The following is a 56,639-nucleotide window of genomic DNA, read 5'->3' as shown; positions in this document are numbered from 1 at the left end:
GGGGGTGTTGACCAGGTTGACGTGCAGCAGCGGCAGGTCGAGCACGGTCAGGTACTGCGGGACGATGAGCACCGCGGAGGGGATCATCAGGGTGGCCAGCATCATGCCGAGGATGACGTTGCCGAGCACCGGGCGCAGCTTGGAGAGCGCGTAGGCGGCGGCGACGTCGAAGACCAGCTGGAAGGCGAGCGCGCCGAACGCGTAGTAGAGCGTGTTGAACAGCAGCCGGCCCATCCGCATCTTCGACCACGCTTCACCGTACGTGTCGAAGTGGAGGGACGTGGGGAAGAGCGTCGGCGGGTTCTGGATGACTTCCTGGGTGGTCTTGAGTCCGCCGGTGACCAGCCAGTAGAGCGGGCCGAGGAAGACCAGGGTGAAGCCGACCACGACGACGGTCAGGACGGTCCAGTAGGCGATCTTCCCGCCGCGGCGGTTGAGCTGGGTGTCGGATATCAGGGTGCGCACGGCGGCCTCCTAGTCGTTGTCCCGGGACAGCCGCACGTACACCGCGGAGAAGGCGGCGAGGACGAGCAGCAGGACCAGGCCGAGCGCCGAGGCGGCGCCGTAGTTGTTGAAGTTGAACGCGTACTGGTAGATCAGGTTGACCACGGTGGTGGTGGAGCCCTGCGGGCCGTTGCCGCCGGTGAGCAGGTAGGGCTCGACGAAGACCTGCATGGTGGCGACGATCTGGAGCAGCAGGAGCAGCGAGAGGATCAGCCTGGTCTGCGGGATGGTGACGTGCCAGATCCGGCGGAAGAGGCCGGCGCCGTCGAGTTCGGCGGCCTCGTACAGCTCGCCGGGGATGGTCTGCAGCGCGGCCAGGTAGATCAGGGTGGCGCCGCCCATGTTCATCCAGGTCGCCGCGATGACGACCGAGATCATCGCGGTGTCGGCGGAGTTGAGCCAGGCCGAGGTCGGCAGGTGCAGGAAGTGCAGGATGCTGTTGAAGAGGCCGTAGCCGGGGTCGTAGAAGTACTTGAACAGCAGCACGGAGGCCACCGGCGGCATCATCACCGGCAGGTACACCAGCACTCGCAGGTAGCCCTTGGCGTGCCGTAGTTCGTTCAGGACGATGGCGACCGCGAAGGGGACCGCGAAGCCCAGCACGAGGGCGAGCACGGTGAACAGCAGGGTGTTGCGCCAGGCCTGCCAGAACGCCGGGTCCTGGGTCAGCAGGTGCAGGTTGTCCAGGCCGACCCAGCGGGTGTGGCCGCGCTTGGTGCGCTGGAAGCTCATCACGATCTCGCGGATCATCGGGTACCACGAGAAGAGGGCGAAGCAGAGCAGCGCGCCGAGCAGGAAACCGTGCGCGGTGATGTTTCGGCGCAGTGTTTGCCGCATGGGTGTCTCCGAGGGGGGAATCGGGGCCGGGGCCGGCCTGTGCGGCCGGCCCCGGTCGGGGTGTTACTGGAGGCTCGCCAGGACCTGGTTGACCTGGGTCTCGGCGTCGGAGAGGAGCTTGTCGACGCTGGCGTTCTTGTCGGTCAGGACACCGGAGACGGCGTTGTCCAGGACCTTGTAGATCTGCTGGGCGTTGGCGGGCTCGGTCTTGCCGGGGACCGCGGTGTTGATGAACGGCGCGTAGTTGGCGACCGGGACGGTGGCGTCGGCGGCCTTGGCCTTGTTGTCGGCCTCCAGGCTGGCGCCGGTGAAGAAGGCGGGCTGCGGCAGGCCGACCGGCAGGCCGTCGGCCTTGTTCCGGGAGTACTGGAACTGGCCCTTGCCGATGGTCAGGTACTTGAAGTTGATCCAGGCGATGCCGGCCTTGATCTGGTCCGGGGTGGACCCCTTCTTGAAGATGTAGTCGTTGCCGCCGAGCAGGGCGCCCTTGCCGCCGATCATCGGGCCCATGCCGTAGTCCTCGTACTTGCCCTTGAGGGTCTGGACCATGTACGTGATGTCGTCCGGGGCGCCGATGTACATGCCGAGCTTGTCGGAGGACATCTGGGTCATCAGGTCGGGCCACTTGAGGCCCTGGGTGGCGCCCATCGAGTTGTCGGTCCAGCGCATGTCGTACAGGTTCTGCAGGACCTGCTTGCCCTCGGGGGTGTTGAAGGCGGCCTTCTTGCCGTCCTCGGTGGTCATCGAGCCGCCGAGGCCGTAGAGCTCGGCGGTGAAGTGCCAGCCGCCCTGGTTGGTGGCGCTGTAGTCGCCGTAGCCGTTGACGCCGTTGCCGAGCGCGGCGATCTTCTTGGCGGCCGCGCGGACCTCTTCCCAGGTCGTCGGCGGCTTGTCCGGGTCCAGGCCGGCCTGGGTGAAGAGCTTGCGGTTGTAGAGCAGGCCCATCTTGTAGTTCGAGGTGGGCAGGCCGTACAGCTTGCCGTCCGACTTGAGGGTGGCCATCACCGACGGGTCGATGTCCTTGAGCGCCGGGACGCTCTTGTCGTTGACGTAGGCGCTGATGTCCTCGGCGCCGTCGGCGTCCAGGATCTGGTTCAGGTCGGTGAAGTAGCTGTAGTAGACGTCGGTCTGGGTCTTGCCCTTGAGCTGGGCGGTGAAGGCCGGCGGCTCCTCGCAGGGCGTGGCGTCCTTCGAGTTGACGGTGACGTTCGGGTACTGCTGGTTGAACGTCTTGATGTCGTCTTCCCACTGCTTGCGCTCGGCGGCCTTGGTGACCGGGGGCTCGCAGTCGATCGAGATGGTGACCTTGGTGTTCGGGTCGAGCGGCGCCGCGGCGTCCGCGTTGCCTCCCTTGCTGCCGCTGTCCGAGGAGCCCGAGCTGGACGAGCAGGCCGCGGCGGTGAGCGCCAGGCCGGCCGCGGCGACCAGGGCGACGGATCTGCGGAGGAGCCGGTCACGGTTCATGGGGGGTGGTCCCTTTCGAGCACAGGAGGGCAGCGCGCAGCAGACGGCAGGCGCCATGGAAGCCCGTTGGTTTGCGGTGGGGATGTGCCGACTACTTAAGCAGTCGCCGCCAGGTTGCCACAAGATGTCGACGGTATTTCGCAAAAACGTGACTTTCGCTTGCGCGGACCGTGACATAGCGACTCCAGGAACGCGTCAGCGGCCCGCAACGGCCCCACAGGGGGGCGTCACGGGCCGCCGGTGCGCAGCCGGGCTGCGAGCACGCCGGGACGGGGCACGGCGGCTGTCAGGGGCCGTGTGCGCCCCGTCCCGGGGCAGGGGGGTCCTACGGGTTGACGGTGATGTGCAGCGTCGAGGTGGTGTTCTGGATGTCCTTGTAGTTGTTGCTCAGGGTCAGGTGGTTGAAGGTGACGTCACCGACCGCCGGGCCCTGGCCCGCCTCCGGCATCTCGTTGGCCCACAGGCCGTAGCCGGACTTGGCGTCGAAGGCGTCGCCGCTCTTCTGCGCCCCGGTGATCGAGACGTTGGTGAAGACGGTGTCCTTGATCGGGTTCTGCGGCTGACCGCCCACGTAGTTGGTCTGGAACATGATGCCGCTGTAGGTGGGGTCGACGATGTCCACGTCGCTCACCCGGATGCCCTGGAACACCTTGGAGGCGGAGAACACCCAGATCGCCGGGAAGACCTGCGAGCCCCAGAAGTGGCCGCCGGCCCGCACGATCGAGATGTTCTGCAGGTTGGTCGGGTCCGTGCCGAAGCCGTTCATGGCGTAGCCGAAGTCCAGCGAGGAGATCGTCACGCCCGAGTAGCAGAGGGTGTCCGCGATGTAGATGTTGCGGAAGGTGTTGGCGTAGCCGCCGTACACCGCGATGCCCGCCGCGCGCCAGGTCAGGATCGAGGTCAGGTTCTGGAACACGTTGTTCTTCTCGTCCGCGCCGCCCGCGTCGATCGCGGAGAACAGCGCGAAGGAGTCGTCACCGGTGGCCCGGGCCTCGTTGTTGGAGACCAGGTTGTCGGTCGAGCCGTTGGTCATGTTGATGCCGTCGGCGAAGGTGTCCCGGATCCGCGAGTTGGTGATCGTCATGAAGTCCGTGTTGGCACCCCAGTACATGCAGACCATGTGCTCGGTCCAGATGTTGTCGATCGTGATGTTCGCGACGTTGGCGAAGTCGAACACCTTGCCGGGGCCGTCGATCCGCGAGGTGTAGTTGCCGAAGTAGGCGAACCCGCTGAAGGTCGAGCCGTTGGCGGTGGCCTCGGCCCGGAAGCCGACGTCGGTGTTGGACTGGCTGGTCGGGGCGTAGAAGCGGGTGAACCACGGGCCCGCGCCGACGACCTTCACCGGCTTGCCGTAGACCTGGAACTTGTTCGCGGTCTGGTAGTCGCCGGCCGGGAGGTAGACGCCGACCAGGGTGCCGGTGGTGTCCATCCGGACCTTGTCCAGGGCCGCCTGCACGTCGCCCTGCGCGAAGCCGGTCGGGACCACGTACTTGGCCGGGTCCGGGTTGGCGACCTGGGTGGCCTGCTCCAGGCTGACGAAGTCGATCGCGTACTGCGAGGTGTTCGCCGAGTCCTTCTGCAGCTTGATCTTGTGACCGGCCGGGACGGTGGTGCCCAGCAGGACGTTGGCCTCGTCGTAGATGTGCCGCGGGCTGCCGGCGCTCGGGCCGTTGCCCGGGGCGGTCTCGGAGCCGTACAGCCAGGCGTACTTGGAGGTCAGGTCGATCGCCTTGAGGAAGGTGCCGTCGACGTAGACGTTCAGGGTGGCGTTGGTGCCGTCACCGCCGGCCGCGTCCGGGATGGAGAACCGGGTGACCAGGGTGTTGGTCGCGGCCTTGGTGGTGAACTCCACCGAGGAGCCGGTGGTGTTCAGCGTGACGGCCTTGCGGCCGGACGCCTCGCCCGCCACGTCGCCGATGGTGCGGTTGGGGCCGACCACCTGGGCGCCGCCGGCCAGCACGCCGTCCTCGGCCTCGTAGTTGTCGAACGGCAGGTTGGCGCCGCGGCCGACGTACAGGGACTGGGTGGAGGTGTTGTTGGTCTGCTTGACCGGCAGCTCGTTGCCGTCGTTGGCGATCACCGTCTTGACGGTGTAGCGGCCGTTGGCGGCGGTCCAACTGCCCAGCGAGACCGGGCTGCTGGTGGCGCCGGGGGCGAGCGTGCCGCTGTACGCGCCGGTCAGGGTCTTCAGCACGGTGCCGGTGGTGGCGTCCGAGACGGTCACCGTGATGCCGTGGCTGCCGGAGGCGCTGGCCACCGTGCCCTGGTTCTTGACCGCGACGGTGAAGTTCACCGCGCTGCCGTTCGCCGGGTTGGAGGGCGACCAGGTCGAGGGGGCGGCGACCAGGTCGGAGGAGGCGACCTGGTTGACCGTCAGCGGGCCCGCGGCGGTGAACGAGTTGTTGGTCTCGTCCTGCTCGATGACCTTGTTGTCCTCGTCGACCTTCGCGGTCAGCTGGTAGCTGCCCGCGTTCTGCGCCGGGATCTGCGCGGAGACGGTGGTGGAGGCACCGGCCGCGAGGGCGCCGACGTTGGCCGAGCCGACCTTGGTGGCGCCGAGGTAGAAGTTCACCGAGGTGGCGCCGGAGGCGTTGGTGCCGGTGTTCTTCACCACCGCCGACAGGGTCGGGGTGTCGGTCTCCACGGGGGTGGCCGGGTTGCTGCTCACCGAGGTGACGGTCAGGTCCGGGTTGGGGGCCGGGACGCCGATCACCTGGAACTCGGCGGCCTGGGCGCCGCTGGAGCCGGAGTTGGTGGTGAACTTCAGCTGCACGTCGGCGACGGTCGCGCTCACCGGGATGGTGACGGTGTTGCCGCTCGCCGGGTCGAAGCTGTAGCTCTTGGCCGCGACCAGCGTGCTGAAGCCGCTCGCGCTCTGCTCGCGGCCGTCCACCTCGATGGTCTGGGTGCGGGCGCCCCACGCCGAGCCCGGGTTGAGCTTGACCACGACCGCGCTGGTGGTCGCGTTCGCGCCCAGCTTCACCGCGAGGGTGCTCGGGTAGCTGCCCGCCGCGCTCTCCCAGTAGGTGGAGGTGTCGTTGTCGTTGGCGTTGGTCGCCACGAAGGTGAAGGTGGACGAGGAGGCCGTGATCGGCTTGCCCGCCGCCAGGTTGGTGCCCGTCCCGGTGCCGGTGCCGGTGCGCACCACGGTGTTGGAGGCCGCGGACTGGTTGCCCGCCGCGTCCTTCGCCTTCACGTAGTACGAGACGGTCGCGGTGTCCGGCTGGCTGTCGGTGTACGTCAGGGTGGTGCCGTTGACGCTGCCGCGCAGCGCGCCGTTGGCGTACACGTCGTAGCCGGTGACGCCCGTGTTGTCACTGGCCGCGCCCCAGGTCAGCTTGACCTGGCCGGAGGCCGGCGAGGTGTACGCCAGGTTGGACGGGGCGCTGGGGGCCTGGGTGTCGCCGCCCTGGCCGGTGCGGGTGACGGTGTTGGAGGCCGCGGACTGGTTGCCCGCCGCGTCCTTCGCCTTCACGTAGTACGACACCGTGGCGCTGTCCGGGCGGCTGTCGGTGTAGGTCAGGGTGGTGCCCGACACCGAGGTGAGCAGCGCGCCGTTGGCGTAGACGTCGTAGCCGGTGACGCCCGTGTTGTCACTGGCCGCGTTCCAGGTCAGCTTGATCTGGCCGGAGGCGGGCGAGGTGTAGGCCAGGTTGGACGGGGCGCTGGGGGCCTGGGTGTCGCCGGAGGTCGGGCCGTACGCCTCGAACTCGGAGAGCTGGCCGGCCGGCCAGGCGGTGTTGCCGGTGAAGGTCAGCCGCAGGTACCGGGTGGTGGTGGTCGACAGGTTGACGGTCACCGCGTTGCCGGCGGCCGGGTCGAACACGTAGCCGGCCGAGGCCACCAGGTCGGTGAAGTTGCTGCCGTCGGTGGAGCCCTGGACCTTGAGCGTCTCGGTGCGCTTCTCCCAGCCGGCCGGCAGCTTGAGCACCAGCTTGTTGACCGGGACGGCCGAGCCGAGGTCGCCCTGGACCCACTGCGGGAAGGCGTTGTTGGCGCTCTCCCAGTAGGTGGCCTGGTTGCTGTCGCCGACGTTGCCGGCCACGTAGGTCTGCGAGTACCCGCTGGCGGTGAAGGTGCGGCCGGCCAGCAGGTTCGCGGAGGCGGAGGTGGCGCCGTAGACCTCGAGCTCGGAGACCTGGGCGGACTGCCAGCCGGTGTTGGCGGTGATGTTGACCCGCACGTACCGGGCGGTGGTGGCCCCGAAGGAGATCGTCGCCTTGTCGCCGGAGGCCGGGTCGAAGGTGTAGTTCGCCGAGGCGGTGATGGTGGAGAAGTTGCTGCCGTCGGTGGAGCCGAGCACGCTGAGCGTCTCGGTCCGGGCGCCCCAGGAGCCGGGGACCTTGAGCACCACCGTGTCGACGGAGGCCGCCGAGCCCAGGTCGACCTGGACCCACTGCGCGGAGGCGAGGCCGTTGGACTCCCAGTAGCTGTCCTGGCTGCCGTCGTTGACGTTGCCGGCGCCGAACGTGCCGTTGGTGCTGGAGGCGGTGACGGCCTTGCCGAGGGCCAGGTTCGGCCCTCCCGCCGCCTGTGCCGCCGGGAGCAGGGGCCCGGCGAGCAGAAGCATTCCCAGCGTGGCCGACGACGCCGTCAGCCGCGCGGTTATGCGCTTCGATCTCATGACGTCCCTTCATAAGGTCGAGAAGATGACAATCTTCTGTCCATCTTTTGCGTGATGGCAGCCAAGAGTTACAGCGACGCTACGAGCATGTCAACGGATCGGTCCAAGCGTGCGCATACGAAAAGCGGGCGGGCACCGAAGTGCCCGCCCGCTCGGCGGTCCTGTCGTGACGCCCCGTCAGGGGCCCGCTACCTGCCGCTGATCAGCTCCGCTCGCGGGCCGGCGCGGTCGAGCCGCGCACCACCAGCTCGGGCTCGAACAGCAGCTCGTCGTGGGTGACCCGGACCCCGGCGATCTCGCCGACCAGCAGGTCCACCACGGCCCGGCCCATCGCCTCGATCGGCTGCCGGACGGTGGTCAGCGGCGGGTCGGTGCACATCATGAACGAGGAGTCGTCGTACCCGACCACCGACACGTCGTCCGGCACCGCGAGCCCGGCCCGGCGCACCGCGCGGACCGCGCCCAGGGCCAGCGGGTCGCTCGCGCAGACCACGCCGGTGACGCCCTGGCGCAGCAGCCGGGTGGTGGCCGCCTGGCCGCCCTCCAGGCTGAACAGCGCCCGCTCGACGTGCTGCTCCGGCAGCTCCAGGCCCAGCTTGGCCACCACGGCCCGGGCCGCGGCGAGCTTGCGCTGCGAGGGCATGTGGTCCAGCGGGCCGAGCACCAGGCCGATCCTGGTGTGCCCCAACTGGCGCAGGTGGCCGAAGGCCTGCTCGACCGCCACCGCGTCGTCGCAGGAGACCCGGGGGAAGTCCAGGTGGTCGATCGCCGCGTTCAGCAGCACGGTGGGCAGGCTGCGCTCGGCCAGCCGCTGGTAGTGGTCGTGCGGGGCGTCGCCCTGGGCGTAGAGGCCGCCGAAGAACACCACGCCGGAGACGTGCTGCTCCAGCAGCAGGTCGACGTAGTCGGCCTCGGAGACCCCGCCCGCGGTCTGGGTGCACAGCACCGGCGTGAACCCCTGGCCGGCCAGCGCGCCGCCCACCGCCTCGGCGAACGCCGGGAAGATCGGGTTGCCCAACTCCGGCAGGACCAGCCCGATCAGCCGGGCCCGCTCCCCGCGCAGCTGGGTGGGCCGCTCGTAACCGAGCACGTCGAGGGCGGTGAGAACGGCCGCCCTGGTCGCTTCGGAGACACCGGGCTTCTCGTTCAGCACCCGGCTGACGGTCGCCTCGCTGACCCCGACCTTCTTCGCCACCTCGGCAAGTCGTCGTGTCATGTGCCGAGTGTACGACAGAAAACGCAAGCGGCTTGCGTGGATTTGCAGAAGAGGACGGACCCGATCGGGTCCGTCCTCCCCGGGGCCGGAGCCCGTCGCCGGGTCAGCGCAGGTCGAACACCAGCCGGGCCGAGACCTTGCCCGCGAGCACCTCCGCGAAGCAGGAGTTGACGTCCTCCAGCTTCCGGGTCTCCCGGATCACCTCCGTCCTGCCCAACTGGTGCAGCCGGAACACCTCCGCCAGGTCCTGCCGGGTGCCGACGATCGAGCCGATCACCTTCGTCCCGTTCAGCACCGTGTCGAAGACCGGCAGGGTCAGCTCGCCCTCGGCGGGCAGGGCGACCAGGACCAGGGTGCCGCCGCGGCGCAGCGAGTCGTAGGCGGCCCGGAACGAGGCGTTGGAGACGGCCAGCGAGATCGCCGCGTCCGCGCCGCCGAGCTTCCGCACCTCGTGCGCGACGTCCTGGGTGCGGGCGTTGAGGACGTGGTCGGCGCCGAGTCGCTCCGCCAGCCTCAGCTTGTCGTCGGTGATGTCGACGGCGACCGTCTCGGCGCCGAAGATCCGGGCGTACTGCAGCGCCAGGTGCCCGAGGCCGCCGATCCCGGAGACCAGCACCCGGGTGCCGGGGCGGGCGCCGGAGAGCTTCACCGCCTTGTACGTGGTGACGCCCGCGCAGGACAGCGGGGCGGCGTCCATCGGGTCCACCCCGTCCGGCACCGGGACCACGTAGTCGCCGTGCGCCAGCGCGTACTGGGCGTAGGCGCCGTCCACCGAGTAGCCGGAGTTGTGCTGGTCGGGGCAGAGCGTCTCCCAGCCGCTCACGCAGTAGTCGCACCGGCCGCAGGCGTCGGCCAGCCACGGGATCGCCACCCGCTCGCCGACCTCGACGTGCCGGACCTCCGGGCCGGCCGCCTCCACGATGCCGACGCCCTCGTGGCCGGGCACGAACGGCGGGGACGGCTTGACCGGCCAGTCGCCGTGCGCGGCGTGGATGTCGGTGTGGCACAGGCCGGAGCACTCGATCCGCACCAGCACCTGGTGCGGTGCCGGGGCGGGCACCTCGCGCTCCTCGATCTCCAGCGGCTCGGTGAAGTCCCGGACGACGGCTGCCTTCATGTCCTTCTCTCCTCGCGGTGCTGAGCGGTTCCGACGGGTCGCACTCCCCCGCCCCAGCCTGCTGGTTCCCCGTTCGAACCGCGAACGGACGCGCCGCCGCGGGCACCGGTCGGGCCGGTCGGCGGACACCACTACGCTTGGCACCCGCCACCCGGCCCACGGCGGCATTCAATGCCCGTAGGCTGGGCAGTAAGGGACCACGGGGGCGGCAGAGCCCCCGCCACTGACGGAGGGAAACGCCGGGTGATCGAGCTGGAAGACCTTCCCGAGTTGATCGACCCGGTGATGATCTGCGCCTTCGAGGGCTGGAACGACGCCGGCGACGCGGCCTCCGCCGCACTCGGGCACCTCGACGAGACCTGGGGCGGCAAGGTGTTCGCCGCGCTCGACGCCGAGGACTACTACGACTTCCAGGTCAACCGGCCCACCATCTGGCTCGACGGCGGGGTCCGCCGGATCACCTGGCCCACCACCAGGCTCTCGGTGGTCCGGGTGACCGAGCCCAAGCCGCGGGACCTGGTGCTCGTCCGCGGCATCGAGCCCAGCATGCGCTGGCGCTCGTACTGCAACGAACTGCTCGGCTTCGCCCACGAGCTGGGCGTCGAACTGGTCGTCATCCTGGGCGCGCTGCTGGGCGACGCCCCGCACACCCGGCCCGTGCCGGTCTCCGGCGTCACCTCGGACGCCACGCTGGCCCGCTCGCTCGACCTGGAGGAGAGCCGCTACGAGGGCCCCACGGGCATCGTCGGCGTCCTCCAGGAGGCCTGCGCGCACGCCGGCGTCCCGGCCGTCACCTTCTGGGCCGCCGTCCCGCACTACGTCTCCCAGCCGCCCAACCCCAAGGCCACCCTCGCCCTGCTCAACAAGGTCGAGGACCTGCTCGACCTGCGCATCCCGCCGGGCGAGCTCGCCGAGGACGCCCGGGCCTGGCAGCTGGGGGTCGACCAGCTCGCCGCGGAGGACTCCGAAGTCGCCGAGTACGTCCAGCAGTTGGAGGAGGCGCAGGACACCGCGGAGCTGCCGGAGGCGTCCGGCGACGCGATCGCCCGGGAGTTCGAGCGCTACCTGCGGCGGCGCGACAACCAGGGGCCGACGGGCGAGAAGCCGATCACGGGGCACGCGACGGAGCGGCCGAAGGACGAGGACGAGGAGTAGGCGGGCCCGCAGCGTGGATCGGCCCCGGGAGGGTGGTGCCCTCCCGGGGCCGATCGTGCTGTGCGGGCGCCTGGTCGCTCGCGCGGTTCCCCGCGCCCCCGGCGGGGGCGCGGGGGTCGGGCGGGGTGCTACAGGGCCACGCCCAGCAGGGCGTCGACGGTGCGGGAGGTCAGGCCCGGGGCGCCGGTGTCCTCGCCGCCCCTGGCCCGGGCCGTGGCGGCCCAGCGGTCGACGGCGGCGAGTGCGGCCGGGGTGTCCAGGTCGTTCGCCAGGGCCTCGCGGACCTCGGCGAGCAGGGCGGTCGCGGGGGGGCCGTCCGGGCGGGAGACCGCGGCGCGCCAGGTGGCGAGGCGGGTGAGGGCGGTGTCCAGGTCGGCGGCCGTCCACTCCCAGTCGCTGCGGTAGTGGTGGGCGAGCAGGGCCAGCCGGATCGCGGCCGGGTCGACGCCGTCGCGGCGCAGCGCCGAGACGAAGACCAGGTTGCCGCGGGACTTGGACATCTTGTGGCCGTCCAGGCCGACCATGCCGGCGTGCACGTACGCGCGGGCGTAGGGGTGCTCGGCGAGGGCGACCTGGGCGTGCGCGGCGCCCATCTCGTGGTGCGGGAAGGAGAGGTCGCTGCCGCCGCCCTGGATGTCGAAGTCCATGCCGAGGAACTGCAGCGCGATCGCCACGCACTCGATGTGCCAGCCGGGGCGGCCCCGGCCGAGTTCGGTGTCCCAGGCGGGTTCGCCCGGGCGGGCGGCGAGCCAGAGCAGGGCGTCCAGCGGGTTCTTCTTGCCGGGCCGCTCCGGGTCCCCGCCGCGCTCGGCGAAGACCGGGAGCATCTGCTCGCGGGTCAGGCCGGAGACCTCGCCGAAGCGCGGGTCGGAGTCGACCGAGAAGTAGACGTCGCCGTCGACCTCGTAGGCCGCGCCGGAGGCGAGCAGGCGCTGCACCAGCGGGACGATCCACGGGATGGACTCGACGGCGCCGACGTAGTGCGCGGGCGGGAGCATCCGCAGCGCGGTCATGTCCTCGCGGAACAGCGCGGTCTCGCGCTCGGCGAGTTCGGTCCAGTCCTGGCCGGTGGCCTCGGCCCGCTCCAGCAGCGGGTCGTCGACGTCGGTGACGTTCTGGACGTAGAGGACGTCGTGGCCGGCGTCCTTCCAGACCCGCTGGACCAGGTCGAAGGCGTTGTAGGTGGCTGCGTGGCCCAGGTGGGTCGCGTCGTAGGGGGTGATGCCGCAGACGTAGAGCCGGGCGGTCGGGCCGGTGGGCACGACCTCTCGGACACTGCTCGTGGCGGTGTCGTAAATGCGCAGGGGAAGCCCCTGACCGGGCAGGGCGGGAACCTCGGAGGCGGGCCAGGCATGCATGGGACCGACTCTAACCTTGCGATCATTTGAAAGACCAACCTACGGACGCGATCGGCCGGAATCCGTTCTTCCTCGGTTTCGGATCGGTATCAGACCGGCGGCCAGGGAATAGAAGGCCACTCCGCCGACGGCAGCGGATGGCGTCCGGCGGACCGCAGCGCGGCCGTCCGGGCCCTCAGCGCGTCGAGTTCACCGGACGTCAGGTGCGGGCGCAGCCGCTCCCCCAGCGGCCCGTCCAGGTCGGCGGCGAGCCGGCCCAGGACGTCGAGCGCCTCGGCGGTGAGCGGCTCCTCGGCCCAGCCCCAGAGCAGGGTGCGCAGCTTCGGGTCGGTGTGGAAGGTGACGCCGTGGTCGATGCCGTAGATCCGGCCGTCGGCGGCGGGCAGCCAGTGGCCGCCCTTGCGGTCGGCGTTGTTGAGGACGGCGTCCAGCACGGCGAGGCGGCGCAGGCGTTCGTCGTCGCGGTGCACCAGCCAGGCCAGGCGGCCGCCGTCGAGCTGGGCCCGGACGATGGGCAGCCAGCCCGCGCGCGGGTCGTCCAGCGGCTGGAGGTCGAGCAGCTCGGCCGCCTCCGGGTCGGGTTCGATCCAGAGCTGCACCATGCCCGGCCCGGCCGGGCCCCCGCGCAGCACGGTGGGCGGGACCAGCCGCCAGCCGGTGGCGGCGGAGACCTCGTACGCGGCGGTCTCCCGGCCGGCCAGGGTGCCGTCGGGGAAGTCCCACAGCGGGCGCTCCCCCGCGACCGGCTTGTACACGCAGGGCGCGGTCAGGCCGTCCAGGGTGACCGTGCAGTACAGGACGGCGTTGGAGGCGTCGGTGACCCGGCCGTGCACGGCGAGCGCGCCCTCGCGCAGCAGGGTGAGCGCGGCGGCGGTGTCGGCGGCCAGCGCGGCGCTGGTGGCCGGGTCGGTGGCGGGGGCCTCGACCTCGGGCTCGGGCTCGGGCTCGGGATCGGCGTGCGGTTCGGTCTCCGGCCCGGCGTGCGGCTCCGCCCCGGCGGGCCGTTCCGCGGGCTCGGGCCGTTCCGCGGGTCCGGGCCGCTCGGCGGGCTCCCGGTCCTCGTTCAGCGCCGGTAGCCGTTCGCGCGCGGGCACAGGTGGCCCTCCGGGTCGAGCGGGAGGTTGCAGAACGGGCAGGGCTTGCGACCGGCCGCGACCAGGTCCAGGGCGCGCTTGGCGAACACCCGGGCCATCGCGCCGCTGAGCCGGACCCGCAGCAGGTCGGGGCCGTTCTCGTCGTCGAAGACCTCGGTCTCGCTCTCGTCCTCGTCCTCGGACTCCTCGACGTACGCCTGCGCCTCGACCACCAGGCAGTCGTCCCGGGCGTCCCAGGCCAGGGCCATCGTGCCGACCCGGAACTCCTGCTCCAGCGGCAGGTCGAGCGGGGCGGTGTCGAGCAGCTCGACGGGGGCGACGGCCGGGATCGGGGCCTCGCCGCCGCTGCGCCGCAGCGCCTCGTCGAGGACCTCCTCGATGCGCTCGGCGAGCGCCGCGACCTGGGCCTTCTCCAGCAGGACGCTGGTGATCCGGCCGCGCGAGGAAGCCTGCAGGTAGAACGCGCGGGCACCGGGCTGGCCGACGGTGCCGGCCACGAACCGCTCGGGCTGGTCGAAGAAGTGGACCTGACGGGACACGCTGCTCGCTCCGGAAGGGGTTGCGGTCTTCTCGATCTCACCCTACGGCCAAACGGGCCGGGGACGGCACGCGGGGCGGGCGGTTTCCGCGTGCGCTCGGGCAGTTGTGCGGCGGGGCGGTGGGGCGGTCGTGCGGCGGGGCGGTCGTGCGGCGGGGCGGCGGGCCGTGGGGCTCAGGCCGTGCCGGTCTCGCCGCCGACCACCGCGTCGTCGCCGGCCGAGTGGCCGTGCGGGCGCGGGGCCAGCGCGGCGAGCGAGCCGGTCTCGCCCAGGCGCAGCAGGTAGGGGCGGTGCGGGGTGTAGCGGATCGCGGTGACCGAGCAGGGCTCGACCGAGATCCGCTGGAAGTGGTCGAGGTGCAGGCCGAGCGCGTCGGCGACGATCGCCTTGATCACGTCGCCGTGGGTGGCGGCGGCCCAGAGCGCGTCCGGCCCGTGCTCGACGGCGATCTTGTCGTTCCACTCGCGCACCGCGTCGACGGTGCGGTGGCTGAGCGCGCGCAGCGACTCGCCGCCGGGGAAGGCGGCGGCCGAGGCGTGGTCCTGGACGGTGCGCCAGAGCGGCTCGCCGGCCAGCTCCGCGAGCGGGCGGCCGGTCCACTCGCCGTAGTGGCACTCGCCGAGCCGCTCGTCGAGCGCGGGGGCGGCCAGCTCGGGGCGGGCGGCCGACAGCGGCTCCAGCGTCTGCCGGCAGCGCTCCAGCGGGCTGCTGACCAGGCGGGCGATCGGCAGCCCGGCGAGCCGCTCGGGCAGCGCGGCGGCCTGGGCCCGTCCGGTGTCGTCCAGGTCGACTCCGGGCGTCCAGCCGGCGAGGATCCCGGCGGAGTTGGCGGTGGACCGGCCGTGGCGGACGAGCAGCAGGGTGGGCATACCTGAAAGGGTACGGGGTACGGACCTCCCCGCGGGCGGCCCCCTTCGGTCACAATGGCGGGCATGATCGTGGATTGCGGCACCTACCGGGACGGAAAGCGCGTCCGGGGCCCCGAGGACTTCTCGGACGCCCTGGCGGAGGTCCGCACGGCCGGCAACGGCTTCGTGTGGATCGGCCTGGCGGACCCCACCACGGAGGAGTTCGACCACGTCGCCGAGGAGTTCGGCCTGCACCCGCTGGCGGTGGAGGACGCGGTGACGGCGCACCAGCGCCCCAAGGTCGACATCTACCGGGACTCGGTGTTCACCGTCCTGAAGACCGCCGCCTACCACCAGCAGCACGAGACGGTCTCCATCGGCGAGCTGATGATCTTCCTGGGCGACTCGTACGTGATGACCGTCCGGCACGGCCCCGAGAGCCCGCTCAAGGACCTGCGCTCCCGGCTGGAGGGGCAGCCCGAACTGCTCGCGCACGGGCCCGCCTCGGTGCTGTACGCGGTCTGCGACCTGGTGGTCGACCAGTACCTCGACGTGGCCACCGAACTGCAGACCGACCTGGACGAGTTGGAGGAGCAGATCTTCTCCCCCGGGCGCTCGCGCGGCGCGGCCGAGCGGATCTACGGCTTCAAGCGGCAGGTGGTGGGCTTCCGCAAGGCCACCTTCCCGCTGATGGAGCCCGCGCTGCGGCTGACCCGGGGCGGCGACGAGCTGCAGGTCCCGTTCGTCGCCGCCGAACTGCGCCCGTACTTCCGGGACGTGGCGGACCACCTGGCCAAGGTCAACGAGGTGGTGGAGAGCCTGGACCGGTTGCTCTCCGACATCCTGGCCGCCAACCTGGCGCAGGTCAGCGTGCAGCAGAACGACGACATGCGGAAGATCTCGGCGTGGGCCGCGCTGGCCGCCGTGCCGACCATGATCGCCGGCATCTACGGGATGAACTTCGAGCACATGCCGGAACTGCGCCAACCCTGGGGCTACCCCGCCGCCCTGGGCCTGATGGTGGGCGTCTGCGTCGGTCTGCACCGGCTCTTCAAGCGCGCGGGCTGGCTGTAGCGGGCCGTCCCCGGCACCGTGGGTGCGCCGGGGACCGGCCCGGGTGTCAGGACTCCTGGCGACGGCGCCGGGCGGCCACCAGGGTGCCCGCGCCCAGGACGATCGCCGCCGCGCCGGTGGTCGCGACGGCGCCGAGCGGGGTGCCGGGGCCGGTGGAGGCCAGCTCCGTGCCGGTGCCGGTGGTCGTGGTGGTGGTGCCGGTGGTCGTGGTGGTCAGCCCGGCCTGGACGGCGCCGCTGTCACCGTTGCCCGGCTGCCGGCCGTCCTCGTCCTTCCCGCCGTCCCCGTCTCCGTTCCCGTCTCCGTTCCCGTCCTCGCCGTCGCTCCGGCCGCCCTGCTGCTCGGCCGCCTTGTCGCGCTCCTGGGCCTCCTTGAGCCCCTTGGTCAGGAAGTCGCGCAGCGCCTCCAGGGTGTCGGCGCTCAGCGCCGCGTTCGCGGCCTTCCGGACCTCCGGACCGCCGACCGACATCGCCTGGACGACCTGGATCCGGTAGTCGGTGTGCCGGAGTCCGGGCGCCCGCTCCAGGAAGTCGGCGATCGCCCCGGAGTCGCCCTCCTCCAGCACCGCGAGCGCCTGCGCGCGCAGTCCGGCGCTGATGACCGGGTCCGCGATGAACTGCGAGAGCTTGACCCGGTTGTCGGAGGCGATCAGCGCCGGGAGTTCGACGTCGAGGAAGTGCCGCATCTCCTCGGCGGTGCCGGTCAGCGCCGCCTCGACCTTCTCCCGGAAGTGCCGGGAGTGGCCCGGCTCGGTGAGCAGCGCCTCCAGCCGGGCCCGCAGGGCGGCCTCGTCGGGCTCCGGGTCGGCCGGGGCGGTGGGCGCGGCCGGGGCGGCGGGCGCGGCGGGGGCCGGGGGGCTGTCGGCGGGGGCCTCGGTGCTCCCGGTCGGGGCCGGGGTCTGCGCGGCGGGCTCGGCGGGTTCGGTGGGCTCGGCGTCCGGGACGGTGGCGTCCGGCTGGGACCGGCCGGTCGGCGCGGTCCCGGCCATGGCCTGGGTGGCGCCGAGGACGGTGGGCGCGGAGACGGCCGCGACGAAGACGGCGGCGGCGATCGACCGACGGATGCTCAAGACTCCCCCTGGGAAGGCGGTTCGTTGGAGAGACGCGGCCGTGGCGGATGATCACACGGCGGCGAACCCGGGGATCGTACCGGAACCTTCCACCCGGTCATAACGGATTCTTTTCCGACCCTTTACCGCCCACCGCGCCCGGGACCGCCTCGGGCAGACTGTCGGGAATCCGTTCACGGGCGCGAGGGGGAAGCGTGGGCAGGACACCGGCGGACGCGGACGAGTGGCACGGCGACGTCCTGGCCGGGCTCGGGGTACCGGAGCCCCGGCCCGCCGAGGGGGCCGGGCCCGTCGACGGGGCGCGGCCGGGCGGCGGTGAGCACATGATCGTCTGCGGTGGGGAGGCGCTGGCGCACCGGCTCGCGGTGCAGCTCTCCTCGCTGTACGACCGCAGGGTGGTGGTGGTCGTGCCGTCCCTGACGCGTGACCACGGGCCGCACCTGGTGGCGCTGGCCCGGCAGCGGCCCGGGTCCGTCGAGGTGCTGGAGGCGGCCCGGCTGGACGTGGACGCGCTGGCCCGGGCCGGGGTGGAGCGGGCGGCGGCCCTGGCGCTGACCTCGGGCGACGACCGGGAGAACCTGCACGTGGCGCTGCACGCCCGGCAGGTGAACCCCGATCTGCGGCTGGTGGTGCGGGTGTTCAACCGACGGCTGGGCGTGCGGATCGAGCAGGCGCTCGACCGGGCGGTGCTGGCCCGCAACCCGGAGCTGTCCCGGGCGGAGCTGGAGGCGTCGACCACGGTGCTGTCCAGTTCGGCGACCGCGGCCCCGGCGCTGGTCGCGGCGGCGGTGTCCGGGCGCAGCCAGGCGGTGCAGGTGGACGGGCGGCTGCTGCGGGCGTCGCTGCTGCGGGCCGGCGAGGAGCCGGTGGGGCGGGAGTTGGCGACGGTGGCGGCGGTCGATCCGCTGGGCGAGCCGGCCGGTTCGGTGCTGCTGCCGGCCGCGGAGCCGGTCGGGGCGGAGCGGGTGGTGCTGGAGCTGCTGGGGGACGGCCCGGGGCCGGGGCGCCGGCGGCGGCTGCCGGGCCTGGCCGGGTTCCCGCTCGGGGCGCTGTTCTCGCCCCGTCTGCGCTGGGCGCTGGCGGCGCTGGCCGGGCTGATCGTGCTGCTGGCGGGGGCGACGGCGCTGTTCACCGGTCAGTCCCCGGCGCACTCGGTGTGGTTGACGGTGCTGGACGTGCTGGGCATCGCCGATCCGGCGGAGGACGGCGGCCGGGGCGGGAAGGTGCTCCAGGTCCTGACGGCGGTGAGCGGGATGCTGCTGATGCCGCTGCTGATCGCCCTGGTGCTGGAGGCGCTGGGCACGTTCCGGGCCGCGGGCGGGCTGCGCCGGCCGGCCCGCGGGCTGGCCGGGCACGTGGTGCTGGTGGGGCTGGGGCGGCTCGGCAGCCGGGTGCTGGAGCAGGTGTGGGAGATGGACGTGCCGGTGGTCTGCGTGGAGTCGGACCCGGCGGCGGTCGGGGTCGCCCGGGCCCGGGCGTTCGGCGTCCCGGTGGTCGTCGGCGACGCGACCCAGGACGGGGTGCTGAAGGCCGCCAAGGTCCACCGGGCGCAGGCGCTGCTGGCCCTGACCAGTGACGACAGCACCAACCTGGAGGTGGCGCTGGCGGCCCGCGAGTCGGTGCCGGAACTGCGGGTGGTGCTGCGGCTGTTCGACGACGACTTCGCCGGGAACGTGTACCTGACGCTGCGCGACTCCTACCCGGGCGCGCAGACCCGCAGCCGCAGCGTGGCCTACCTGTCCGCGCCCTCGTTCGCCTCGGCCATGATGGGCCGTCAGGTGATCGGGGCGATCGCGGTGGGCCGCGAGGTGCTGCTGATCGCGGCCGTGGACGTGGCCCGCTCCCCGCGGCTGCGCGGCCGGAGCGTGGCCGACGCCCACCGTCCGGGCCTGTGGCGGGTGCTGGCCCTCGACCTGGCCGCCCCGGAGGACCGCAGCCCGGACCTGGCCCGGCCCCGTCCCGAGGGTCCGGCCCTGCTCTGGTCGCCCCCGCCGGAGCGGGTGCTCGGCGACCGGGACCGGGTCGTGGTCGCCGCCACCTCCAGCGGTCTCGGCCTCCTGCTGGGCGCCCGGCAGGAGTGACGGCCGCCGGGAGGCGGACCCGCGTGTTCAGAAGTTGTTCCACAAAACGTGGATCGAGGCATTTCTGCCGTATGGGCGGGGTGTCGCGGGCTGGGCCGGTGTGGGGCGGAACGTGCCCGGGTCCGCGGCGGTGCCGTATCGGGGTTCGTCGGGGTGGCGCGGGGCGAACTCGCGGGGCGGGGAGGCTCGTTCGCGCCGGTCAGCGGCCTGGCGGCGGAAGGCTGCCGCCGGTCCGGACGTCGCCGGACGACGGCCGCGCGGAAGGAGCGGATCGCCGGGCCGCCCGTGTGTTAATGCGAGGTTTCCGGGAAGTGTGGAGTGCCGGAGCGGTTCCGGGTGCGCCACATAAGTCGAACCGTCCCGGCCTGCCCGGCCAGGGCGCCGTTTTCCAGCGGAGGGCCAGGTGGGGGAAGGGTGCTACGTGTACCCGGGGTCCACGGGTAGGCGCTGGGGGGGATCAGTGGTGCACCGAGTGTGATCGAAAGTCTTGTCCGGCGCTGCCCGGCGTTGCTATAAATGGGCGTCCGCCGGTTACCGGCGCGGCCGATCCCGATCGGATGTCCGGCCGCTCGATCCGTTGACTACCGGCACGGGCTGATTCACGCAACGAAGCGTGCTTGGCATCTTCTCCTCGAAGCGCCCCATTCCTTCGCTCCACCAATGCGCAGAATTATTCACTGCAAGGTGCGTTGTCATGCAAAATTCTTCCGTTGTCAGTGGACCAGCCACTTTCGGGCAGCTCTCGCTCTGGCGTTCCATCGCGAACATCCCGCCCACCGCCTGCAACCTCCCCCAGACCTGGGCCCTCCCCCCGGGCACCGGCCCGGACGCGGTCGAACGGGCCCTGGAGCGCCTGGAGGCGCGCCACGAGTCGCTGCGCACGCGGTACGCGGAGACGGCGGACGGCGGTCTCGTCCAGCTGGTCGGGCCGGCCGCGCCCGCCGGTCTCGACCTGGTCGAGGGGGTGCCCGCGGAGGTGTCCGCGGAGCTGGCGGCGGTCCCGTTCGACCCGGCGGCGGACCGGCCCTGGCGGGCCGCGCTGGTCACCGAGCGGGGGGTGCCGGCCGCGCTGGCGATCTGCTTCCACCACATCGCGGTGGACGCCTGGGCGATCAACCAGCTGCACGAGGAGTTCGGCGTCCTGGTGGCGGGCGGGGAGCTGCCCGGCGCGGCCCCCAGCTGCCGCGAGCTGGCCGCCGAGCAGTGGTCCGAGGCCCGCGGCAACCGCCGCCGGGCGGCGCTGCGGCACTGGCGGCAGGTGCTCGCCGACGCCCCGCCGATGGCCCGGGACGCGGCCCCGGAGGCGGTCACCAGCCGGTGGGCCAGGCACGGTTCGGTGCCGGCCGGCGAGGCGGTGCGCACGCTCGCCGAGCGCCTGGGCGTCTCGGCGCCCTCGGTGCTGCTGGCGGCCTTCTGCGCGGCGCTGGCGCGGCACACCGGCGAGGAGCGGGTGCTGGTCGCGGTCTACGCGAACAACCGCAGCGACCCGCGCTGGGAGGGCCTGGTGGCCGCCCAGAACCAGATCATCCCGCTGCTGGTGCAGACCGCCCCGGACGAGGAGTTCGGCGCGTTCGCCACCCGCGTCCACTGGGAGCTGATCCGCTCGTACAAGCACGCCGCCTACAACGTCGACGACGCGCTGCTGGCGGGTGCGGAGCACGGCTACACGGGCACCGTCAACGGCTCCTTCGCCGGGTCGGTCAGCGGTTTCTTCCGCTACTTCTTCAACTACCTCGGCGAGTACCAGCGGGACCAGACGCCGGTGAACTCCGCGATGGAGACCGGCACCGGCGGGCGCAACATCGGGGCGCCGCTCTACCTCCAGGTGCAGGACGGCGACGCCCTCACCAGCACCCTGCGGGAGAATTCCTCCTCGGCGGACTTCAAGGCGGTGACGGAGATCCTGCTCGCGCTGGAGGACGTCCTGGTCTCGGCCGCCGCGAAACCGGCCGAAACGACCGAACCGGCCGAATAGCACTTCCGCTCCACCGCGCCCGATTTCCACCGAATTCCCGCTCCACCGCGCCTCCTTTCCGGCGCGCTCTCCGGCACCCGAATTCCAGGAACCCCGCTTTCGGCCGTCCCGCTCTCCGGCACCCCCTTTTCCGGCGCCGCCGCCTTTTCCCTGCCCCAGCTCCGCCGTTCCCCCGGGAGGGGAAGTGTCAGAACACGTCGTCGTCCTCCACCGCTGGAGTGACAGTTACGCGGACTACGGTTCCTACCTGGACCACCGCACCCACCGGGTCAGCTACGTGACGACCCGCCGGGCCGCGCCCGCGCTGCCCGAGGGGGCGGCGGCGGTGCGGGTCGTCGACAGCACGGAGGACGGCAAGGCGGTGCGGGAGGCCGTGGCCGCGCTGGTCGAGGAGTTCGGCACGCCCGCCCGGGTGGTGGCGCTGCACGAGGTCGACCTGGACATGGCGGCCGAGCTGCGCGAGGAGCTGGGCGTCCCGGGCGAGCGCTCGGAGGGGCTCGCGCCGTTCCGGGACAAGCTGGTGATGGCCCGTCGGCTGGCCGCCGCCGGGGTGCCCGTCCCGGCGACCGAGCCCGCGCCGGACCACGCCGCGGTGCGCGCCTTCGCCGCCGTGCACGGCTGGCCGGTGCTGGTGAAGCCGGTGCGCGGGACGGCGAGCGCGGGCGTCACCCGGCTCGACGGCGAGGCCGAACTGGCCGCCTACGCCTTCCCGCCGGACGTGCCGGTGCTGGTCCAGCCGTACCTGCCGCACGAGGTGCTGCACGTGGACGGCGTGGCCACCGGGACGGGGCTGGGAGCCTGGCGGGCCTCGGCCTACCTGAACACCTGCCTGGGCTTCACCGAGGGCGCGGCGCTCGGCTCGGTGGAGCTGGACGACCCCGAACTGCTGGCCGCGATAGGCGAGTTCACCGACCGGGTGACCCGCGCCCTGTCGGACGGCGCCTGGGTGTTCCACCTGGAGCTGTTCCGGTCCGGGCCGCCGGACGCCCCCGAACTGCAGGTGCTGGAGGTCGGCGCCCGCCCGGGCGGGGCGGAGATCCCGTTCCTGTGGCGGGAGGTGCACGGCGTCGACCTGATGGCGGCCGCCTTCGCCGTCCAGCTGGACGCGCCGCTGCCGGAGGCGGCCCGCACCGGCGGCGACCCGGCGGCCGGGGAGCGCGGCGGCTGGCTGCTGGTGCCCACCCCGGCCGTCCGCCCCTGCCGGGTCACCGCCGCCGGGGGCCGGGCCGGGACGGCGGCCGGCCCGTACGCCGAACGCGTGCCCGTGGTCGGCCAGTTGCTCGCCGACCTGCCCGGCTACGAGCACTCCGGCGCCCGGTTCCGCTTCCGCGGCGCGAACAGCGCCGAGGTGCGGGCCGCGGTGGAGCACACCGTCGCCGACTTCGACTTCCGGTGCGCGCCGGTCGACCCGTCCGCGCCCGACCTGGTGGTGCTGGTCGGCAGCGGCGGCCGGGCCTACCGCGAGTACGCCTTCGAGGCCGCCGCGGCCCGCGCCGAGCTGGCCCTGGTCACCGCCACCGACGCCGACTGGCAGCGGCGCCACCTGACCGGCCACCGGCGGGTGGCGGACGCCACCCCCGAGGAGCTGGTCCGGGCGATCGGCGCGGCCGCCGCCGGGCGGACCGGCCGGGTCGGTGTGTTCACCTGGGACGAGGTGCTGCTGGAGGCCACCGCCGAGGCCGCCCACCGCCTGGGCCTGCCGCACATGTCGCCCGAGGCGGCCCGCAACTGCCGCGACAAGCTCGCCACCCGCCGGCTGCTGGCCGAGCAGGGCGTCGCCGGGGTCGGCCACGCCCACGTGCACGGCCCGCAGGAGGCGCTGGCCGCCGCCGAGGCGATCGGCTACCCCGTCGTGGTCAAGCCGCGGTCGCTGGCCGGCAGCGTCGGCGTGGTGGTCGCCCCCGACGCCGACCGGCTGCGGGCGCTCTACCACCACGCCTCCGACGCCGCCTACCCCGGCCTGGACGCGCTGGACGGCCTGGTCCTGGAGGAGTACCTCGACGGCCCCGAGGTCAGCGTGGACTCGGTGGTCCGGGACGGAGAGGTCCGCCCGGTGAACGTGGTGCGCAAGCGCCTCGGCTACGACCCGTTCTTCGAGGAGGTCGGCCACCTCGCCGCGCCCTGGCGGCACGAGCCGTGGGCCGAGGAACTGGTCGAGCTGGTCACCGCCGCCCACCGCGCGCTGGGCGTCACCACCGGCGTCACCCACGCCGAGGTGCGGCTCACCGCGGCCGGCCCCCGGCTGGTCGAGCTGAACGGCCGCCTCGGCGGCGACTTCATCCCGCTGCTGGGCCGGCTCGCCAACGGCGTCGACCTGACCGCCGCCGCCCTGGACCTCGCCCTCGGCGCGGAACCCGACCTCACCCAGCCGTACGACCGCTGCGCCGAGGTGCGCTTCCTCTACCCCGCGCACGACGGCACCGTCCGCGCGCTGGACACCGCCGCCGCCGCGGCCGTGCCCGGCGTCGAGCGGATCGTGCCGCTGGCCGGGCCCGGGACGCGGCTGCTGCTGCCGCCGCGCGGCATCGTGCCGCGGCTGGCCGCCGTGATCGCCACCGGGGAGACCCCCGAGGAGTGCCGGGAGGTCCTGGACCGCGCCGCGGCCCTGGTCCTCGCCGAGGTCGAGCCGCTGTCCGCCACCCCGAACGACCAGGAGGAGGGCCGGTGACCGGCGTCCTGCGCAGGCTGCTGAGCACCTACACGCTGCCCAGCCGGGGCGGTCGGATCATCGCCTCCGGCGTGGTCGTGTACGCCAGCAGCAGCGGCCTCTACCTGGCCGGCGGCACCGTCTACTTCCTCAAGGGCGCCGGCCTGAGCGCCGCCCAGATCGGCACCGGGCTGACCATCGCCGGACTGGTGGGCTTCCTGACCACCGTGCCGGTCAGCCTGCTGGCCAACCGCTGGGGGCCGCTGCGGCTGCTGCGCGTCCTCCAGGTGTGGCGGGCGACCTGGTTCGCGGCGCTGGCCTTCACCCACGACGTGTACACCTTCACCCTCTTCGCCTCGCTGTTCGCGATCTCGCAGGGCCCGGTCTTCCCGATGGTGCAGCTGCTGGTGAACGGCGTCGCCGGGGAGGCCGACCGGACCCGCACCCTGGGCGTGATCAGCTCCGTCATCAACGTCGGCATGTCGGCGGGCGCGCTGGCCGCCGCGCCGTTCCTCGCCGTCGGCGGCACCGGGATGCTGCGCGCCGTCCTGCTGATCGGCGCCGTGCTGTGCCTGTCCGCGGCGGGCGTGTTCGGCCTGCTCCGGGGCGAACCCGCCGCCGCCCCCGCCGAGAAGGCGCTCGCCGAGAAGGCCCCGGCCCGCTGGCACGCCGGGCTGCTCGTGGTCGGCCGGGACCGCCGCTACCTGGGCCTGACGGCCGCCAACGGGGTGATGTTCCTGCACACCGTGCTGCTGGGCATCGGCCTGCCGCTGTGGATCGTGCAGTCCACCAACGCCCCGGTCGGCATGCTGAGCGCGCTGTTCGCGGTCAACACCGGCCTGGCGATCGTCCTGCAGGTGCCGTTCGCCAAGAACGTCAGGAGCACCCGGGACGGCACCCGCGCGCTGCGCAACGCCGGGCTCGCGCTGGCCGCCTTCAGCCTGCTGCTGATCGCCACCATGCACACCGACCGCTGGCTGACCACCGGCCTGCTGGTGGCGGCGACCGCCGTCCTCACCTGCGGCGAGCTGCTCCAGGGCGCCGGCGGCTGGGAGCTGTCGTACCGGCACGCGCCCGAGGAGCGGCGCACCGAGTACCTGTCGGTGTTCAACCTGGGCACCTCGGCCGCGGGCATCGTCGGCCCCGCCCTGCTCGGCCTGCTGCTCGCCCGGGAGACCACCGGGCTGCTCGTCCTCGCCGTGCTGTTCCTGGGCACCGCCGCCGCGGTGAGCGTGCTCGGCGGCCGGCTCGCCCGGGCCGAACTCCCGCCGCAGCCGCCGGAGTCGGCGGACGCGACCACGGACGCGACCACGACCACGACCGAGCCTGCCGACGGCCCGGCGGACGGCCCCGCGGACGCACCGGTGTCCGAGCCCGCCGCCCAGCACTGAGCCACTCCCCCGCCCCGGCCGCCCGCCGGGCGCAGACCCCTGACCGACCTGAGAGGAACCGCCATGGAGGACCAGCTCCTCGAACTGCTCGCCGGCGTCGTCGACGAGTTGAACGAACGCCGCGAGGAGAAGATCCCGACCGACGACCTGCGGGAGGTCTGCCTGTACGGCGACGCCGGGGTCTTCGACTCGATGCACCTGGTGAACTTCCTGGTGCTGGTCGAGGAGGCGCTGGAGGACGAGTTCGACGTCGAGATCTCGCTCACCTCGGCGAAGGCCGTCTCCCGCCGGGTCAGCCCGTTCAGCAGCGGCCGCCGCCTGATCGCCTTCATCGAGGAGGAGCTGGCGCTGGCCCGCGGCGAGGGCGAGCTCGCCGGGCAGGGGGCCTAGGGCGGACGGCCCCGCGGCCGACGACAGCGCAGACATGATCATCCTGATCACGGGCACCCGCACCGGCATCGGCAAGGCCCTCGCCCGGCACTTCCTCGACCTCGGCCACCGGGTCGTCGGGTGCAGCCGCCGGCCGTCGACCATCGAGCACCCGGAGTACACCCACCACGAGGCGGACCTCACCGACCCCCGGCAGGTCAAGGCGCTGTTCCGCTCGCTGCGGGCCAGCCACGGCTCGCTCGACGCGGTGGTCAACAACGCGGGGGTGGCGACCATGAACCACTTCATGCTCACCCCCGACGAGACCGCCCGGCACCTGTTCGACGTCAACTTCTTCGCCGTCCTCAGCTGCTCCCGGGAGGCCGTCAAACTCCTCCGCCGGAGCACCGAGCCGTCCCCCGCGATCCTCAACGTCTCCACGGTCGCCGTGCCGTGGGCGCTGGAGGGCCAACTGCTCTACTCCGCCAGCAAGGCGGCCGTCGAGCAGCTGACCCGGGTGATGAGCAAGGAGCTGGCCGAGTTCGGCATCCGGGTCAACGGACTCGGGCTGCCGCCGGTGCGCACCGCCCTGACCCGGACGGTGCCGGCCGAGAAGATCGACGCCCTGGTCCAGCGCCAGGCCATCAAGCGGATGTGCGACACCGACGACGTCGTCGGACCCGTCGAGTTCCTCCTCTCACCGCAGTCCCGGTTCGTCACCGGCGAGACACTATTCCTTGGCGGAGTGCACTGACGTGACGTACGAAACAGCCGAACCCCACGACCGCCCCGACCACCCCGACCACCCCGGGCGACCCGACCGACCCGACGGTCCCGGCCGGTCCGAACTCCTCGACCGGCTCGACGAGTTGGGCGACCGCACCGCCGTCGTGCACGGCGACGATCGGTACGGCTACGCCGAACTCGCCGACGAGGTGCGGCTGCGGCTCAAGGAGCTGGACGCCGCCGGGGTGCGGCTGCACCAGGCCGTGATCCTGAACGGCGACTTCTCGTTCCGCTCGATCGCCGCGCTGCTCGCGCTGCACCTGCACCGCGCCGTCGCCGTCCCGGTGGTCACCCTCACCGAGGCGACCCTGGCCACCGTCACCGAGTCCTGCTCCCCGCGCCACCTGCTGCGGGTCGGCCCGGACGGCGTCACGGTCGAGCCGGTGGCCGGCGTGCCCGACGCCCCGGCCGCGGGCTACGCCGACCTGGTGGAGCGCGGCGCGTCCGGCCTGGTGCTGCTCAGCAGCGGCAGCACCGGGGCGCCGAAGGCGATCCTGCACGACCTGGACGCGCTGGTGCTGGAGAAGCTCGGCAAGCGGCCCCGGACGGCCGGCCGGCCCGCCCCGATCCTGATGTTCCTGCTGTTCGACCACATCGGCGGCATCAACTCGCTGCTCGGCGTGCTGCGCCTGGGCGGCACCGCGATCCTGCCCCGGCAGCGCACGCCGGAGGAGATCTGCGCGCTGATCCAGGAGCACCGCATCCGGCTGCTGCCGACCAGCCCGACCTTCCTCAACCTGATCCTGATCGCCGGCTTCCACCAGAAGTACGACCTGAGCAGCCTGCGCATGATCAGCTACGGCACCGAGCCGATGCCGGAGGAGCTGCTGGCCCGGGTCGGCGCGGCCTTCCCGGCCGCCCGGCTGCTGCAGACCTTCGGCACCAGCGAGACCGGCATCTCCACCACCACCAGCGAGTCCTCCCGCAGCACCTTCTTCCGGATCGAGGACCCGGGCGTCGAGCACCGGATCGTCGACGGGGAGCTCCAACTGCGCAGCAGCACGCAGTTCCTGGGCTACCTCAACTACCCGAGCGACTCGCTCACCGAGGACGGCTGGTTCCGCACCGGCGACCTGGTGGAGGAGAACGCGGACGGCTACCTGAAGATCAAGGGCCGGGCCAAGGAGGTGATCAACGTCGGCGGCGAGAAGGTCCTCCCGCTGGAGCTGGAGTCGCTGCTGCTGGCCAGCCCGATGGTCGCCGACTGCACGGTGTACGGCCGCCCCAACGCGATCACCGGCCAGTCGGTCTGCGTGGACGTCACCCCGGTGGGCACGCCCACCCGGGCCGAACTGCGCAAGCACGTGGTCGCGTTCCTCACCGGCAGGGTCGACCCGTTCAAGATCCCGACCAAGGTCAACCTGGTCGAGGCCGTCACCGTCTCCGAGCGGTTCAAGAAGAAGCGGATCCTGCCGTGAGCGGCCTGCTGGCGATCGGCGCCGGGAAGTTCGCCGTCGAGCTGGCCCGGTACGCGCGGGACGCGGGCCTCGGGCCGGTCGAGCGGTACCTCGACCTGGCGGGCGAGGAGGCGCACGCGCCCGCCGGGCTGCGCGTCCCGTTCGACGGGTACCGGCCGGAGCCCGGCACCCGGGTGCTGCTGGCCACCGCCGATCCGGTGCGGCGGCGCGAGCTGATCGACTGCTTCGTGGACGCGCACGCCCTGGTCGCCGAGAACCTCGTGCACCCGACCTCGGTGGTCGACCCGGCCGCGCTGACCGGGCCCGGCACGGTGGTGGGCCCGTTCTGCCACGTCGGCGCGGGCGCCGTGGTCGGCGCGCACACGGTCGTCCACAACCACGCCAGCATCGGCAACCACTCGACCATCGGCGCCAACAACTTCCTCGCGCCCAACTTCCACTGCGGCAACAGCGTCACCGTCGGCGACGACAACTTCTTCGGCCTGAGCTGCACGGTCGCCCCCGGGGTGGCCGTCGGCAGCGCGAGCCGGTTCCAGGCCGGCCTGGTGCTGTTCGAGGACGCGCCGAGCCGCCACACCTACCTCGCGGCGAGCCGCGTCAAGGCGCTCCCGCTGCCCTGAGCGGCCACCGCCCCGGGCCAGGAACCCCGACCGAACCACCCCACAGAAAGGCACCACCCCACCATGAACCGAGCGAAGGTCGCCGTCATCGGAGCAGGCCCCGGCGGCTGTGTGGCGGCCCTGAGCCTCCAGAAGCTGGGCCACGAGGTCGAGGTGTTCGAGAAGGGCCGCTTCCCGCGCTACCGGGTCGGCGAGTCCTTCCTGCCGGGCACCCTGTCGATCCTCAACCGGCTCGGCCTCCAGGAGAAGCTCGACGAGCGGGACTTCGTCAAGAAGCCCTCCGCGACCTTCCTGTGGGGCCAGGACCAGGCCCCCTGGACCTTCTCCTTCGCCACCGCCCGCACCGCCCCGTGGATCTTCGACCACGCCATCCAGGTCAAGCGCGAGGAGTTCGACCAGCTGCTGCTGGACGAGGTCCGCGAGCGCGGCGTCGCCGTCCACGAGGGCACCGCCGTCGCCAAGGTGGACGTCTCCGCCGCCGACCGGGTCACCCTGACGATCCGCGAGAGCGAGGGCGAGGGCACCCGCACCGCGGAGTACGACTTCGTGGTCGACGCGGGCGGCGCGGGCAGCCCGCTGGCCCGCCAGCTCGGCGTGCGCCGCTACGACGAGTTCTACAAGAACTTCGCGGTCTGGAACTACTTCCAGCGCAAGGACCCGTTCGAGGGCGGTCTCAAGGGCACCACCTACTCGATCACCTTCGAGGACGGCTGGGTCTGGGTCATCCCGCTCAAGGGCGACGTGCTGAGCGTCGGCGTCGTGGTCGACCGGTCCAAGGCCGCCGAGGTCAAGGAGCTCGGCCCGGACGCGTTCTACCGCAAGACGCTGGCCAAGGCCACCCGCGCGGTCGCCCTGCTCGGCGACGCCGAGCCGATCGACGAGACCCGGATCGTCCACGACTGGTCGTACGACTCCGAGCACGTCTCGGCCGGCCGCTACTTCCTGGTCGGCGACGCCGCCTGCTTCACCGACCCGCTGTTCTCCCAGGGCGTGCACCTGGCCACCCAGTCCGCGGTCAGCGCCGCCTCCGCGATCGACCGGATCACCGGCGACCCGGAGGAGGCCGAGGCCGTCCACGCCTGGTACAACCGCAGCTACCGCGAGACCTACGAGCAGTACCACGAGTTCCTGGCCTCGTTCTACACCTTCGCCTCCTACACCGAGCCGGAGTCCGAGTTCTGGCGCAAGCGCCGGATCACCGAGTCCGACGACGAGCGGCTCAGCCGCAAGAAGTGGTTCGAGCGCCTGGTCGAGGGCGGCGCCGCCAACCCCACCGGTTCGGTGGCCGACTTCCGCGACCGCGCCGCCACGATGATCGCCATCGGCCGGCACCAGCGCACCGAGCTCAGCTCGGAGTTCTCCGACGAGGAGCTGAACCCGGCCCGGGTGCAGTGGATCGGCGCGCTCACCAAGCAGCTCAACCGGATCACCCGGCTCGCCTGGACCGGCGAGGAGGTGCTGCTCAAGCCCTACTACAAGGTCGAGCCGCACTCCTTCCGGCTGGAGCAGAAGCAGGTCCTCGCCAACGAGGACGGCCTCGACATGATCAAGTTCCCGGTGGAGGAGGTGCACCGGGAGATCTTCCAGCTGGTCACCAAGGAGACCGTCGGCTACAAGAGCCTGATCAAGCAGCTCAACGACACCGGCAAGCAGGAGATCAGCTCGCAGATCGTGATCCGGCTGATGGAGGCCGGCCTGCTGACCGGCTACGACAAGAACGGCGAGCGGGTCGTCGTCCAGGACCGCCTGCGCTTCGACGGCGTCGGCGTCGAGTACGAGGTCTGACCATGAATCCTCCCACCCACGTCTTCGTCGCCGGGATCGGCAACTCCGGTCCCGACCACTGGCAGTCGCTCTGGCGCGACCGGACCGACGGCGCCGTCTGGGTCGAGCACACCTCCTGGGACGAGCCCGAACGGGACACCTGGGTCGCGGAACTCGACGCCGCCCTGCGCGCCGTCCCGGGCCCCAAGGTCCTGGTCGCGCACAGCCTCGGCTGCACGCTGGTCGCCGAGTGGGCCGCCGAGCACCGGGACGAGGAGATCACCGCCGCGCTCCTGGTCGCCGTTCCCGACGTCGACGGCCCCGCGTTCCCCACCCAGGCCACCGGCTTCGACTCCGCCCGGCACGGCCGGCTGCCGTTCCGCTCGCTCGTGGTCAGCAGCCAGGACGACCCGTACGGCTCCCCGGAGCACGCCGCCGCCGACGCCGAACTCTTCGGCGCCGAGCTGGTCGACGTCGGCCACAAGGGCCACATCAACGCCGAGTCGGGCCTCGGCGACTGGCCCGAGGGCCGGGCCCTGCTCGACAAGCTGCTCGGCGGCTGACCGACCGCCCGCCGCACCCGCGAGAACGGCGGCCCCCGGCCCACCGCCGGGGGCCGCCGCAGCATGCCCCGCCCCGCGTTCCCCACGCCCGGCTCCCCGCGTTCCCCACGCCCGGCTCCCCATGTTCCCCCTCCCCACGCCCCGCTCCCCACGCCCACGGCAGGTTGGAGAACCCCGTGTCCGCCGCCCAGTCGATCTCCGTCACCGCACTCAGCGGTCTCTCGCTCGCCCTCGCCGTCGGCGTGGGCGTCACCCTGCTCTGCCGCCGCTTCGGCCAGCCCGCCGTGGTCGGCGAGATGGCCGCGGGCATCTGCCTCGGCCCCAGCCTGCTCGGGCTGTTGCCCGGGCACCTGCCCGCCCACCTCTTCCCGCCCGAGGTCCGCCCCTACCTGAGCATGGTCGCCCAGGTCGGCCTGCTGCTCTTCATGTTCGGCATCGGCTGGGAGTTCGACACCCGCTTCGTCCGGAGCCGGCTCGCCTCCGCCGGGACGATCTGGGCGACCTCGCTGGCCGTCCCCCTGGTGCTCGGCTTCCTGCTGGCCCGCACCCTGGAGCACCCGGCCCTCAGCACCGGCGGCCGCCCCGTCTCCGACACCGGGTTCGCACTCTACTTCGGCCTCGCGATGTCCATCACCGCCCTGCCCGTGCTGGCCCGCATCGTCGAGGACCAGGGCCTGCGCGGCACCCGCCTCGGCAACCTCTCGCTCGGCCTGGCCGCCGCCGACGACCTGCTCGCCTGGTGCATGCTCGCCGTCGTCGTCGCCCTCACCAACACCGGCGGCATCGGCGGCTTCCTCGGCGTGATGGGCTGGTCCGCGCTCTACCTCGCCGTCCTGTTCGGCCTGGTCCGCCCGCTGCTGGCCGCCGCCGCGACCCGGATGCGCTCCCGGCACCTCCCGTACGCCGCGCCGCTGGTCGCCGCCGGCGTCTTCCTCTCCGCCTACACCACCGCGCACATCGGCATCGACGCGATCTTCGGCGCGTTCATGTTCGGCACCGCGATGCCCCGCCCCGAGCAGAGCCTGCTCCAGCGCGCCGTGCACGCCCCGTTCGAGTCGGTCAGCCGCCTGCTGATGCCGGTCTTCTTCGTGGTCACCGGCCTCTCCGTCGACCTCACCACCCTCTCCCTCGGCGGCTTCGCCCAGGCCGGCCTGATCATGCTGGTGGCCTGCGCCGGCAAGCTCGGCGCCGTCACGCTGTCCGCCCGGGCCACCGGCACGGGCTGGCGCGACGCCACCGTGATCGGGGCGCTGATGAACACCCGGGGCGTGACCGAACTCGTCCTGCTCAGCATCGGCCTGAACCTCGGGCTGCTCACCGTCCCGCTCTACTCCTCGATGGTGCTGATGGCCCTGGTCACCACCGCCCTCGCCGCCCCCGTCATCAAGGCCGTCACCCGGAAGTCCACCCCGCCCGCCGAGGCCGAACCCGAACTCCTGGAGGCCGCGGCGAGCTGAGCCCGGGAGCAGCAGCGCCGGAACCCGCAGGACGACGGCCCGCACCACCCGGTGCGGGCCGTCGCGCGCGTACGGGCCGGTGGGCCGTCACGCGCGTACGGGCCGGTGGGCCGTCGCGCGCGTACGGGCCGACGGCGGCGGCGGGAGGACGGCTAGGCCAGCCCGGCGCGTTCCAGGGCGTCGACGCCGGTGCGCAGGGCGGCGATCCGCTCGTCCAGGGTCCAGCCGGCCGGGGCCGGATTCGTTTACGCGCTGGAGAACGTCCGCGACCCCTCCGTGTTCCCAATGGGGAAACCACAGGTCAGGGCACTCTAGTCTGCGGTGGCAGGGGAATCATCGCGTACGGGAGCGGCGGGCCGGGGTCTCCGTCGCGGTGCAGGGGCTCCCCCGAGGCGATCAGTTGCTCTCGCAGCCACTTCGGATCGCAGTCGTACATCTGCCCTAGGACTACCAGCCCCAGCCCCCTGCGGTACCGGGCGGCTGTCGCAGGGAGCGCAGCGACGATGAGCTTCTTCAGCATGGCCTGGTACTCAGGCCCGGTACTGGCCCACATGAGGTCTCCGTAACGAGGGGAGGGCCCCGCCCCGGGGCTGCCTGAGAAGGCCGTCGAGGCGGGGCCGTTCCCGCCGGAGGGGGAGGCCGGCGGGGGTGCGGGGTGGTCAGTGTGTCCTGGCGACGTAGGTACGGAATCCGCCACGTTCACCTGTCGGGACGAATCCCGCCTTGATGAGGACGCGGCCGGAACTCGGGTTGTCCGGGTGGTGCCGGGCGTGCACTCGGGCCACCCCGAGGCACCGGGCCAGGTCAAGCAGGTGGCCGACGGCGAGGGTGGCGTACCCTCGGCCCCAGGTGTCGGGCCGCAGCAGGTAGCTGACGGCCGCGCTCGTGTCGGAGCGCTGGTGGAGCGTGGCGATGCCGACGAGTTCGCCATCGGCGGTGATGCCCAGCACGTGGTCGCGGGGCGGCCCGGTAGGGGGCGTGAGCGCCTGTCGGGTACGGCAGAGTGCTTCCGTCGGTCCCATCGGCGGGCGGCCGAGGTAGCGCACGGCCTCGGTGGTGTAGATGCCGGGCATGGCCCGGGCGTCGCCAAGCACCAGTTCCCGCAGTTCGATCATTAGCGGTCTGCCTCGTGGAGAGCGGTGAGCCGGTCGGCGAGTTCCGTGGCCAGGGGCCGGTCCTTGGCCTCGGCGAGCAGCACGTCCTCGAGCACCTGCTGAAGCTCCGGCCAGACCTCGGTGCCGACCAGCGGCACGGCCCGTTCCCCGATGGCTTCGAGCAGCGCTGTCGGTCCGGCGGCCTTGCGGTCGATACCGGCAGCCTCGTAGTCCAAGGGCCAGTCCCCGGTCGCGGCCGTCCACAGGGAGGCGGCGAGGGCGTACACGTCGGACGTGAAGGTGGTCAGCACGGGCTGGTTGCCGGCCGCGATCTCGGCGGCCAGCTCGGGCGCGGTGAGGTGCACCATCGTTCCCCGGAACACCGACCAGGGCGTCTCACCGAGCTGACGGGCCCACGCGAAGTCGATCAGCCGCACCCCGCCCACGGTGTGAATGGCGTGAGCGGGCTGAAGGTCGCCGTGAATCCAGCCGAGGCCGTGCAGCTCCGCCACCGCCTGGGCGACCTGCACGGCGCTCGCCAGCGCCTCGGGGCGGGCGGCGTCTCGCCGGGCACGGACGGACCTGAACTGCTGCCAGGTGCTCGGGCCCTCCTCCCACGGTGTGACGTACCAGACGCCGCCGTCGCCGATCCGGCCGGAGGCCACTTCGTAGCCGGGCAACCGGTCCAGCACGGACGCCTCGCGGGCAGTGACCTCGGCGGCCTCGCCGGTGCCGAGCTTGATGCTCGCCGCACCGTCCGGGCCGCCGGCCTTCCAGACCGCCGAGCCGCGCCGGTCGCTGATCTCGGTCAGCGTGACGGGCCCGCACAGGGCCTCCGCCGCCTTCAGTGCCTCTGCGGCCTCGGCAAGGAACTCGCCCATTCTCGAACTGCCTTCCATTCGCAAGGGATGTGCTCGAAGACGTCCCGGCCGTCGTCCACCGACACGGCGAGAGCCGTGGCGAGGTCGGGCGTCTCCGTGAGGAACTTCGGGTCCAGCGGACGCACGCCCGCCCGCACTGGCAGGAACGAGAAGGGCGGCGGCGGGATGCTCCGGCCGCTCCGGGCGGTCTCGACCGCGCCCTGCGCGAACTTGCCGAACATCACCCCAACCGGCGCGTACAGGTTCTTCAGCGCCCAGTGCGGCCAGGACAGCAGCTCCCGGTGGTCCGCGTCTTCGCACTGTCCGAGCAGCACCACGTTCTCGCACACCAGCGTCCCGTACGGCCGGGCCATCAGCGGGCGAACCCACTCCGCGGCCTGGACCCCGGCGTAGAACAACTCGGCCTCCACCGCGTACCGGTGGCTGCCCGGAGCGATCTCATAGACGGTCCACCCGGTCATGCCTCGCCGGACGGAAGGCCGCAGGAACGGGCAGCGCTCGAACAGCCCGGCCAGGTAGGGCCCCACGTCGACGGACGTCGGATGCTCTGTCCGGGCCTCGGTGAGGCGGAGCGCCCCGGCGGTGGGCCGGGACGCTCCGTCGAACGGTGCTGTGATCACAGGTAGGACGCCGCCGGGGTCAGGTCGTCGCCGTCGCCAGGGCCCGGCCGGGGGGAGCAGTCCCACTCCGCCCACACCTTGCTGGTGTCGCGGCAGCGGCCGAGGGCTTCGGTGTCCAGGGTGCCGTCGGCGTCGGTGAACCAGACCTCCGGCAGCGGGCCGTACGCCCGGGTGTAAGCGTCTACCCACTCGATCCAGCCCTCACCGCCGCTCTCCGCGTGGGTGAGCTTGCGGCCGGCGTGCTCGGCGGTGAAGGTGTCGTGCGCGGCCGGGTCCTCGGTGAGCCGGTGCCACTCCCGGTCGACGGCCCCGGAGAACATCTGCGGGGCGGGCAGACCGGCGTCGAAGCGCTCACCGGCGATCTTGAAGAACTTGCCCAGCTCGTCCAGCGCGGTGCTGGTGTCGATGGTGTTCATGTGCCTCTCCCATCGGGTTGACGCTGCTCGGTCCGCTGGCCGAGCGGTGGTGTGTGGTGCCCCGGCCCGGCGGGGGGTGGTCCGCCGGGCCGGGGAGTTCAGGGGCGCCCGAGGGCGCGGTGCGGTCAGATGCGGCCGGACACGATCAGCGCCGTCACCAGCGCTATCAGCACCAGCAGGGAGATCGTGTAGGCCACGGCGACCGGTTCGGGGGTGGGGACTGCGCGCGCGGTGCGTTCGGTCGCGGCGCGGTACTCGTCCTGCTCGTCCACGGGGTGCCTACGCCGTCCGCTGGGCATCGAGCGTGGCCCGAAGTGCGGCGCGGCGGTGGGGGGTTCAGGCGCGGGCGGTGCAGTCGTCGCAGATGGAGTGGCGGGTGCTCACGGGGTCTCCGGGGGTCTGTAGCGTCATTCCGACGCAGACCAGCCTGTCCTGCTGGCAGGCGAAGCATCGTCCCGGACGGTAGCCGTCGCGCCGTTGGTGGTCGTACTCCTCCTCCCCGACGATGCGGAAGGGCGGCGGCCGGTGCTCGCTCAACTCGCCTCCTCCAAGTCGGTCAGCCGGACCAGCTCCGGGTACTCGGCTGCGGAGCTGTCCCGGTCGACCCAGCCTCGGCCGGTGAAGTTGCTCGGCGCTTGAGAGACGATGCCCGTCCACCCGGCCGTGCGGTGGCGGACCGGGACGCCCTGCACCAAGCTGTCGTTCTCGGCCTTCACGGTTGCGCCCCTCCAAGTCGTCGGGTTGCCGGCCGCGAAGCGCGAGCCGGGCACTGCTTACGCCGCGTTCCTACGGGCCGTGCACCCGCGACAGCCGCACCACGACCGCACCGCGGCTACGGCCGGCTCGTGTCCCGGGGACAGGGCAGTCTTCGTGGCCTGAGCTGCCCGGTAGTCGTCCAGCGGTGACCACCCCGACGGGGGCTGGTTCTGCTCGTACTTGGCCGGCCCGGGGGCGACCTCGCGGTACACCCGGGGGTGGTGCGGCGGGGCATCAGCCAGTCCTCTTGTATGTCTCGGTGAACTTCTCGCTACTCTGCGTCCATGCTCGCCGCCCCGTTCATCAACGACGACGACGATCACGACGCCTGCTGGATCTGCCCCAGCCTCCGGCTCCCGGCCGGGGAGTTCGATGTGCTCGAACGCCCCAGCCGGGACTACCCGTTCAACCCGGCGGACGGCTTCCGGTACAACCGGGAGGGAATCCCGGCCTGCGTGCACGGCGACCGCATCGGGCTGCCTCCCGGCCGGTACGCGAGTGCCGGCCAGGAGTTGCCGGGGGCTAGAACGCGATGGCGTGCTGGCGCCCGCTGCGGCCGAAGCCGATCGAGTCGTACTTCTCGGCGAGGATGGCCAGGCGGCGGTCGACCTCCGCCTTGTCGAGCCAGTACCGGATGGGCGGCGCACCGTGCCAGGCGGCCACGTACGCGGCGTGGGTGTACTCGCTGCTGGTGTAGTCCGTGTGCTCCTGGTCGGTCTGGTGGATCAACGTGAAGCCGGTGCGCTCGGCGATGCGGGCGAGGAGCTGCGGCTGCGCAATCATCGCGTGCGTCATCTCGTCCACGGGGGCGGACAGCGCCAGTTCGGCGTCGGTCTCACTGCCGGTCAGCTCGAAGGCCGCGGCCTTGAGCGCGATGGCGCGCAGGCCCTCGGCGAACAGCGGGGCCTTATCCGTGTCGAGGTTCCACTCGCTGATGGTCGGGAACCCGGTGAAGCACTGCCAGTCGGAGCTGTACTCCAGGGTGGCGGCCTCGAACGCCGGGAACTCCGGGTCCGCCGTGACGGCCGCCAGGATCTCGCGGGCACGCTCGCCGACCTCGTCGGCGGCCGGCATGGTGCTGGTGGACATGCTGGTCCTCCTGCTGGTGGTGGAAGCTGCTGCAAAGGGCTCTGCGCCGGGACAGCACCTTGTTCGCGGTAGGCCGCTTCGGTACTAGGCTTCCGTCGTCCCGGCGATGCCGTAGCCATGAAGTTACGCCCAGTGAACTCAGGGCTCGACGGACTGCCAGTACGAGTTGCCCAGACGATTGAGGCCAAGGGGGGCCTGAAATGGCTGGTCGAACGCCACCGAGGCGCACTCAAGCGCTGACTGGCAGTCAGTCTGAGACCGTACGAGTCCCGGAAGGAGTGATTTCCGGCTTCTTGCTCAAGGCGATCCGGGAGCAGATCCCGAGGACCCAGGAGGAGCTGGCTGTAGACCTCGGCATCGACAAGAGCACCATTCAGGGCTGGGAGTCGGGCCGACGGCCCCTCTCCTCCACCAAGGCCGGAAACCTGGTGGTGCTGCGCCGGAAGCCGATCCTGCTCGGCGCACCGACGGGGCTGGTAGGTCTCATCAGCCTGTCTATGGATGCGGACTTCATACTCGGCGAGATACTGCGATCTCGGCCTTCGAAGGCCGAGATCCTGGAGCACCCATTGGCCGGGTGGGTGCTCACCCGGGACACCACGCACATGATCGGCTGGGCCGTCAGCGGGATCTTGCCTGGTGCAGTGGCAGTCGAGTTGGGGATTCCGGCCCCCGACATGGGCCGGTCTCCACCGCGCCCATCCTCGGACAGGACATGCGCTCGCGATTCTTCGACAATCTCCAGCACGCCGCAGACCTGGTGAAAGACGGAGGGGAGGAGACCGCGCTGCTTCGGAGACAGGTTTGGTACCTGTCCTCCTACGACCGGACCAGGGATGTGGTCGAGTGGTTCGGAGGGGTGCGGCGTCGAGGCGAGGTTCCTTCGGCCGGCACGGGGTGGTCACCTCGCTGGGCCGAAGCGCGGTCGGTCGCAGCGGCCATGGCGAGACAAGGAGACCCCGAATTGCTCCGTGACTTCATCGCCCGCTCGATCACTGATAACGACGACTTCGAAACCGCGAACCTGAACTACTGGGCACATTGGCTCGGGCTTGACTCCCGCCCGCAAACCAGCGATGACTTCATGGCCGAGCAAGAACACCAAGCCTGGGACGCTTCCTCTTTGCTGCGGCAGTTCGTCACCCGGCTGGACCGGGCGGGCGAGTACACCGACCTGTACGTCCACTCGATCTGGGCGCTAATGCTCTCCCGCCGCGGCCTGGCCGACGCCGACCCCCGTACCGCCCGCGGCCTGGCCACAAGAGCGCACACATTACTCGACAGTGACGCCCTTCCACCGCAGTCTCGCCGCGAGTTGGAGTCTGTGCACTACGGTCTGCGGGTAGGCGGTTACAGCAACAGCAGATCCAAGAGCGAAGGACAGCAATGACGGACGACACGCAGGCGAGGGGCACTGCTGGCTACCTGTTCGAGACGGGCATGCTCAAGCGGGCGAAGCGCTCCGGCTGGTGGATCGTGGGGGTCAAAGATCCCGAGACGATTGCCGAGCACTCGTTCCGGACCGGCATCATCGGCGCGGTGCTCGCCATGATGGAGGGCGCTGACCCGGCGAAAGTCGCCCTGCTGTGCCTCTTCCACGACACCCAGGAGACCCGGGTAAGCGACATCCCCCACATCGGTCGGCGCTACCTGACCGCCGCCTCAAATGAACGCGTGACCGCCGACCAGGTCAGTGCCGCCCACCCGGCGGTCGTCGCGGGGGTGCAGGCCATCGTGGAGGAGTACGAGAACGCCGAAAGTCTGGAAGTCACTGTCGCTCACGACGCGGACAAGCTCGAATGTCTGATCCAGGCTGTGGAGTACCGCGAGCAGGGGTACCAGAACGTCCAGCCGTGGATCGACAGCAGCTTCGGCAACCTCAAGACCGAATCGGCGCGCATCCTCGCCGAGGCCGCGTTGACGATGACCTCCCTGGAGTGGCAGAAGGTCTACCTCTCGTAACGTTGCTGCTCTGGTGGGCACGTGCCCTCACCTCCGTGCAGCGAGGGCACGCAACCCTCCGGAGGGCGGGGACGGCGGAGCGGTTGATGTCGATATATCATTTTTATTGACACTCTAGAAATATCTATACATACGCCACCATCGGCGGAACTCAACCCGAATCGGGCTTCGACAGTCGGCATTTCGGCAGCACGGAGGGAGTAGGGCTTGGCGCCACCTGATACTGCTCCAGGTCGGCCCTCTGCGGCCCTCGTAGTCGAGTTCGAAGAGTCGGTCGTCCCAGCGGCCGTTGGGCAGTACGTTGTCCGGATGAATGGTCAGGGGCGGGTGCTTCCGTAGGGATGGGTCGGGGTGGGACCTGATGCCCGCACCCCGATCTCGACTCCCTCAGCGAGCAGGTGCCGCGCGGCGGCCTCGGCCTGGTGGCGGGAGGTGAAACAGCCGTTCTCCCGGATCTCGTTCATGTCCGTGGCGAAGTCGCGTTGGTTGAGGGTGACGTCCAGGCGGTGGTCGTGGCCGGCACCCGCGACGGTCCAACGGCCGGCAGCAGCGTTCTCGCGCACCAGCCGCAGCCCCTCGTAGACGTCTACGTCTCGACCAATTCGGTCCACGGCGGACGCCGCAAGCCCGTCGTACGGTCCGTGCTTGCCCTTGAGCCAGGGCCCCGGCTTCGGGCAAGTGAACGGGTCGGACGCGCCCGACACCTCCCAGTCGTCCGCCCATCCGATGATGTGCCCGCTCTAGCGGGCCGCAGCGTCCAGGATGAGGTCGCGCTGCCGGGCGGGTGAGCTGGTGGCGGCCTGCGCCCGGGGGAGGCGGCGGACGCCGAGCAGGCAGCGCCCACAGCCGTCGTACGGCGTCACAGGCGAGTCGTTGGCACTGGTCATGGTGGGCACACGTTCCCCAGGGGCCAGAATGGCTCGCGCCGCTGAACGGGCGAACCCGGCCCCCAGGGATGCCCCGCTTAGGCCAGCCCGGCGCGTTCCAGGGCGTCGACGCCGGTGCGCAGGGCGGCGATCCGCTCGTCCAGGGTCCAGCCGGCCGGGGCGAGGGTGAGTGTGGTGACGCCGGCGGCGGCGTAGGCCCGCATGCGGTCGGCGATGCGGGCGGTGTCGCCGAGGAGGGCGGTGGCGTCGATGAAGTCGTGCGGGACGGCGGCCGCGGCGGCGGCCTTGTCGCGGGCCAGGTAGTGGGTCTGGACCTCGTCGGCGGCCTGCTCGAAGCCCATCCGGCGGGCGAGCTGGCTGTAGAAGTTCTTCTCCTTGCTGCCCATGCCGCCCAGGTAGAGGGCGGTGTAGTCGCGCAGCGTGTCGGCGGCGGCGCGGACGTCGTCGCCGACGGCGATGTTGACGGTGGGGCAGAGGTCGAAGCCGTCCAGGGTGAGACCGGCCTTGGCGCGGCCGGCGGCGAGGGCGTCGACGGAGAGGGCGGCGTGCTCGGGGGAGAAGAACAGGCCGAGCCAGCCGTCGGCGATCTCGCCGGTGAGTTCGAGGTTCTTCGGGCCCATCGAGGCGATGTAGAGCGGGATGTGCTCGCGGACCGGGTGGACGGTGAGCTTGAGCGGCTTGCCGGGGCCGCCGGGCAGCGGGAGCGTCCAGTTGGCGCCGTCGTGCACCAGGCGCTCGCGGGACATCGCCTTGCGGATGATCTCCACGTACTCGCGGGTGCGGGCCAGCGGCTTGTCGAACCTGACGCCGTACCAGCCCTCGGAGACCTGCGGGCCGGAGACGCCGAGGCCGAGCCGGAACCGGCCGCCGGAGAGGGTGTCCAGGGTGGCGGCGGTCATCGCGGTCATCGCCGGGGTGCGGGCCGGGATCTGGAAGATCGCCGAGCCGACGTCGATCCGCTCGGTCTTCGCGGCGACGTAGGACAGCACGGTCGCGGCGTCCGAGCCGTACGCCTCGGCGGCCCAGCAGACGGAGTAGCCGAGGCGGTCGGCCTCCTGGGCGACCGCGATGTTGTCGGCGTCCAGGCCGAGTCCCCAGTAACCGAGGTTGATCCCGAGTCGCATGTGCCCAAGCCTTCCAGTCGGGTGGTGCGGTGAGCGTAGCCGTCCTGCCGGAGGCCATGCTACTGACCGGTAGTGGCGGTGCGGGCCACACCGGCGGGCGGACGGCGGCGCGGCGCGCGGACACGTCGTCCGTGCGGGTCGTCCCGGGCCCCGGGGGGTTTCGCCGCTACCCTCACAGCACGTGGGGGGCACCGCCCCCGACCTGCGCCGACACCGTCGGCACAGCAGGCATGACGGAGGGCGCGATGGAACAGCGACAGCTCGGCCGGACCGGCCTGCGGGTCTCCCGGCTCGGCCTGGGCACCCTCACCTGGGGCCGGGACACCGACGAGCACGAGGCCGCCGAGCAGTTGAAGGCGTTCGTGGACGCGGGCGGCACCCTGGTCGACACCGCCGACGTGTACGCGGACGGCGGCGCCGAGTACCTGCTGTCCCGGCTGACCGACGGGCTGGTCCCGCGCTCCGAGCTGGTGATCGCCACCAAGGCCGGCGCGCTGCCCGGCACCCGCCGCCACGACACCTCCCGCGGCCACCTGCTGAACGCCCTGGACGGCTCGCTGCGCCGCCTGAACACCGACCACGTCGACCTGTGGCAGGTGCACGCGCACGACCCGGCCACCCCCACCGAGGAGACCCTGCACGCGCTCGACCTCGCGGTCTCCTCCGGCCGGGCCCGGTACGTCGGGGTCTGCCAGTACAGCGGCTGGCAGCTCGCCAAGTCCGCGGCCCGGCAGCACGCGCTGCCCGGCTCCACCCCGCTGGCCTCCGTCCAGCTGGAGTACTCGCTGCTCCAGCGCGGCATCGAACGCGAGGCGCTGCCCGCCGCGCAGGACGCCGGGGTCGGCCTGCTGGCCTGCTCGCCGCTCGGCCGGGGCGTGCTGACCGGCAAGTACCGGCACGGCGTGCCCCCCGAGTCGCGCGGCGCCTCCCCGCACCCCACCGGGTCGGTCCAGCCCTACCTGGGCGAGACCTCCCGGCGGATCGTGGACGCGCTGGCCACCGCCGCCGACGGGCTCGCCTCCACCCCGCTCAAGGTGGCGCTCGCCTGGGTCCGCGACCGCCCGGGCGTCGCGGCCACCCTGCTGGGCGCCCGCACCGCCGCCCAGCTGCAGTCCTCGCTGTCGGTCGAGGCCCTTACGCTTCCGGGTGAGATCCGCGCTGCGTTGGACGACGTGTCCGCCCCGGTGCACCGCTACCCGGACCAGGGCTGGACGGAGCTGTAGCCGCCCCGCCCGTCGAAGGAGCCTTCCCGCGATGACCACCCCCGAGGAGAGCCCGGCCGAGCGCCGGGCGGAGAGCCAGGCGGAGAGCCCGGCGGAGCCGACGGGCACCCCGGAGCCCCCGGCGGGCCCTGGCGCCCCGGACGACGGCGCCGCGCGGCCGGCCGGCGCGCCGCTCACCGGCGAGCAGCGCGCCGCCGCGGTGGCCGCGCTGGCCAAGGCGATCGGCGCGATCAACGCGAACGACATCGTCGCCCCGCCCCGTCCGCGTGACACCGACCTGTCGGCCGCTGACGAGACCGCTACGGACGAGTCCGCTACGGGCGAGTCCACCGGCGACGCGGCGTCCGCTGACAGGTCGTCCGCTGACGGGTCGTCCGCTGACGCGTCCACCGCCGACGAGACGGCCGAGCAGCTGTCCGACGTCCCCGGCGGAGCGGCTGTCGGCGGGCCGGCTGACGCCCCGTCCGAGCGCCCGGTCCGCCGTCCGAGCGCTCCCGCCGCCCGGTCCGACGTCCCGCTCGACGACGCGCAGCGCAAGGCCGCGCTGGCCGCCGTCGGTGAGGTGCTGGCGGTCGGTGGCGCGCCCGCCGAGCTGGCACCGGCGGCGCTGGCCGAGTTCGGCGAGGGCGCGGCCGAGCAGCTCCGCGAGGACCCGTGGGCGGTGCTCTCGCTGCCCGGCGTGCGGCCCGAGCACGCCGACGGCTTCGCCAAGACGCTGCTCGGCCCCGGGGCCCGGCCGGACGACCCGCGCCGCTCCCGGGCGCTGGTGGCCTGGCTGTTGGAGCAGGCCGCGCTGCACGGGCACTCGGCGCAGGAGATCGGCGAGGTCGCCGAGGGCCTGCGCGCCCGGCACGTCCCGGACCCGGAGGGCGCGTTGCAGGCGGCGCTGGAGGACGGGCGGGTGATGCCGTTCCAGGAGGAGCTGCCGCTGCCGCCCGGCAGCCACGACGAGGACGAGGAGCCGCCCGTCCGCACCATGCTCGCCCTGGAGCGCCTGGCGCTGGCGGAGGAGAGCCTGGGCGAGGGCCTGGTCCGGCTGCTGTCCACCTTCGCGCCCGGCGAGGACGGGGAAGGGGCCGGGGAGGGGCACGAAGAGGAAGAGCACGAGGACGCGGGCAGCGCTGAGGGCGGCGTCCCCGCGCAGGCCGGTCCGGCCGCCTGGGAGGCCGCCGCGGCGGCGGCCCCGCGGTCCGCGCAGGAGCTGGTCCGGGCCGTGGCCGGTTCCGGGCTGGTGCTGCACACCGGCGGGGAGGCGGCCAGGGCCGAGCCGGTCGCGCTGCTGCACGCCGCCGCCGGGCTGGGCCTGCGGGTCCGGGCGGTGGCCTGGACCGGCCAGGGGCGGGACGCGCTGGCGGCGCTGCTGCCCGAGGGCTCCCCCGCCGCCGGGCGGATCGGCACCCTGAACGACCTGCTGTACGGCGCGGACGTGCCGCGCGCGGTGGACGGCACCCTCGCGCTGGACGTGCTGGTGGTGCTGGACGCCCCGCTGCTGGACGTGGAGACCGCGGCGACGCTGCTGGAGGCGCTGGCGGACGGTGCCCGGCTGGTGCTGTCGGGAGACCCGGGCGGCCTGTGGTCGGCCGGTCCGGGCCGGTTCTTCGGCGACCTGCTGGCCGCCCGGGCGTGCCCGGTGGTGGCGTCCCGCACGCCGGACTTCGGTCCGATCGGCGAGCTGGTGTCCGGGGTCGGCGTCGGCGAGTTGCAGCCGGTGGACGCCCCGGACAAGGAGGTGGTGATCCTCACCGCGCAGGACGGCGGGGAGGCCGTGCACCGGGCCGTCCAGCTGCTCACCGACTCGATCCCGCGGGCGCTGTCCGTCCCGTCCGAGCAGACCGTGCTGCTGACCCCGGGGCACGGCGGCCCGGCCGGCACCCGGGCGCTGAACGCGGCCGCCAAGGCCCGGCTGAACCCCGGCCCCGGCCGGTTCGGCGGCTTCGACCCGGGCGACCGGGTGGTGCACTCCCCCGCGCTGGGCGTCAACCTGCCCGGGCGGGTGCTGGACGGCGACGCGAGCGGCCTGCACGTGGAGCTGGCCGACGGCGGCCGGATCACGCTGACCCCGGCGCAGGCCGGGAAGCTGCGGCACGGCTGGGCGGTGACGGCCCACCAGGCGGTCGGGCGGCGCTGGCCCGCGGTGGTCGTGGTGCTGCCGCCGGAGGCGTCCGGCCAGCTGACCAGGCAGTGGGTGTACTCGGCGTTCGGCCGCGCGGAGCGGCACCTGTCGGTGGTGCACGCGGCCGGCCCGGCGCTCGCCCAGGCCGTCGCCGAGCGGCCCGCGCGGGACCGCACCACGCGGCTGCGGACGGTCCTCACCGACCAGTGAGACCACGGGTGGGGCGGTGGGGGGCACTGTGCTCCCCACCGCCCCACCCGCGGAACGACGTACACGCCGCTGCCGGGCCGGCCGTTCGACCGGCTCCGGTGGGAGGAGAGCCGCCGCAATCCCCCCTGGCGCCTCGGCGTCGAGGCGCTTTTCGTCCTTCGCCCGCCGTGGACCGGCAGCAATCGCCCGTACGACGTACGGAGGCACCGACGACCGCGCTCCGGGTGTTCCGTTCCCCCGGTGCGGAGCCGCCGGAATGCCGTTCCGTTGCCGCTCGAACGGTAGCCGAGATTCCACCGGTGCGGGCCATGATTTCGCCCGGTGATCCGCACTGCGCCGGAATTCGGCGGCCGTGCGGCGGACGAGTAGCGGGCGAGGAGAAAACGAGTAGCGGGCCGCCCCAGGATGATTCCGAAACGCACCGGGACCGGGCGGTCAGCGGCCGGGCACCGGGCGGGCGGCGGCCGGGCACCGGGCGGTCGGCGGCCGGGCACCGGGCAGGCGGCGGCCGGGCACCGGGCGGGCGGAAAAGGGGCCGGAGAAGTGCTCGGCCAGCCTTCGGCGCACCGTTTCGTCCTCCACGCTGCCGATTCCGGTGAAGGCCCGGACCGCCTTCTCCCGGCATTCCCCGGCCTCCGCCGCCCGCCCTTGGGACATCCGGGCGGTGCCCATCCGGTCGATCGTCCGGCCGACCACCGGCAGGTCGCCGAAACGGCGGGCGACGGCGAGCGGGCCCGCGCCGAGGTCGAACGACTGCTGGTGCTCGCCGAGGCGTTGCAGCACCCGGGCGAGTTTCAGCCGGGTGTCCGCGACGGCGGCCTCGGTGCCGATCCGCTCGCGGACGGCGGGCGTCTCGACCGTCAGGTCGCGGGCGACGGCGTGGCGGCCCGGCTCGTTGCGGACCGGGGCGAGGCTCGGCAACGACCGGTGCAGCAGCGCGTCGTCGCCGGTCGCCCGGGCGGTCGCCGGCGTCCCGGGAAGCGGGCACCGCACCGTGCACCATCGCTGCGACCGCGCTCCGGCCTCCCGGACGCGCCACCGGTCACCGATCGCCGGCCGGACGGGCTCCGTCCGCCCGTCCGGCCGCCTCCCCGCTCCCGGGCCTTGATGCCGGCTGCCGGCCCCGCGGGCCCGCCGCCACCCGGGGCCGGGCGGGGCCGGATGGCGCCGGGCGACGGCGGGTCGCGGCGGGCGCGTCGGCAACCGGCCGCCGGACGGCTCAGAGCTCGTCGAGCTCGTCGTCGTAGACCTCGCTGACGTCGAAGCGGCAGATCAGCAGCTCCGGGTCGGCCCCGTCGAACGGTTCGGGCAGCCACTCGCCGGGGTCGGACGGCTCGGCGGCCGACACCCACAGCGTGGAGTCGCCCTCCTCCAGGCCGAACTCCTCGGCCCGGGCCGCGATCTCGTCCGGCTCGTACTCGCCGAACAGCACGCCGATCGCCGCCGTCACCTCGCCCTCGGTGCCCGCACCCGGTTCGAGCGACTCGTCGACCCGCTCGGCCTGGGCCCGCAGCCGCTTCGGGTCGGTGATCAGGTAGTCGCGGCGGATCAGCACGCTGATCGCCTCGGGGTGGTCCGGCCCCTGGTAGCCGGACCCGGCGTCGTCGCCGGGGATCTCGAAGGGGGTGACCTCGTCGTAGACCTCGTACAGGATCTGGTCGTAGGCGACGGCAGCCGCCGCGAGCTCCTCGTACGCGTGGACGACGACCGGATCGCCGGGCTCGGTGGAGTTGGAGACGGCCTGCAGGTGGCGGTCGATGGCGGCCTTGACCGCCTCTGCGGCGGCCCGTACCTCGGTGATGGTCAGCTGCGCGGCATCAGACATGGTGCAGACGCTATCTCCACCCGGCGACGACACGCACAGCGGTTGTCACCTACAGCCGCTAAAACCGGGCAAGTTCACCCCCGATGTCCGTTCCGCGTGCTTCTGCGACCCCGGCGCGGGCGGTTTCCCGTGCCCCTCCCGCGCCCCTCCCGCAGCTCCCCCGGGTGCTTCCGACCTCCTGCGGGCCGTCCGACGGCGGCTCCCGGCCGCGCATCGGCGCGCTCCGGCGCGGGTATTGCTTCCGGTACCGGAAAACTGATTGACGATCAGCTCCGGCCGGGGCGAGGCTCGGACCGTCCGACCGGGCGGGCCGCGCCCGAACCGTCGACATGTCGGCGATGCGCCGTAGGCTTGCAGGCGGCACAGCAGTGGAGGAGACGCCTTGATCCCTACCAAAACGGTCCGGCTTCCGGAGTACGAGTACCAGTCGCTCCGCCTGCCGCGCGGCACCACCAGGAACGCCGCCCGCCAGCTCCTGACCGAGCACGCCGAGTACGGGAACTGGGAGCTCGACCGGCTCCGCCTGTTCCCCGACGGCAGCCGCACGGTCCGGTTGAAGCGACGGATCATCCGGCAGGTCCGTTCCAGCTGGTAGCGAGCCCCGCGCCCCGTCCCGCCTCGTCGCACGCTCACGTTCACGTTCACGCTCACGTTCACTGCGCGCCCGCGCCCGGGCACCCCGCGGTCCTGCTCCGTGCGGCGGGGTGCCCGGGCGCGGGCGTCAGCGCTGTCCAGGCGTCACCGGACGCGCTCCGGCGGCCCTCGGCGGGCGAGCGGAGGCTTCCCCGGCCGCCCGGCCGCCCTCAGCGGCGGGCGAGGGAGCGCGAGCGGCGGTAGAGCACGCCGCCGCCGAGCAGCAGCGCGATGCCGGCCGGGGCGATGATCTCCAGGCCGGACGCGCCGGTGGAGGCCAGCTGCGCCTGCTCGGTGACGGCGGCGGCCCGGGCCTGGACCGCGGGGGCGGGGGTGGACGGGGCGGTCACCGGCGTGGCGGGGGTGGAGGGCAGGTCGCCGCCGGGGCCGCCGGTGCGGTCGGTGCCCGGGGGGCTCGGCGGGGTGCTGTGCCCGCCGCCGGACTGCTCGGGCGGGCAGTCGTGGCCGGGCGGGGTGACCGGCGGCGGGGTGACCGGGTGCTGGTGCTGGACGGTCGTGTTGGAGCAGTCGTTGCCGAACGCCGGATTGCCGAGGCCCACCACGTTGACCGAGTTGCCGCAGGCGTTGACCGGCGCGGCGACCGGCACCTGCACGTTGTTGCCCGAGGCGACCCCCGGCGAGTTGCTGCTCGTCCCGCTCGCGGCGGAGCCCGACCCGGCGGTGCTGCCGCCGCCGTGCCGGCCACCGCCGCTGTCGTGGCCGCCGCCGCTGGTGCCGCCGCCGCTGCGGCTGTGGCTGACGTTGGAGCAGTCGTTGCCGTACGCCGGGTTCAGCAGGCCGATCACGTCGATCGTGTTGCCGCAGGCGTTCACGGGGAGCTCCACGGGCACCTGCACCGCGTTCCTGGAGCCCACGCCGGGCGAATTGGCCGCCACGCCGTGCGCGTCGGCGGCCGCGTGGGCGTAGCCCGCGGTCGAGGCCAGCACGCTGCCGGTGGCCATGGCCGTGAGGAGGCCTTTCCTGGCGACCTGTCGCATTGACTCCCCTTTTGGTTTCTCGTTCGACGGGCCGGGACGGTTCTCGGGCGGTTCGCGGGGGATTTCCTCGGGATTCGCCGGAGGTCCGATCGGTCCGATAGTCGGAATTGCCTGCCGAGACGGCGGCAGTACTACTCCAACGACCCTTAACGGTGAAGGTTGAGCCATCTGCAGTCAGTTCATCCGATCGGGTGAGATGCGGCTTTCGCCGGGAACCGCACCGTTCACCCGGTCGGGGCGGGCCCGCCGTCCGGAAACGGGACCGCCCCCGCACGACACGGAGGTCGCACGGGGGCGGGAGACACGGGGTCGGACGGCCCGCCGGTCGTCGGCGGGACCGGCTCAGACGTTCTGGCAGGCGTTGCCGAACGCGGGGTTGAGCAGGCCGATCACGCTGATGGTGTTGCCGCAGACGTTCACCGGGACGTGCACCGGGATCTGGATCAGGTTGCCGGAGAGCACACCCGGGGAGCCGACCGCGGCACCGTCCGCGCCCGCGCCGCCGTGCGCCGAGGCGACACCGGCACCCGCGAGCACCAGGCCACCGGTGGCGGCGACAACGGCAGCGATCTTCTTGGCCTTCATCTGAACTGCTCCTCCTGGTCGTTTCCAGCCCGTTCCCCCGGGCTGCACACGGAAGAACGAAGCCTCCGCGGCCGGGACACGGGGCCGGAACCGCATTCACCCGTTGAAGCGATCAAGCGAACAGACGATCGCCATTTCGGATGCTCGACAGCTCTGATGCTGGACGGACTAGTCCGACTTCCCGCCCCGCGTCCCCGTGTTCCTCGTCCCCGCGTCCCCCGACCGCCGGGCGCCGGGCGTCAGGCGTCAGGCGTCAGGCGTCAGGCCAGGTCGATGAACCGGTCCAGCACCCGGACGCCGAACTTCAGGCCGTCCACCGGCACCCGCTCGTCCACGCCGTGGAACATCCCGGCGAAGTCCAGCTCCGGCGGGAGCTGGAGCGGCGCGAAGCCGAAGCAGCGGATGCCCAGGTCCTGGAAGGACTTGGCGTCGGTGCCGCCGGACAGGCAGTACGGGACGGCCCGGGCGATCGGGTCCTCGGCGCGCAGCGCGGTCTGCATGGCCTCGACCAGGGCGCCGTCGAAGCTGGTCTCGATCGCCTTGTCGTGGTGCAGGCTCTCCCGCTTGACCCGCGGGCCGAGGACGCTGTCCAGCTCGGCCAGGAACTCCTCCTCGTAGCCGGGCAGGAAGCGGCCGTCCACGTGCGCGGTGGCCTGGCCGGGGATGACGTTCACCTTGTAGCCGGCGCCGAGCATGGTCGGCTGGGCGGTGTTGCGCAGGGTGGTGCCGATCATCTTGGCGATGCCGCCGAGCACCCGGAGCGTCTCGTCCATGTCCTCCGGGTCGAGCGGCACGCCGAGCGCGTCCGAGAGCTCGTCCAGGAAGGCCCGGACGGTCTTGGTGATCCGCAGCGGGAACTGGTGCCGGCCGAGCCGGGCCACCGCCTCGCACAGCTCGGTGATCGCGTTGTCGTCGTTCTCCATCGAGCCGTGCCCGGCCCGGCCCTCGACGGTCAGGCGCATCCAGTGCATGCCCTTCTCCGCCGTCTCGATCAGGTACAGCCGGGCCTGGTCGTTGACGGTGAAGGAGAAGCCGCCGACCTCGCCGATCGCCTCGGTGACGCCCTCGAACAGCTCGGGGTGCCGGTCCACCAGGAAGCGGGCGCCGTAGGTGCCGCCGGCCTCCTCGTCGGCCAGGAACGCCAGCACCAGGTCGCGCGGGGGCTTGCGGCCGGTGCGCAGCCGGTCGCGGACCACCGCGAGGGTCATCGCGTCCATGTCCTTCATGTCGACGGCGCCGCGGCCCCACACGCAGCCGTCGGTGATCTCCCCGGAGAACGGGTGCACCGTCCAGTCGTCGGCGTTGGCCGGGACGACGTCGGTGTGCCCGTGGATCAGCAGGCCCGGCCGGGACCGGTCCTCGCCCTCGATCCGCACCACCGTGGAGGCCCGGCCCTTGGCCGACTCGAAGATCTGCGGCTCCAGCCCGAACTCGGCGAGCTGCTCGGCCACGTACTCGGCGGCCTTCCGCTCCCCCGGCCCGGAGCCGTCCCCGTAGTTGCTGGTGTCGATCCGGATCAGGTCCCGGCAAATCTCGGCGACCTCCGACTCCGCCGTCACCGCGCGCTCGCTGCCCACGCTCATCGCTCCCACCTCGTGTCTGCCCGCCCCGGCGCGGCTGCGGTCCGCGCCGCCCCGACCCCGGCCGGGGACCGCGGGCGCCGTCCCGCCATCCTCCCCCAGCACCCGTCCGGCCCCAAGGGCATATCCCCCCACACTCCCGCCGACCGCCCCCCACGCCCCCGCATTCGAAGCCCCGCCCGTCCCGCCGCCCCCGGTTTTGGGCCTACCAGTCGATCTTTGCTACTGTTGTCCATGTCAGCGCGGGGAACACCCCGCGAGGACGACACCCGGTCCGGGTGGCGGAATGGCAGACGCGCTAGCTTGAGGTGCTAGTGCCCTTTATCGGGCGTGGGGGTTCAAGTCCCCCCTCGGACACCAGCGAGGACCCCTGTTCACCAGGGGTCTTCTGCGTTTCCGGGCCGTGGCGTGACCAACCACGTGACCGACACCCCCGGAAGTCTCCGGCTCGGACCGGGGACGACAGGCCGATCCGGGCGGCCCGAGACGACTGCCCGTGTCCGACTGCCCGGCGCGATGCCCTCAGCGGCCGGTGACGGTGCGCAGCAGCTCTCGGTACCGGGGGCGTCGAAGTCTCTCCCCCATGGCTGCCACCTCGGCGTCCACGGTCGGCCTGCGCAGGTGCTCGTGGCTGTCGCGCATCAGGTGGTCGAACTCCCCGCTCACCAACGCGTCGCGCAGCCCGGCGAGTTCGGCCGGTCGCTCGAACCGGAGGGCGTCGCGCCGGTATCCGTCGAATCTGTCCACCTGCCAGTGCGCCCCGCTCAACGTCGTCCCCTGACAACCGCGAATGGCCGCTGCGCTACGGCTGCCCGGCCCGGCCACTATCGGGAGCGGCCCGGGGCGGGGCCGGGTGGAGGAAGCGAGACGTGGGTGTGGCCGGGATGTGACGTGGTGTCGGGAGACTCGTTCTCATGCGGAATGACGGGGGGCGGGTGCTGCGTTGGGCGGGGCATCCGGGGACGTTGGTGGCGGTCGTGGTGTTGGCGTTCAACGATCGGGTGGGGAAGCACGCCTGGCCCGGGGTGGTGGCCGGGAAGGTCAGTGATGTGGCGTGGATGCTGGTCGTTCCGCCGGTACTGGCGCTGTCGGGTGTGGTGGTGCTGCGGTTGCGGGCGGAGCGGGCGGCGCTGGTCGGGGTGGTGGGGACGGCGGTGAGCTTCGCGGTGGCCAAGTCGTCCGCCGTCGGGGCGGGGCTGGTCTCGTGCGGGTGGTCGGGGCTGACCGGGGTGCCGAGCCGGACGGTCGCCGACCGGACGGATCTGCTGGCTCTGCCGGTGCTGGTGGTGGCGTGGTGGCTGTGGCGCCGCAGTGCCCGGCCCCGGCCGCTGCGGCGGGTGCTGGCGCTGGTCGGGGTGCCGCTGGCGGTGGCGGCGATGGTGGCGACCTCGCCGGTGCCCGAGTTCTCGCCGCGGCTGTGGAGCGAGCACGGCCGGCCGATGGTGTACGACGGCCTCTGGTGGACGAGCGGGGACGGCGGTCTGACCTGGCGGGCCGTCTCCGTCTACGAGGAGCGGCCGACCGTACCCGCGGACAGGCCGGACCCGGCGTACGGCCGGTGCGTGCCCGGGCAGCCGCAGGTGTGCTTCCGGCTGCGCGGGCACGGCCTGCCCGTGGAGGTCAGCCGGGACGGCGGGCGGAACTGGCAGTCGGAGTACGCCCCGACGGCGGACGGCGGGACGGGCCCGGAGGCGGGCGCGGACCCGGAGGCGGGTGCGGACCCGGAGTCGGGTGCGGAGTGGGATCGGGGTGACCTGGTGGTGGCGGGCGTGTCCGGCGGCGGGTACACGGTGATCGTGCGTCGTCCGTTGGGCGGCCTGGTGGTGCGGGACGTGGACGGCCGGTGGCGGGGCGTCGAGCTGCCGGCGCGTTCCACTACGGCCGAGACCGGCGGGGACGGGTTCCAACTCCTGATCTCCGGCGCGCTGGTGGCCCTGGTGGCCGGTTGGGCGGTGGTCCTCACGGGCCTGGGCGCGCACCGGCTGCGGGTCGACCGCCGGGCCGGGCCGCCGCACCTGCCGTGGTGGCTGGTGTTCCGTCAGGCCGTGCCGTTCGGCTGGCTGGTGGTGTCGCTGTTCCTGGGCGGGGGCCGGATGCCGTGGCTGCTCTGGCTGCTGTCGCTGGTGGCGGCCGTGCTGGTGGTCGCGCTGTGGCGGCGGCCGCACGCCGCCTCCGCTCTCCGCGCCGGGAGCAGCGTGGCGCTGTTCGGGGTGGGGACGTGGGTCGCCGGGGTGTTGTTCCTGACGTCGTTGCGGTGGGGCGGCCACGCCTCCTGGGCGACGTACTGCTGGTGGGCGCTCGGGTGGGCCCTGGCCGGCAGCCTGGCCGCCGGGCTCGTCGGGGGCGCGTCGGGCCCGCCGCGCTCCCCGTCCTCGTCGAGTTACCCGTACCCGCCGCACTCCCCGTACCCGCCGCACTCCCCGTACCCGCCGTCTCTCCCGTACCCGCCGTCTCTCCCGTCCCCGGCGCCTTCGCCGCGCCCGCCGATGGAGCCGCCGTCCACGCTGCCCGCTCCGCCGCCCACCCCGCCGAGGTCCAAGCCGGTGCGCCGTCTGGGCCGCTGAGCGGTGGACGGCCCGGGGGCGGACAGCGCGCGGCGGCGTGGTGGGTCGGGTGTGCGCCGGGGTGTGCGTCGAGCGCCCCCGTGGGGGGTGGACCGGGGGTGGTTCGCGGGCGGACGGGCGTGTCGGGGGGCGGGGCGCTGCCAGGGTGTGCGGGTGATCTCTCGACGCGGACTGTTCCTTGCCTCCGGCGGTGCGATGACCGCCACCGCCCTGGCCGGCCCGGGTGCCGGTTCCTCCCGTGCCGCGGAGGCGGCGCCGCCCGACCCGGCGCGCTGGGCGGCGGCGCTGACCATGGCCCGCCGGATCCTGCTGACCGACGCCGACCACCGGGACCTGACGCTCGACTACCTGAAGCTGCTGACCGGCCGTCAGCGGCTGCGTCCGGCCGCCTCGCGCGAGGTGCTGGTGGTGGGTGCGGGCGTGGCGGGCATGGTGTGCGCCCGGCTGTTGCAGGCGTCCGGGCACCGGGTGCGGGTGCTGGAGGCGAACCGCAGCCGGGTCGGCGGCCGGGTGAAGACCTTCCGCGGCGACCGGTGGCAGGACGCCCGGCTGCACGCCGAGGCGGGTGCGATGCGCATCCCGTCCAGCCACGTGCTGACCCTCGCGCTGGCCGACCACCTGAAGGTGCCGCGCCGCCCCTTCCACCTGGTGGACGTCCCGCCCGGCTCCGCCCCGGCCTCCGGTGACGCCCGGGTGGTGTACCGGTCGTGGACCGGCGAGGAGTTCGCCACCGGCAGCGCGCCGGTGTACACCGCGCCGCCGGGCCTCGGCGGCCGGCCGGTGCACGTGAACGGACAGACCGTCAGCAAGGCGGCGTACGCGGCCGACCCGCGGCCGGTGAACAAGAGCTTCGGCTGGGACAGCGACCGGACCGCGGCCGCCGCCTTCGACCGGGCCCTGGACACCGCCCGCGCGTACACCATGGTGCGCGGCGACGACGGCGGCTGGCGCGACCGGCCGATCGAGCAGCGGGTGACCGGCACGGCGCGGCTGCTGTACGACCTGGACGGCTACTCGCTGCTGCGCTACCTCCAGGAGGGCGAGGGTTGGAGCGACGCCCAGGTGCAGGCCGTGGGCACGCTGGAGAACCTGACCAGCCGGCTGTCGTACGGCTTCCTGCACTCGGTGTTCGACGCCTCGGACATCAACCCGGCGGTGACGTACTTCGAGTTCAGCGCGGGCACCGACGCCCTGACCGAGGCCCTCGCCCAGGGCCTGCCGATCGAGCGCGGCAAGGTGGTCACCCGCGTCCGGCTGGGCGACGGCGGGGTGACGGTGGTCGCCGAGCCGGAGAGCGGCCCCGAGGACGAGGCGTGCGAGGGCGCGATCGGCGGCGACCGGTGCGAGTACCGGGCGGACGCGGTGGTGCTGGCGGTGCCGTACGCGGCGCTGCGGCACGTCGACTTCGACCCGATCCTGCCGTACGGCAAGCGGCGGGCGATCGCCGAGCTCAAGCACGACACCGCGCACAAGGTGCTGGTGGAGTTCACCCGGCGCTGGTGGGAGTGGGACGAGGACGCCTGGCGGGCGGAGCTGGGCGCCGACTACCGGCCCGCCCCGCACGAGGACGCGGTGGCGGCGGTCGGCGGCGGCTGCGTCTCGGACGGGGCCAGCCGGTTCGTCTACTTCCCCTCGCACCCGGGCGACGACGGCGCGCCCGGCGGGATCGTGCTGGCCGCGTACAACTGGGCCGAGGAGGCGCTGCGCTTCGACGCGCTCACCCCCGCCGACCGGCACGCCGAGGCGCTCGACCACCTGGTCGAGCTGTTCGGCGAGCGGATCCGCCGCTACGCCACCGACCGGCACGTCTCGCAGTCCTGGCTGCGCAACCGCTGGGCGCTCGGCGAGGCCGTGATCGAGACCCCCGGCCAGCTGCTCAGCCTCGGCCCGCAGGTCGCCGCCCCGGTCGCGGGCCGGCTGTTCTTCGCGGGCGACCACTGCCAGCCGCGCTACCACGCCTGGATCGCCGGCGCGATCGCCTCCGGCGTGGAGGCGGCCGTCCAGCTCACGGCCGGCTGACGGTCGGCTGACGGCCGGACGGGGCGTCAGGAGCGCTCCGTCCGCCCGGTGCGCGCCGCCCGGAAGGGCCGGGCGGCGGCGGGGTGACGGCAGGTCAGGCCCCGGCCTGCCGGGCGGGGCCGCGGGAACGCCGATAGCATCGGCACATGTCTGACGCCGACCGGGACCAGCGGCCCTCCGTGCTGCTGGCGTTCCGCTCGGCGGTGGCGCTGAACCGGCTGCTGGACGTGCTGCCGGTGTTCGGGGGCGACCCGCGGATCGACCGCTGGTTCACCGTGGTGCCCGGCTCCCGGTTCGGGCTGGACGCGCTGGCCGCCCTGGACCGCTCGGGCGCCCGGGTGATGGACTTCGAGCAGGCCCGGCGCGAGCGCTTCGACCTGATCCTCTCCACCAGCCCCAAGGGCGCGCTGACCAGTCTGTCCGGCCGGGCCAGGGCGCTGCTGCCGCACGGCGCCGGGTTCAACAAGTCGTTCGGCACCGAGGGTTCGCCGGGCCTGCCGTCCGGCCTGGACCCCGCGTTCCTGCTCTCCGGCGGCGAGCCGTGGGCCGACCTGCACGGCCTCGGGCACCACGAGCAGCTCGCCCGGCTCACCGAGCTCTGCCCGTCGGCCGCCGCCCGCGCCGTCGTGGTCGGCGACCCCACCCTGGACCGGATGCGGCAGTCGGTCGGCCGTCGGGAGACCTACCGGGAACGGCTCGGCGTCGGCGAGCGGACCCTGCTGGCGGTGCTGACCACCCACGGCGCGGAGAGCCTGCTGGCCCGCCGCCCCGACCTGCCGCTGGAACTGGCGCTCCACCTGCCCGTGGACGACTACCGGGTGGCCCTGGTGGTGCACCCCAACGAGATCGGCGAACGCGGCAGCCACAACCTGGCCGAGCAGCTCCGCCCCGCCCTGCAGGCCGGGCTGCTGCTGCCCTCCTCGCACCAGGAGTGGGCCTCCGTCCTGGTCGCCGCCGACGCGGTGCTCACCGACCACGGCTCGACCGCGCTGTACGCCGCCGCGCTCGGCCGCACCCTCGTCCTGGACGGCTACGACGGCGGGACGGAGCTGATCCCCGGCACGCCGATGGCCCGGCTGCTCGCCGTCGCGCCGCGCTTCACCGACACCGCCGGCCTGCCCGAACTGCTGCGCGGGGCCCGCGTCCCGGACCCGGCGCGGTTCGCCGCCGACGCCTTCGGCCGCCCCGACCTGGCGCTGCCGCTGCTGCGCGCCGAGCTGTACCGGCTGATCGGCCTGACGCCGCCGCGGACCCCGCTGGCGCCCGAGCTGCTGCCCGACCCGGTGGCGGCCCGGCCCCCGGCCCCGGCGCTGGCGGTGCGGGCCGAGGTGGACGGGCGGCGGGTGCGCGTGGAGCGCTTCCCGGTCGCCACCGAGCTGCCGGTGCACCACCGGTCCGCCCAGCACGGCGCGGCGGGCCTCGCCGAGCAGCGCAGCGCGGCGGTGCTGTGGCGGCGCCCCGGCACCGGCCGCTGGTCGGCCGCCGGCTGGGCCGCGCACGTCCTGGACGAGCTGCCGGGCTGCCGGGTCGCCGCCGCGCTGCTCTCCCGCGAGCACTGCCTGCTGGTGCACCGCCACCACGGCCCGTTCGCCCTGCGGGTGCCGCCGCACCGCGCGGACGGCCGGGTCCACCGGATCGACCCGGCCGCGGCGGTCTCCGCGGTGTACGCCTGGCTGGTCGCGCACCGGGGGCCGGTCACCGTCGGAGGGCTGCCGGTGGAACTCGACTGCACGGTGGGCGCGGTGACGGCCCGCCTGGAGCTGCGGGCCGCCGGGCCGGAGGAGCTGGACGCCGAACTCTGAGCCCTGCTGAGCCCTGCTGAGCCCTGCTGCCTGAGTCCCGGGCCCGGTCCCGGCTCAGTCCGTGCCGGGTTCCGTCCGTCCCCCGCCGTGGGCGGCGCGCAGGGCGGCGGCGTGGGCGCGGTGACGGCCCGCCTGGAGCTGCGGGCCGCCGGGCCGGAGGAGCTGGACGCCGAACTCTGAGCCCTGCTGAGCCCTGCTGAGCCCTGCTGCCTGAGTCCCGGGCCCGGTCCCGGCTCAGTCCGTGCCGGGTTCCGTCCGTCCCCCGCCGTGGGCGGCGCGCAGGGCGGC

Annotated in this window: 50 protein-coding genes and 1 tRNA gene (1 of these 51 running past the window's edge); 23 read left to right on the top strand and 28 right to left on the bottom strand. The window is 73.1% G+C overall.

Annotated elements, in window-relative coordinates:
* From ACIP60_RS03590 to adhP, 6 genes are all read right to left on the bottom strand, one after another.
* A protein-coding gene (locus tag ACIP60_RS03590) for a carbohydrate ABC transporter permease (protein WP_282203573.1) crosses the window boundary here: on the bottom strand, positions 1-465 show its 5' portion. The gene continues 405 nt to the left of window position 1, outside the view; only the first 465 of its 870 coding nucleotides appear in the window; the start codon lies at positions 463-465; the stop codon falls past the left edge of the window.
* A 9-nt stretch (positions 466-474) separates the two neighbouring features.
* On the bottom strand, positions 475-1,341 hold the full coding sequence (locus tag ACIP60_RS03585) for a carbohydrate ABC transporter permease (protein ID WP_100839318.1): 867 nt from the start codon (positions 1,339-1,341) through the stop codon (positions 475-477).
* A gap of 63 nt (positions 1,342-1,404) precedes the next feature.
* Positions 1,405-2,805: an extracellular solute-binding protein gene (locus ACIP60_RS03580; protein WP_400679570.1), complete on the bottom strand. Its 1,401-nt coding sequence runs from the start codon at positions 2,803-2,805 to the stop codon at positions 1,405-1,407.
* 325 nt (positions 2,806-3,130) lie between these two features.
* Complete coding sequence (locus ACIP60_RS03575) at positions 3,131-7,429, bottom strand: discoidin domain-containing protein (protein ID WP_400679567.1); 4,299 nt, start codon at positions 7,427-7,429, stop codon at positions 3,131-3,133.
* A 202-nt stretch (positions 7,430-7,631) separates the two neighbouring features.
* Entirely contained in the window at positions 7,632-8,645 is a 1,014-nt protein-coding gene (locus ACIP60_RS03570; protein ID WP_100839321.1) for a LacI family DNA-binding transcriptional regulator, read from the bottom strand.
* Between the two features lie 103 nt (positions 8,646-8,748).
* Positions 8,749-9,762, bottom strand: a complete 1,014-nt coding sequence (gene adhP / locus ACIP60_RS03565; RefSeq protein WP_400679563.1) for an alcohol dehydrogenase AdhP — start codon at positions 9,760-9,762, stop codon at positions 8,749-8,751.
* Positions 9,763-10,005: 243 nt separating this feature from the next.
* On the opposite strand from adhP, the gene ACIP60_RS03560 reads away from it, so the two are divergent.
* Positions 10,006-10,917, top strand: a complete 912-nt coding sequence (locus tag ACIP60_RS03560) for a PAC2 family protein (RefSeq protein ID WP_100839323.1) — start codon at positions 10,006-10,008, stop codon at positions 10,915-10,917.
* A gap of 128 nt (positions 10,918-11,045) precedes the next feature.
* Here the strand turns inward: ACIP60_RS03560 and mshC are convergent, their stop codons facing one another.
* From mshC to ACIP60_RS03540, 4 genes are all read right to left on the bottom strand, one after another.
* Positions 11,046-12,275, bottom strand: a complete 1,230-nt coding sequence (gene mshC, locus ACIP60_RS03555; RefSeq protein ID WP_400679559.1) for a cysteine--1-D-myo-inosityl 2-amino-2-deoxy-alpha-D-glucopyranoside ligase — start codon at positions 12,273-12,275, stop codon at positions 11,046-11,048.
* An 89-nt stretch (positions 12,276-12,364) separates the two neighbouring features.
* A complete protein-coding gene (locus ACIP60_RS03550) occupies positions 12,365-13,162 on the bottom strand; it encodes an SCO1664 family protein (RefSeq protein ID WP_400679926.1) in 798 nt (265 codons plus the stop codon).
* 176 nt (positions 13,163-13,338) lie between these two features.
* Positions 13,339-13,908 (bottom strand): DUF3090 domain-containing protein, encoded by a 570-nt coding sequence (locus ACIP60_RS03545; RefSeq protein WP_400679556.1) that lies wholly within the window; start codon positions 13,906-13,908, stop codon positions 13,339-13,341.
* 173 nt (positions 13,909-14,081) lie between these two features.
* Positions 14,082-14,777: a histidine phosphatase family protein gene (locus tag ACIP60_RS03540; RefSeq protein WP_400679553.1), complete on the bottom strand. Its 696-nt coding sequence runs from the start codon at positions 14,775-14,777 to the stop codon at positions 14,082-14,084.
* 63 nt (positions 14,778-14,840) lie between these two features.
* Between ACIP60_RS03540 and corA the strand changes: the two genes are divergently transcribed.
* The gene (corA, locus tag ACIP60_RS03535; protein ID WP_400679551.1) at positions 14,841-15,830 is read left to right on the top strand and encodes a magnesium/cobalt transporter CorA; all 990 of its coding nucleotides are present in this window, start codon (positions 14,841-14,843) and stop codon (positions 15,828-15,830) included.
* A 46-nt stretch (positions 15,831-15,876) separates the two neighbouring features.
* On the opposite strand, the gene ACIP60_RS03530 is transcribed toward corA, so the two are convergent.
* Entirely contained in the window at positions 15,877-16,899 is a 1,023-nt protein-coding gene (locus ACIP60_RS03530; protein ID WP_400679548.1) for an ALF repeat-containing protein, read from the bottom strand.
* Between the two features lie 323 nt (positions 16,900-17,222).
* Between ACIP60_RS03530 and ACIP60_RS03525 the strand changes: the two genes are divergently transcribed.
* From ACIP60_RS03525 to ACIP60_RS03475, 11 genes are all read left to right on the top strand, one after another.
* Positions 17,223-18,980, top strand: coding sequence for an NAD-binding protein (locus ACIP60_RS03525; RefSeq protein ID WP_400679924.1), 1,758 nt, complete (start codon positions 17,223-17,225; stop codon positions 18,978-18,980).
* A 694-nt stretch (positions 18,981-19,674) separates the two neighbouring features.
* Positions 19,675-20,955 (top strand): condensation domain-containing protein, encoded by a 1,281-nt coding sequence (locus ACIP60_RS03520; RefSeq protein ID WP_400679545.1) that lies wholly within the window; start codon positions 19,675-19,677, stop codon positions 20,953-20,955.
* 184 nt (positions 20,956-21,139) lie between these two features.
* On the top strand, positions 21,140-23,623 hold the full coding sequence (locus ACIP60_RS03515; protein ID WP_400679542.1) for an ATP-grasp domain-containing protein: 2,484 nt from the start codon (positions 21,140-21,142) through the stop codon (positions 23,621-23,623).
* On the top strand, positions 23,620-24,993 hold the full coding sequence (locus ACIP60_RS03510; RefSeq protein WP_400679539.1) for an MFS transporter: 1,374 nt from the start codon (positions 23,620-23,622) through the stop codon (positions 24,991-24,993). The genes ACIP60_RS03515 and ACIP60_RS03510 overlap by 4 nt, the downstream gene beginning before the upstream one ends.
* Before the next feature lie 63 nt (positions 24,994-25,056).
* The gene (locus ACIP60_RS03505; RefSeq protein WP_100839329.1) at positions 25,057-25,383 is read left to right on the top strand and encodes a hypothetical protein; all 327 of its coding nucleotides are present in this window, start codon (positions 25,057-25,059) and stop codon (positions 25,381-25,383) included.
* A gap of 34 nt (positions 25,384-25,417) precedes the next feature.
* A complete protein-coding gene (locus ACIP60_RS03500; protein ID WP_100839330.1) occupies positions 25,418-26,116 on the top strand; it encodes an SDR family NAD(P)-dependent oxidoreductase in 699 nt (232 codons plus the stop codon).
* Position 26,117: 1 nt separating this feature from the next.
* Complete coding sequence (locus tag ACIP60_RS03495) at positions 26,118-27,566, top strand: long-chain fatty acid--CoA ligase (RefSeq protein ID WP_400679536.1); 1,449 nt, start codon at positions 26,118-26,120, stop codon at positions 27,564-27,566.
* Positions 27,563-28,186, top strand: coding sequence for a DapH/DapD/GlmU-related protein (locus ACIP60_RS03490; RefSeq protein ID WP_400679534.1), 624 nt, complete (start codon positions 27,563-27,565; stop codon positions 28,184-28,186). Before ACIP60_RS03495 ends, ACIP60_RS03490 begins: the two co-directional genes overlap by 4 nt.
* A 63-nt stretch (positions 28,187-28,249) precedes the next feature.
* A complete protein-coding gene (cmlS, locus tag ACIP60_RS03485) occupies positions 28,250-29,971 on the top strand; it encodes a chloramphenicol-biosynthetic FADH2-dependent halogenase CmlS (RefSeq protein WP_400679532.1) in 1,722 nt (573 codons plus the stop codon).
* A gap of 2 nt (positions 29,972-29,973) precedes the next feature.
* The gene (locus tag ACIP60_RS03480; protein ID WP_100839333.1) at positions 29,974-30,513 is read left to right on the top strand and encodes an alpha/beta fold hydrolase; all 540 of its coding nucleotides are present in this window, start codon (positions 29,974-29,976) and stop codon (positions 30,511-30,513) included.
* A gap of 176 nt (positions 30,514-30,689) precedes the next feature.
* The gene (locus ACIP60_RS03475; RefSeq protein ID WP_400679529.1) at positions 30,690-31,970 is read left to right on the top strand and encodes a cation:proton antiporter; all 1,281 of its coding nucleotides are present in this window, start codon (positions 30,690-30,692) and stop codon (positions 31,968-31,970) included.
* Between the two features lie 659 nt (positions 31,971-32,629).
* Here ACIP60_RS03475 and ACIP60_RS03470 read toward each other — a convergent pair.
* The 8 genes from ACIP60_RS03470 to ACIP60_RS03435 all read right to left on the bottom strand — a co-directional run bounded on the left by ACIP60_RS03470 (position 32,630) and on the right by ACIP60_RS03435 (position 36,826).
* A complete protein-coding gene (locus ACIP60_RS03470; RefSeq protein ID WP_400679527.1) occupies positions 32,630-33,085 on the bottom strand; it encodes a GNAT family N-acetyltransferase in 456 nt (151 codons plus the stop codon).
* Positions 33,085-33,945 carry a protein kinase gene (locus ACIP60_RS03465; protein ID WP_400679524.1) on the bottom strand — a complete coding sequence of 287 codons (861 nt, stop codon included), beginning with the start codon at positions 33,943-33,945 and terminating at the stop codon, positions 33,085-33,087. The genes ACIP60_RS03470 and ACIP60_RS03465 overlap by 1 nt, the downstream gene beginning before the upstream one ends.
* Positions 33,909-34,406, bottom strand: coding sequence for a hypothetical protein (locus ACIP60_RS03460; RefSeq protein ID WP_400679522.1), 498 nt, complete (start codon positions 34,404-34,406; stop codon positions 33,909-33,911). The genes ACIP60_RS03465 and ACIP60_RS03460 overlap by 37 nt, the downstream gene beginning before the upstream one ends.
* Positions 34,407-34,561: 155 nt before the next feature.
* Positions 34,562-34,981, bottom strand: a complete 420-nt coding sequence (locus ACIP60_RS03455; protein ID WP_400679519.1) for a hypothetical protein — start codon at positions 34,979-34,981, stop codon at positions 34,562-34,564.
* A 125-nt stretch (positions 34,982-35,106) separates the two neighbouring features.
* Entirely contained in the window at positions 35,107-35,253 is a 147-nt protein-coding gene (locus ACIP60_RS03450; protein WP_400679516.1) for a hypothetical protein, read from the bottom strand.
* Between the two features lie 64 nt (positions 35,254-35,317).
* Positions 35,318-35,518: a hypothetical protein gene (locus ACIP60_RS03445; RefSeq protein WP_400679514.1), complete on the bottom strand. Its 201-nt coding sequence runs from the start codon at positions 35,516-35,518 to the stop codon at positions 35,318-35,320.
* Positions 35,515-35,697 (bottom strand): hypothetical protein, encoded by a 183-nt coding sequence (locus ACIP60_RS03440; RefSeq protein WP_400679511.1) that lies wholly within the window; start codon positions 35,695-35,697, stop codon positions 35,515-35,517. The genes ACIP60_RS03445 and ACIP60_RS03440 overlap by 4 nt, the downstream gene beginning before the upstream one ends.
* A gap of 562 nt (positions 35,698-36,259) precedes the next feature.
* A complete protein-coding gene (locus ACIP60_RS03435; protein ID WP_400679508.1) occupies positions 36,260-36,826 on the bottom strand; it encodes a hypothetical protein in 567 nt (188 codons plus the stop codon).
* A 293-nt stretch (positions 36,827-37,119) separates the two neighbouring features.
* Here ACIP60_RS03435 and ACIP60_RS03430 point away from each other — a divergent pair, with 293 nt between their 5' ends.
* The 3 genes from ACIP60_RS03430 to ACIP60_RS03420 all read left to right on the top strand — a co-directional run bounded on the left by ACIP60_RS03430 (position 37,120) and on the right by ACIP60_RS03420 (position 38,788).
* Entirely contained in the window at positions 37,120-37,590 is a 471-nt protein-coding gene (locus ACIP60_RS03430; RefSeq protein WP_400679505.1) for a helix-turn-helix domain-containing protein, read from the top strand.
* A gap of 200 nt (positions 37,591-37,790) precedes the next feature.
* Positions 37,791-38,216: a hypothetical protein gene (locus tag ACIP60_RS03425; protein ID WP_400679503.1), complete on the top strand. Its 426-nt coding sequence runs from the start codon at positions 37,791-37,793 to the stop codon at positions 38,214-38,216.
* Positions 38,213-38,788, top strand: a complete 576-nt coding sequence (locus ACIP60_RS03420) for an HD family hydrolase (protein ID WP_400679501.1) — start codon at positions 38,213-38,215, stop codon at positions 38,786-38,788. The genes ACIP60_RS03425 and ACIP60_RS03420 overlap by 4 nt, the downstream gene beginning before the upstream one ends.
* Before the next feature lie 317 nt (positions 38,789-39,105).
* Here ACIP60_RS03420 and ACIP60_RS03415 read toward each other — a convergent pair whose 3' ends face one another.
* The 3 genes from ACIP60_RS03415 to ACIP60_RS03405 all read right to left on the bottom strand — a co-directional run bounded on the left by ACIP60_RS03415 (position 39,106) and on the right by ACIP60_RS03405 (position 40,799).
* On the bottom strand, positions 39,106-39,351 hold the full coding sequence (locus ACIP60_RS03415) for a hypothetical protein (RefSeq protein ID WP_400679499.1): 246 nt from the start codon (positions 39,349-39,351) through the stop codon (positions 39,106-39,108).
* 177 nt (positions 39,352-39,528) lie between these two features.
* On the bottom strand, positions 39,529-39,675 hold the full coding sequence (locus tag ACIP60_RS03410) for a hypothetical protein (protein WP_400679496.1): 147 nt from the start codon (positions 39,673-39,675) through the stop codon (positions 39,529-39,531).
* 77 nt (positions 39,676-39,752) lie between these two features.
* Positions 39,753-40,799 (bottom strand): LLM class F420-dependent oxidoreductase, encoded by a 1,047-nt coding sequence (locus tag ACIP60_RS03405; protein WP_400679493.1) that lies wholly within the window; start codon positions 40,797-40,799, stop codon positions 39,753-39,755.
* A gap of 245 nt (positions 40,800-41,044) precedes the next feature.
* Here ACIP60_RS03405 and ACIP60_RS03400 point away from each other — a divergent pair, with 245 nt between their 5' ends.
* Together ACIP60_RS03400 and ACIP60_RS03395 are read left to right on the top strand one after the other, a co-directional pair.
* The gene (locus ACIP60_RS03400; protein ID WP_400679490.1) at positions 41,045-42,022 is read left to right on the top strand and encodes an aldo/keto reductase; all 978 of its coding nucleotides are present in this window, start codon (positions 41,045-41,047) and stop codon (positions 42,020-42,022) included.
* Between the two features lie 31 nt (positions 42,023-42,053).
* On the top strand, positions 42,054-44,345 hold the full coding sequence (locus ACIP60_RS03395) for a helix-hairpin-helix domain-containing protein (protein ID WP_400679487.1): 2,292 nt from the start codon (positions 42,054-42,056) through the stop codon (positions 44,343-44,345).
* A gap of 435 nt (positions 44,346-44,780) precedes the next feature.
* Here ACIP60_RS03395 and ACIP60_RS03390 read toward each other — a convergent pair whose 3' ends face one another.
* Positions 44,781-45,338 carry a hypothetical protein gene (locus ACIP60_RS03390; RefSeq protein ID WP_400679485.1) on the bottom strand — a complete coding sequence of 186 codons (558 nt, stop codon included), beginning with the start codon at positions 45,336-45,338 and terminating at the stop codon, positions 44,781-44,783.
* A 226-nt stretch (positions 45,339-45,564) separates the two neighbouring features.
* The gene (locus ACIP60_RS03385; RefSeq protein WP_100839339.1) at positions 45,565-46,170 is read right to left on the bottom strand and encodes a hypothetical protein; all 606 of its coding nucleotides are present in this window, start codon (positions 46,168-46,170) and stop codon (positions 45,565-45,567) included.
* A gap of 385 nt (positions 46,171-46,555) precedes the next feature.
* On the opposite strand from ACIP60_RS03385, the gene ACIP60_RS03380 reads away from it, so the two are divergent.
* Complete coding sequence (locus ACIP60_RS03380; protein WP_035954087.1) at positions 46,556-46,765, top strand: DUF5703 family protein; 210 nt, start codon at positions 46,556-46,558, stop codon at positions 46,763-46,765.
* Positions 46,766-46,973: 208 nt separating this feature from the next.
* On the opposite strand, the gene ACIP60_RS03375 is transcribed toward ACIP60_RS03380, so the two are convergent.
* From ACIP60_RS03375 to ACIP60_RS03365, 3 genes are all read right to left on the bottom strand, one after another.
* Entirely contained in the window at positions 46,974-47,765 is a 792-nt protein-coding gene (locus ACIP60_RS03375; protein WP_400679482.1) for a chaplin family protein, read from the bottom strand.
* A gap of 378 nt (positions 47,766-48,143) precedes the next feature.
* Positions 48,144-48,386 carry a chaplin gene (locus ACIP60_RS03370; RefSeq protein WP_100839341.1) on the bottom strand — a complete coding sequence of 81 codons (243 nt, stop codon included), beginning with the start codon at positions 48,384-48,386 and terminating at the stop codon, positions 48,144-48,146.
* Positions 48,387-48,646: 260 nt separating this feature from the next.
* Entirely contained in the window at positions 48,647-49,969 is a 1,323-nt protein-coding gene (locus tag ACIP60_RS03365) for a M20/M25/M40 family metallo-hydrolase (protein ID WP_111552003.1), read from the bottom strand.
* Positions 49,970-50,238: 269 nt separating this feature from the next.
* Between ACIP60_RS03365 and ACIP60_RS03360 the strand changes: the two genes are divergently transcribed.
* Positions 50,239-50,326: transfer RNA gene (locus ACIP60_RS03360), tRNA-Leu, on the top strand.
* 162 nt (positions 50,327-50,488) lie between these two features.
* On the opposite strand, the gene ACIP60_RS03355 is transcribed toward ACIP60_RS03360, so the two are convergent.
* On the bottom strand, positions 50,489-50,713 hold the full coding sequence (locus ACIP60_RS03355; RefSeq protein WP_400679478.1) for a hypothetical protein: 225 nt from the start codon (positions 50,711-50,713) through the stop codon (positions 50,489-50,491).
* A gap of 167 nt (positions 50,714-50,880) precedes the next feature.
* Between ACIP60_RS03355 and ACIP60_RS03350 the strand changes: the two genes are divergently transcribed.
* The 3 genes from ACIP60_RS03350 (at position 50,881) to ACIP60_RS03340 (ending at position 56,351) form a co-directional block, all read left to right on the top strand.
* Complete coding sequence (locus ACIP60_RS03350) at positions 50,881-52,530, top strand: hypothetical protein (RefSeq protein WP_400679475.1); 1,650 nt, start codon at positions 50,881-50,883, stop codon at positions 52,528-52,530.
* Positions 52,531-52,683: 153 nt separating this feature from the next.
* Entirely contained in the window at positions 52,684-54,549 is a 1,866-nt protein-coding gene (locus ACIP60_RS03345) for an FAD-dependent oxidoreductase (RefSeq protein WP_400679472.1), read from the top strand.
* A 146-nt stretch (positions 54,550-54,695) separates the two neighbouring features.
* Positions 54,696-56,351: a translation initiation factor 2 gene (locus ACIP60_RS03340; RefSeq protein ID WP_400679470.1), complete on the top strand. Its 1,656-nt coding sequence runs from the start codon at positions 54,696-54,698 to the stop codon at positions 56,349-56,351.
* The last annotated feature ends 288 nt before the right edge of the window (positions 56,352-56,639 follow it).

Origin of the sequence: Kitasatospora sp. NPDC088783, assembly GCF_044750705.1 — a bacterium.
Lineage (GTDB): Bacteria > Actinomycetota > Actinomycetes > Streptomycetales > Streptomycetaceae > Kitasatospora > Kitasatospora fiedleri.
The sequence above is the reverse complement of the archived record's forward strand: the minus strand, read 5'-3'. Positions and strand labels throughout refer to the sequence as shown.

What these genes read in the sequence shown, in the direction of transcription:
- ACIP60_RS03585 (WP_100839318.1), bottom strand. Translation starts at nt 1,341, where the DNA reads ATGCGGCAAACACTGCGCCGAAACATCACCGCGCACGGTTTCCTGCTC.
- ACIP60_RS03580 (WP_400679570.1), bottom strand. Translation starts at nt 2,805, where the DNA reads ATGAACCGTGACCGGCTCCTCCGCAGATCCGTCGCCCTGGTCGCCGCG.
- ACIP60_RS03575 (WP_400679567.1), bottom strand. Translation starts at nt 7,429, where the DNA reads ATGAGATCGAAGCGCATAACCGCGCGGCTGACGGCGTCGTCGGCCACG.
- ACIP60_RS03570 (WP_100839321.1), bottom strand. Translation starts at nt 8,645, where the DNA reads ATGACACGACGACTTGCCGAGGTGGCGAAGAAGGTCGGGGTCAGCGAG.
- adhP (WP_400679563.1), bottom strand. Translation starts at nt 9,762, where the DNA reads ATGAAGGCAGCCGTCGTCCGGGACTTCACCGAGCCGCTGGAGATCGAG.
- mshC (WP_400679559.1), bottom strand. Translation starts at nt 12,275, where the DNA reads ATGCATGCCTGGCCCGCCTCCGAGGTTCCCGCCCTGCCCGGTCAGGGG.
- ACIP60_RS03540 (WP_400679553.1), bottom strand. Translation starts at nt 14,777, where the DNA reads ATGCCCACCCTGCTGCTCGTCCGCCACGGCCGGTCCACCGCCAACTCC.
- corA (WP_400679551.1), top strand. Translation starts at nt 14,841, where the DNA reads ATGATCGTGGATTGCGGCACCTACCGGGACGGAAAGCGCGTCCGGGGC.
- ACIP60_RS03525 (WP_400679924.1), top strand. Translation starts at nt 17,223, where the DNA reads ATGATCGTCTGCGGTGGGGAGGCGCTGGCGCACCGGCTCGCGGTGCAG.
- ACIP60_RS03520 (WP_400679545.1), top strand. Translation starts at nt 19,675, where the DNA reads ATGCAAAATTCTTCCGTTGTCAGTGGACCAGCCACTTTCGGGCAGCTC.
- ACIP60_RS03505 (WP_100839329.1), top strand. Translation starts at nt 25,057, where the DNA reads ATGGAGGACCAGCTCCTCGAACTGCTCGCCGGCGTCGTCGACGAGTTG.
- ACIP60_RS03500 (WP_100839330.1), top strand. Translation starts at nt 25,418, where the DNA reads ATGATCATCCTGATCACGGGCACCCGCACCGGCATCGGCAAGGCCCTC.
- cmlS (WP_400679532.1), top strand. Translation starts at nt 28,250, where the DNA reads ATGAACCGAGCGAAGGTCGCCGTCATCGGAGCAGGCCCCGGCGGCTGT.
- ACIP60_RS03480 (WP_100839333.1), top strand. Translation starts at nt 29,974, where the DNA reads ATGAATCCTCCCACCCACGTCTTCGTCGCCGGGATCGGCAACTCCGGT.
- ACIP60_RS03470 (WP_400679527.1), bottom strand. Translation starts at nt 33,085, where the DNA reads ATGATCGAACTGCGGGAACTGGTGCTTGGCGACGCCCGGGCCATGCCC.
- ACIP60_RS03465 (WP_400679524.1), bottom strand. Translation starts at nt 33,945, where the DNA reads ATGGGCGAGTTCCTTGCCGAGGCCGCAGAGGCACTGAAGGCGGCGGAG.
- ACIP60_RS03460 (WP_400679522.1), bottom strand. Translation starts at nt 34,406, where the DNA reads ATGACCGGGTGGACCGTCTATGAGATCGCTCCGGGCAGCCACCGGTAC.
- ACIP60_RS03455 (WP_400679519.1), bottom strand. Translation starts at nt 34,981, where the DNA reads ATGAACACCATCGACACCAGCACCGCGCTGGACGAGCTGGGCAAGTTC.
- ACIP60_RS03435 (WP_400679508.1), bottom strand. Translation starts at nt 36,826, where the DNA reads ATGTCCACCAGCACCATGCCGGCCGCCGACGAGGTCGGCGAGCGTGCC.
- ACIP60_RS03420 (WP_400679501.1), top strand. Translation starts at nt 38,213, where the DNA reads ATGACGGACGACACGCAGGCGAGGGGCACTGCTGGCTACCTGTTCGAG.
- ACIP60_RS03410 (WP_400679496.1), bottom strand. Translation starts at nt 39,675, where the DNA reads ATGACCAGTGCCAACGACTCGCCTGTGACGCCGTACGACGGCTGTGGG.
- ACIP60_RS03405 (WP_400679493.1), bottom strand. Translation starts at nt 40,799, where the DNA reads ATGCGACTCGGGATCAACCTCGGTTACTGGGGACTCGGCCTGGACGCC.
- ACIP60_RS03400 (WP_400679490.1), top strand. Translation starts at nt 41,045, where the DNA reads ATGGAACAGCGACAGCTCGGCCGGACCGGCCTGCGGGTCTCCCGGCTC.
- ACIP60_RS03395 (WP_400679487.1), top strand. Translation starts at nt 42,054, where the DNA reads ATGACCACCCCCGAGGAGAGCCCGGCCGAGCGCCGGGCGGAGAGCCAG.
- ACIP60_RS03385 (WP_100839339.1), bottom strand. Translation starts at nt 46,170, where the DNA reads ATGTCTGATGCCGCGCAGCTGACCATCACCGAGGTACGGGCCGCCGCA.
- ACIP60_RS03375 (WP_400679482.1), bottom strand. Translation starts at nt 47,765, where the DNA reads ATGGCCACCGGCAGCGTGCTGGCCTCGACCGCGGGCTACGCCCACGCG.
- ACIP60_RS03370 (WP_100839341.1), bottom strand. Translation starts at nt 48,386, where the DNA reads ATGAAGGCCAAGAAGATCGCTGCCGTTGTCGCCGCCACCGGTGGCCTG.
- ACIP60_RS03365 (WP_111552003.1), bottom strand. Translation starts at nt 49,969, where the DNA reads ATGAGCGTGGGCAGCGAGCGCGCGGTGACGGCGGAGTCGGAGGTCGCC.
- ACIP60_RS03350 (WP_400679475.1), top strand. Translation starts at nt 50,881, where the DNA reads ATGCGGAATGACGGGGGGCGGGTGCTGCGTTGGGCGGGGCATCCGGGG.
- ACIP60_RS03340 (WP_400679470.1), top strand. Translation starts at nt 54,696, where the DNA reads ATGTCTGACGCCGACCGGGACCAGCGGCCCTCCGTGCTGCTGGCGTTC.